The sequence below is a fragment of the Pseudomonas sp. PA-1-3F genome (genome assembly GCF_021609665.1).
GTDB lineage: Bacteria > Pseudomonadota > Gammaproteobacteria > Pseudomonadales > Pseudomonadaceae > Aquipseudomonas > Aquipseudomonas paracarnis.
This window is the reverse complement of record NZ_WJZD01000042.1, coordinates 1-46,541: the sequence shown is the minus strand read 5'-3', so window position 1 is coordinate 46,541 and position 46,541 is coordinate 1. Positions and strand designations below refer to the sequence as shown.

General features: G+C 60.7%; 39 protein-coding genes. 18 read left to right on the top strand and 21 right to left on the bottom strand.

The window, feature by feature from the left end:
- Positions 1–106 precede the first annotated feature (106 nt).
- Positions 107–2,371 (bottom strand): bifunctional 23S rRNA (guanine(2069)-N(7))-methyltransferase RlmK/23S rRNA (guanine(2445)-N(2))-methyltransferase RlmL, encoded by a 2,265-nt coding sequence (rlmKL, locus tag GIV26_RS23945; RefSeq protein ID WP_198791441.1) that lies wholly within the window; start codon positions 2,369–2,371, stop codon positions 107–109.
- A 532-nt stretch (positions 2,372–2,903) separates the two neighbouring features.
- On the opposite strand from rlmKL, the gene rmf reads away from it, so the two are divergent.
- Entirely contained in the window at positions 2,904–3,119 is a 216-nt protein-coding gene (gene rmf, locus GIV26_RS23940) for a ribosome modulation factor (protein ID WP_002553055.1), read from the top strand.
- Between the two features lie 127 nt (positions 3,120–3,246).
- On the opposite strand, the gene GIV26_RS23935 is transcribed toward rmf, so the two are convergent.
- The 5 genes from GIV26_RS23935 to GIV26_RS23915 all read right to left on the bottom strand — a co-directional run bounded on the left by GIV26_RS23935 (position 3,247) and on the right by GIV26_RS23915 (position 6,509).
- Positions 3,247–4,266 (bottom strand): quinone-dependent dihydroorotate dehydrogenase, encoded by a 1,020-nt coding sequence (locus GIV26_RS23935; RefSeq protein WP_236282450.1) that lies wholly within the window; start codon positions 4,264–4,266, stop codon positions 3,247–3,249.
- 85 nt (positions 4,267–4,351) lie between these two features.
- Positions 4,352–4,819, bottom strand: a complete 468-nt coding sequence (locus tag GIV26_RS23930; RefSeq protein ID WP_034128369.1) for a transglycosylase SLT domain-containing protein — start codon at positions 4,817–4,819, stop codon at positions 4,352–4,354.
- Positions 4,806–5,195 (bottom strand): winged helix-turn-helix domain-containing protein, encoded by a 390-nt coding sequence (locus GIV26_RS23925; protein WP_072447526.1) that lies wholly within the window; start codon positions 5,193–5,195, stop codon positions 4,806–4,808. The genes GIV26_RS23930 and GIV26_RS23925 overlap by 14 nt, the downstream gene beginning before the upstream one ends.
- A gap of 163 nt (positions 5,196–5,358) precedes the next feature.
- Entirely contained in the window at positions 5,359–5,574 is a 216-nt protein-coding gene (locus GIV26_RS23920) for a FliM/FliN family flagellar motor switch protein (protein ID WP_034128368.1), read from the bottom strand.
- Positions 5,575–5,588: 14 nt separating this feature from the next.
- Positions 5,589–6,509 (bottom strand): secretin N-terminal domain-containing protein, encoded by a 921-nt coding sequence (locus tag GIV26_RS23915; RefSeq protein ID WP_236282448.1) that lies wholly within the window; start codon positions 6,507–6,509, stop codon positions 5,589–5,591.
- Positions 6,510–6,755: 246 nt separating this feature from the next.
- Between GIV26_RS23915 and GIV26_RS23910 the strand changes: the two genes are divergently transcribed.
- The 8 genes from GIV26_RS23910 (at position 6,756) to cobA (ending at position 18,031) form a co-directional block, all read left to right on the top strand.
- Entirely contained in the window at positions 6,756–7,955 is a 1,200-nt protein-coding gene (locus GIV26_RS23910; RefSeq protein WP_236282446.1) for a CmpA/NrtA family ABC transporter substrate-binding protein, read from the top strand.
- 13 nt (positions 7,956–7,968) lie between these two features.
- Positions 7,969–8,544: an ANTAR domain-containing response regulator gene (locus GIV26_RS23905; RefSeq protein ID WP_003193274.1), complete on the top strand. Its 576-nt coding sequence runs from the start codon at positions 7,969–7,971 to the stop codon at positions 8,542–8,544.
- Between the two features lie 146 nt (positions 8,545–8,690).
- Entirely contained in the window at positions 8,691–9,902 is a 1,212-nt protein-coding gene (locus tag GIV26_RS23900; RefSeq protein WP_032903097.1) for a nitrate/nitrite transporter, read from the top strand.
- Positions 9,902–11,569, top strand: coding sequence for a bifunctional protein-serine/threonine kinase/phosphatase (locus GIV26_RS23895; RefSeq protein ID WP_186526539.1), 1,668 nt, complete (start codon positions 9,902–9,904; stop codon positions 11,567–11,569). Before GIV26_RS23900 ends, GIV26_RS23895 begins: the two co-directional genes overlap by 1 nt.
- A 232-nt stretch (positions 11,570–11,801) precedes the next feature.
- Positions 11,802–14,255, top strand: a complete 2,454-nt coding sequence (nirB, locus tag GIV26_RS23890; protein WP_034128365.1) for a nitrite reductase large subunit NirB — start codon at positions 11,802–11,804, stop codon at positions 14,253–14,255.
- Positions 14,252–14,569, top strand: coding sequence for a nitrite reductase small subunit NirD (gene nirD / locus GIV26_RS23885; RefSeq protein WP_014719483.1), 318 nt, complete (start codon positions 14,252–14,254; stop codon positions 14,567–14,569). The genes nirB and nirD overlap by 4 nt, the downstream gene beginning before the upstream one ends.
- Entirely contained in the window at positions 14,569–17,277 is a 2,709-nt protein-coding gene (locus GIV26_RS23880; RefSeq protein WP_236282444.1) for a nitrate reductase, read from the top strand. The genes nirD and GIV26_RS23880 overlap by 1 nt, the downstream gene beginning before the upstream one ends.
- 10 nt (positions 17,278–17,287) lie before the next feature.
- Positions 17,288–18,031 carry a uroporphyrinogen-III C-methyltransferase gene (cobA, locus tag GIV26_RS23875; RefSeq protein WP_057976264.1) on the top strand — a complete coding sequence of 248 codons (744 nt, stop codon included), beginning with the start codon at positions 17,288–17,290 and terminating at the stop codon, positions 18,029–18,031.
- A 60-nt stretch (positions 18,032–18,091) separates the two neighbouring features.
- On the opposite strand, the gene GIV26_RS23870 is transcribed toward cobA, so the two are convergent.
- The 8 genes from GIV26_RS23870 to ppsA form a co-directional block, all read right to left on the bottom strand.
- Positions 18,092–19,072, bottom strand: a complete 981-nt coding sequence (locus tag GIV26_RS23870) for an OmpA family protein (protein WP_019820540.1) — start codon at positions 19,070–19,072, stop codon at positions 18,092–18,094.
- Between the two features lie 107 nt (positions 19,073–19,179).
- A complete protein-coding gene (gene sigX / locus GIV26_RS23865; RefSeq protein WP_003193286.1) occupies positions 19,180–19,770 on the bottom strand; it encodes an RNA polymerase sigma factor SigX in 591 nt (196 codons plus the stop codon).
- 87 nt (positions 19,771–19,857) lie between these two features.
- Complete coding sequence (locus GIV26_RS23860; RefSeq protein ID WP_003193288.1) at positions 19,858–20,682, bottom strand: mechanosensitive ion channel family protein; 825 nt, start codon at positions 20,680–20,682, stop codon at positions 19,858–19,860.
- A 2-nt stretch (positions 20,683–20,684) separates the two neighbouring features.
- A complete protein-coding gene (locus GIV26_RS23855) occupies positions 20,685–20,930 on the bottom strand; it encodes a hypothetical protein (protein ID WP_014719486.1) in 246 nt (81 codons plus the stop codon).
- An 86-nt stretch (positions 20,931–21,016) separates the two neighbouring features.
- Positions 21,017–22,012 (bottom strand): zinc transporter ZntB, encoded by a 996-nt coding sequence (locus tag GIV26_RS23850; RefSeq protein WP_014719487.1) that lies wholly within the window; start codon positions 22,010–22,012, stop codon positions 21,017–21,019.
- Positions 22,013–22,037: 25 nt separating this feature from the next.
- Positions 22,038–22,529 (bottom strand): ribonuclease E activity regulator RraA, encoded by a 492-nt coding sequence (rraA, locus tag GIV26_RS23845; protein ID WP_014719488.1) that lies wholly within the window; start codon positions 22,527–22,529, stop codon positions 22,038–22,040.
- A 229-nt stretch (positions 22,530–22,758) separates the two neighbouring features.
- Positions 22,759–23,748, bottom strand: a complete 990-nt coding sequence (locus GIV26_RS23840; RefSeq protein WP_236282442.1) for an alpha/beta fold hydrolase — start codon at positions 23,746–23,748, stop codon at positions 22,759–22,761.
- Positions 23,749–23,854: 106 nt separating this feature from the next.
- Positions 23,855–26,233: a phosphoenolpyruvate synthase gene (ppsA, locus tag GIV26_RS23835; RefSeq protein ID WP_236282440.1), complete on the bottom strand. Its 2,379-nt coding sequence runs from the start codon at positions 26,231–26,233 to the stop codon at positions 23,855–23,857.
- A 178-nt stretch (positions 26,234–26,411) separates the two neighbouring features.
- Here ppsA and ppsR point away from each other — a divergent pair, with 178 nt between their 5' ends.
- A complete protein-coding gene (ppsR, locus tag GIV26_RS23830; protein WP_003193298.1) occupies positions 26,412–27,230 on the top strand; it encodes a posphoenolpyruvate synthetase regulatory kinase/phosphorylase PpsR in 819 nt (272 codons plus the stop codon).
- A gap of 123 nt (positions 27,231–27,353) precedes the next feature.
- On the opposite strand, the gene GIV26_RS23825 is transcribed toward ppsR, so the two are convergent.
- Positions 27,354–28,778, bottom strand: coding sequence for an aminotransferase-like domain-containing protein (locus GIV26_RS23825; RefSeq protein ID WP_034128356.1), 1,425 nt, complete (start codon positions 28,776–28,778; stop codon positions 27,354–27,356).
- Between the two features lie 109 nt (positions 28,779–28,887).
- On the opposite strand from GIV26_RS23825, the gene GIV26_RS23820 reads away from it, so the two are divergent.
- From GIV26_RS23820 to GIV26_RS23800, 5 genes are read left to right on the top strand one after another with little or no spacing between them, the layout of a single operon-like run.
- Positions 28,888–29,832 (top strand): DMT family transporter, encoded by a 945-nt coding sequence (locus tag GIV26_RS23820; RefSeq protein ID WP_034128416.1) that lies wholly within the window; start codon positions 28,888–28,890, stop codon positions 29,830–29,832.
- 23 nt (positions 29,833–29,855) lie between these two features.
- Positions 29,856–31,718 carry a molybdopterin-synthase adenylyltransferase MoeB gene (gene moeB, locus GIV26_RS23815; RefSeq protein WP_236282437.1) on the top strand — a complete coding sequence of 621 codons (1,863 nt, stop codon included), beginning with the start codon at positions 29,856–29,858 and terminating at the stop codon, positions 31,716–31,718.
- Positions 31,719–31,734: 16 nt separating this feature from the next.
- Positions 31,735–32,649, top strand: coding sequence for a PLP-dependent cysteine synthase family protein (locus GIV26_RS23810; RefSeq protein WP_034128415.1), 915 nt, complete (start codon positions 31,735–31,737; stop codon positions 32,647–32,649).
- A 37-nt stretch (positions 32,650–32,686) separates the two neighbouring features.
- A complete protein-coding gene (locus tag GIV26_RS23805) occupies positions 32,687–33,679 on the top strand; it encodes a serine O-acetyltransferase (RefSeq protein WP_034128354.1) in 993 nt (330 codons plus the stop codon).
- 2 nt (positions 33,680–33,681) lie between these two features.
- A complete protein-coding gene (locus GIV26_RS23800) occupies positions 33,682–34,416 on the top strand; it encodes an alanyl-tRNA editing protein (RefSeq protein ID WP_236282435.1) in 735 nt (244 codons plus the stop codon).
- Positions 34,417–34,549: 133 nt separating this feature from the next.
- On the opposite strand, the gene prpD is transcribed toward GIV26_RS23800, so the two are convergent.
- From prpD to GIV26_RS23765, 6 genes are all read right to left on the bottom strand, one after another.
- Positions 34,550–36,034, bottom strand: a complete 1,485-nt coding sequence (gene prpD / locus GIV26_RS23795) for a 2-methylcitrate dehydratase (protein WP_089041905.1) — start codon at positions 36,032–36,034, stop codon at positions 34,550–34,552.
- Between the two features lie 157 nt (positions 36,035–36,191).
- Positions 36,192–37,382, bottom strand: a complete 1,191-nt coding sequence (gene prpF / locus GIV26_RS23790) for a 2-methylaconitate cis-trans isomerase PrpF (protein WP_202692289.1) — start codon at positions 37,380–37,382, stop codon at positions 36,192–36,194.
- An 11-nt stretch (positions 37,383–37,393) separates the two neighbouring features.
- Positions 37,394–39,988: a Fe/S-dependent 2-methylisocitrate dehydratase AcnD gene (gene acnD / locus GIV26_RS23785; protein WP_236282433.1), complete on the bottom strand. Its 2,595-nt coding sequence runs from the start codon at positions 39,986–39,988 to the stop codon at positions 37,394–37,396.
- A 183-nt stretch (positions 39,989–40,171) separates the two neighbouring features.
- Positions 40,172–41,299, bottom strand: a complete 1,128-nt coding sequence (prpC, locus tag GIV26_RS23780) for a bifunctional 2-methylcitrate synthase/citrate synthase (RefSeq protein WP_014719499.1) — start codon at positions 41,297–41,299, stop codon at positions 40,172–40,174.
- A gap of 156 nt (positions 41,300–41,455) precedes the next feature.
- Positions 41,456–42,349, bottom strand: coding sequence for a methylisocitrate lyase (prpB, locus tag GIV26_RS23770; protein ID WP_034128348.1), 894 nt, complete (start codon positions 42,347–42,349; stop codon positions 41,456–41,458).
- Complete coding sequence (locus tag GIV26_RS23765) at positions 42,346–43,059, bottom strand: GntR family transcriptional regulator (RefSeq protein ID WP_014719500.1); 714 nt, start codon at positions 43,057–43,059, stop codon at positions 42,346–42,348. The genes prpB and GIV26_RS23765 overlap by 4 nt, the downstream gene beginning before the upstream one ends.
- A 270-nt stretch (positions 43,060–43,329) precedes the next feature.
- Between GIV26_RS23765 and rloA the strand changes: the two genes are divergently transcribed.
- The 3 genes from rloA to GIV26_RS23750 are packed head-to-tail and all read left to right on the top strand — an operon-like array spanning position 43,330 to position 46,391.
- Positions 43,330–43,854 (top strand): retropepsin-like aspartic peptidase RloA, encoded by a 525-nt coding sequence (gene rloA, locus GIV26_RS23760; protein ID WP_014719501.1) that lies wholly within the window; start codon positions 43,330–43,332, stop codon positions 43,852–43,854.
- An 18-nt stretch (positions 43,855–43,872) separates the two neighbouring features.
- Positions 43,873–45,405, top strand: coding sequence for an osmotic stress tolerance membrane protein RloB (gene rloB, locus GIV26_RS23755; protein ID WP_003193324.1), 1,533 nt, complete (start codon positions 43,873–43,875; stop codon positions 45,403–45,405).
- Positions 45,405–46,391: an alpha-L-glutamate ligase-like protein gene (locus tag GIV26_RS23750; RefSeq protein WP_003193326.1), complete on the top strand. Its 987-nt coding sequence runs from the start codon at positions 45,405–45,407 to the stop codon at positions 46,389–46,391. Before rloB ends, GIV26_RS23750 begins: the two co-directional genes overlap by 1 nt.
- The last annotated feature ends 150 nt before the right edge of the window (positions 46,392–46,541 follow it).

Genomic DNA, 46,541 nt, shown 5'->3' with positions numbered 1-46,541 from the left:
CTTCCCCCGGCGGGGGGGGGAGGCGCCGGAAATTTTTTGGGGGGCGCTGCGCACCCCAGCGGGAGCAAGCTCCCTCGCCACAGAAGCTCGTTCCTATAGGGGGAAATCAGCGTGCGGTGATTTTCCAGGCGCGGTGGATCTTGGCATTGCGCGCAAAATCCGGGTCGATGGTCTTGTCGCTGATCTCCTCGACCGCATAGCGTTCGCTGAGGTTGTCTTCCAGCTGGAACTTGCGGAAGTTGTTGGAGAAGTACAGCACGCCACCCGGCGCCAGGCGCGCCATGGCCAGGTCGAGCAACTGCACATGGTCACGCTGCACGTCGAAGATGCCTTCCATGCGCTTGGAGTTGGAGAAGGTCGGCGGGTCGATGAAAATCATGTCGAATTCATCGCGGCTCGCTTCCAGCCACGCCATCACGTCACCCTGTTCCAGGCGGTTCTTGTCGGAGAAGCCGTTGAGGGAGAAATTGCGACGCGCCCAGTCCAGGTAGGTCTTGGACAGGTCGACGCTGGTGGTGCTGCGCGCGCCGCCCTTGGCAGCATGCACACTGGCTGTGGCGGTGTAGCAATACAGATTGAGGAAGCGCTTGCCCGCCGCTTCCTTCTGGATGCGCATGCGCATTGGGCGATGGTCGAGGAACAGGCCGGTGTCCAGGTAATCGGTGAGGTTGACCAGCAACTTAACGCCGCCTTCACTGACCTCGGTGAATTTACCTTGGGCACTCTGACGCTCGTATTGCTTGGTGCCGCTCTGACGCTCACGACGCTTGACCACCACACGGCTCTTGTCGACGTTCAGTGCCTGGGGAATTGCCGCCAGGGCATCGAACATGCGGGCCGAGGCTTTTTCCGGGTCGATGGATTTAGGCGCGGCGTATTCCTGTACGTGCACCCAATCGTGGTACAGGTCGATGGCCATGGAGTATTCAGGCATGTCGGCGTCATACACACGGTAGCAATCCACCCCTTCGCGCTTGGCCCATTTGCCCAACAGCTTGAGGTTCTTCTGCAGGCGGTTGGCGAACATCTGCCCGCCTTCGCTCAAGCGCGCCTGTTCCACCACGGGGGCCGGGGCGGGCTTGATCGGGTTGCCGTTCTTGTTGTACTGACGCTCTGCCGGCTCGCTCGGGGCCTGGTCGTAGGCCGCTTGCTCACGTTCGGCCTGACGCTGTTCAGGAGTGCGGCGCTCGCCCGTGACGAACTGATCCGGGTTGACCTTGATCAGCAGCAACTTGCACGGCAATGCGCCGTTCCAGAACGAATACTGTTTGTGGCTACGGATACCCATGCGCTTGCCCAGGTCCGGCGCGCCGGTAAACACCGCCGCTTCCCAGCCCATGCAGGCCTGGCGCAGGCGTTCGCCGAGGTTCTGGTAGAGGTACAACAGGCTGGCTTCATCACCCAGGCGCTCGCCGTAAGGTGGGTTGCAGATGACCAGGCCTTTCTGGTTCTGGTCCGGGCGCGGCTCGAAAGTACCGACTTCGCCTTGGTACACCTTGATCCAATGGCTCAGCCCGGCGCGCTCGATGTTATTGCGAGCAGGCTGGATCAAGCGTGGGTCGGCTTCATAGCCACGCACCCACAACGGCGACTTGTTCATGCCGATAGCGGCACGCTCAGTGGCTTCTGCGTGCAGTTTTTTCCACAGCGCCGGGACGTGGCCCAGCCAGGTGGTGAACCCCCACAGTTCACGATTGAGGTTGGGGGCCATGTCGGCGGCGATCATCGCGCCCTCGACCAGAAAGGTACCCACACCGCACATCGGGTCTGTCAGCGCGCCGCCTTCGGCTGCAATACGCGGCCAGCCGGCGCGGATCAGGATCGCCGCCGCCAGGTTTTCCTTCAGCGGTGCCGCGCCCTGCTGCAGACGGTAGCCGCGCTGGTGCAGGCTGTGGCCGGAAAGGTCCAGGGACAGGATGGCTTCGCCACGGTCCAGGCGCAGGTGAATGCGCAGGTCAGGGTTGATCTTGTCGATGGACGGACGTTCGCCGGTCGGGGTGCGCAGTTTGTCGACGATCGCATCCTTGACCTTCAGGGCGCCGAAGTGGGTGTTGTCGATGCCCGAGCCGTGCCCGCTGAACTCCACCGCGAGGGTACCGTCGGGAACCATGTGGTCAGCCCATTCGATGTCCAGCACGCCGTGGTAAAGATCTTCGGCGTCCTTCATCGGGAAGCGCTTGAGCACCAGCAACACACGGTTGGCCAGGCGTGACCAGAGACACAGGCGGTAAGCGGTTTCCATGTCGGCCATGCCGCGCACGGCCGAGGTGTGCTCGCGGGCTTCCTCAAGGCCAAGCCCGACGGCTTCCTCGATCAGCAGGCCTTCGAGGCCCTTGGGGCAGGTGAGGAAGAGTTCAAAACGGTCCGACATGGGGCATTCCAGGCTTTTCAGCAATAAGTGAACAGGCGACGCATCGCCGGTTCGGTTTTCAATCAAGCACTTTTCTCGAAGAGTGCTCGCGTGGCACGAATGTGCCGTTCCACCCCGTCTGACGGGCCCTTGAGCCTTTATTGGCGAGGCAGAAGAAGAATGTTGTGCAACAAAAAGAAATATTCCGACCCTTCGTCGAATAATAACCGACTGCAACAGGCGGTCATTCTCACCAAGGGATTAAACCTTTCCTCTGTGCAGGGCACATCATAGCTGGCTTTGCCCTATAAAAGGGGCGAATAACCATCCCCGCTTATGGCTATAGCATCGTTATCGTTACGTGCTTATGACAAAACGATCATTGAATACATGTGACCTATTGGTTAGAACTCAACACAGGTTGGCGCCGTAACGGTGCCGACACATCGGCTCGCCACGCCGGCAGCGAGCCCACCAACGGCAGAAAAACTCTGCCCGGCCTTGGACAAGGCCGAAGGATATCTAGACAGTCAACAAGTGAGGGAAACACCCTATGAGAAGACTTAAGCGTGATCCGTTGGAAAGAGCATTTTTACGCGGATATCAATATGGCGTTCATGGAAAATCCCGTGAGCTTTGCCCATTTACTCTACCGTCGGTACGCCAAGCCTGGATCAACGGCTGGCGAGAAGGACGCGGCGACAACTGGGACGGTATGACTGGCACTGCGGGCATCCACAGACTCAACGAACTTCACGCCGTCGGCTAATCAGGGGCACTTTATTCCGACACACATCTCTGAACGAGTAACGACTTAACCACGCGCGCCCCATCCGGGCGGCGGGCTTCGGCCCAGGGGCTCCTTTATGGAGCCCTTTTTATTGCCCCGCAGATTGTCAGCGAAAGGCAGCGATGGCATCCACCGACTGGCGAATCAACGCCGGCCCTTTATAGATAAAGCCGGAGTACAACTGCACCAGGCTGGCGCCAGCCGCGATCTTCTCGGCCGCGTGCTTGCCTTCGGTAATACCGCCCACCGCGATGATCGGCAAACGCCCGGCCAACTCGGCCGCCAGCACCTTGACGATATGGGTGCTCTTGTCACGCACTGGCGCGCCCGACAGGCCGCCCGCCTCGTCACCATGGGCCAGGCCTTCGACACCCACGCGGCTGAGGGTGGTATTGGTTGCAATCACCGCGTCCATCCCCGCATCCACCAGGGCCTGGGCCACCAGTACGGTTTCTTCATCGCTCATGTCCGGCGCGATCTTGATGGCCAGGGGCACACGCTTGCCGTGACGCACGGCGAGGTCTTCCTGGCGCTGGCGCAAGGCTTCGAGCAGTTGCTTGAGGGAATCGCCAAATTGCAGGCTGCGCAGGCCCGGAGTGTTGGGCGAGCTGACGTTGACGGTGACATAGCTGGCGTGGGCGTAGACCTTGTCCAGGCATATCAGGTAGTCATCCACCGCACGTTCCACAGGGGTGTCAAAGTTCTTGCCGATGTTGATACCCAGGATGCCGGTGTATTTCGCCGCCTGAACCCGCGACAGCAGATGGTCGACGCCGAGGTTATTGAAGCCCATGCGATTAATGATCGCCTCCGCTTCCGGCAGGCGGAAAATGCGGGGCTTGGGGTTGCCCGGTTGCGGTCGTGGGGTCACGGTGCCGATTTCGACAAAGCCGAAACCCAACTGCGCAAACCCGTCGATGGCGGCGCCGTTCTTGTCCAGGCCGGCTGCCAGCCCGACCGGGTTGGGGAAGTCGAGCCCCATCACCGACACCGGCATTTTCGCCGGTGCCTTGCATACCAGGCCATTGAGCCCCAGGCGGCCACCAGCGCCGATCAGGTCCAGGGACAGATCGTGGGAGGTTTCCGGGGAAAGTTTGAACAACAGCTGGCGGGCCAGGTTATACATGGGCGGGCTAGACTCGGATGGCGGTAAAAGGTGGCGGTGATTATAGCCGCGGCGGTGGGTTGCATGCGAGGCATGACACTCGATCTCATTGACGCTGCGCCATCAAGGCCTCATAGCGCACCCAGATCCTCTCGGCGTAACGCAGGCGTAATGCCTCACGCTGAGGGCCGGGGCCGGGCCCAACGTTGTAAGCGCCCACTGCCGTCCAGTTGTAGCCAAAACGCTGTATAAAATCGGCAAGAATCGAGGCGCCTACTTCCACCGACAGGCAAGGTTCGTTCAACAACCGCTCTTCGGTAATACCCTGCTTGAGCAAACGAGGCAGGTGAATGCTGTTTATCTGCATCAAGCCAATATCCCGTGTGCCGTTTCGGTTGCTGTAGTTCATTGCTTGCGCACGGTAACCCGACTCGACTGAGGCGATAGCCTGCAGTAACTCTGGCTCGAGATCGTAGCGGCTGGCCGCCTCTTCCCAGCAATAGGCCCATGCCGGGTTACAGCCCATCAGCACACTGAACAACAGGCCTCTGCCCCCGACCCTAACCTTTAACATTACTGGCCTGACCACAGACGGCGCACAGGTGCAGGACAGCCCTCGGTTGATCACCCACCCGTACCGGGCATGTAAAGCGATAGCCCTTGCCATAAATAGTCTTGATAAAGCCTTTGTCGGCCCTCAAGTGCTTGCGCAGGGAATAAATACAACGCGTAAGTGACTCATCGGCTACCTCGCCCCGAGGCCAGGCCAGTTCCAGCAAGCGGTCCTTGGTCATCAGTGCGCCACCGGAGGCCAGCAGCAACCGCAGCACCTGCCCCTCCTTGGGAGGCAGCTGTATATCCGCATCCGCGCCTATCAACCGACCATCGCCGTGCAAGGTCCAGCGAGCGAAGACCAGGGATGCCGCCGCTTCTTGCGTCACGACGGCCATACGCACCTCTGTATCGACTACTGACATTCAAATCCTTACTGTGTGAACCGGCTCACCTGCCATTGGCACGACTATAAAAACCGCCCCGCAGACTCGCGTTAGGAAAAAACCCATTCAATGGTTTTTTTTGGGCCGCTGCCGGTCAGACAAATCGCTTGCCCCCTTATCGCGACAGCCATTCCTGAAAGGTCTCCTGCAACTCGACCCCTAGCCGGTCCTCCAACTGCACCAACTCACCTAACGCCATCAATTGTCCATTGACCCGCACCTCCACACATCGTGTGACGCCTGGGTCCAAGGGCAGCACTTTTCCCGGCGCGAACGCGGCCAAACGCTTGCGGCTGATCAATTGCTCCTGCAGCAGTATTTCCAGGTGCATGGACAAATGCCTTTTCAGGGGGAAAACTCGCGCTCCGTCCGTAGGAACGCACGTTGCACACGCTCATATTGCGCGGCGGTCAACTGAGGTGGCCCGGCCTGCGGGTCGCCACCACCGGCATGCGCCTGCCCCGGCAAGGTTTCATTCAGCACCTGGGCCACATCCAGCTCGGCGAGCAGCTTCTCGATAACTTTCACTTGGGCATGCGAGCCCTTGATCAACACACTGTTGGTATCCGGATAGGCCAGCAACGCAAGGCGGCCGTCGGCCAACTGGACCCTCTGCGCCTGGGATAGCCGGGCCTGGATCATCGAGAGCATGCCTGGTACCAGGCCCCTGTTGGTACCCACGCCGTGCGGGTGATCTTCCACCGGGAAATTGATCACTTGCACCACGCCAAATGCAGGCGGGCGCTCTGGCGCCTTGCGAGGGGGTCGATCCATCAGTTGCGTCAGCCGCAATATATGATCGACATAGCTGGGAGGCCCGGACACGTAGAACATGCGCGCCCCGTTTGCGCGCAGCGGATAACGCGGCTCATCCAGCCCTGCACGTCGCATGATGCCACGCAGCCTGTCGACACTAATATGTTGCAGCGCCACCGCCGAGCTTCTCGCTTCGTCGGCAGCGTAGACGTGCAACACTTGGCCATCGCTGTGCCAGATCAAGCCTTCGCGCGCGGTGAGCGTTTCAATGACCTGTTGCGGCGCCGCAAAATCGAACGCTCCGCTCACCTGCCTACTAGCCACGGCACGGCTGGTCACCACGGGCAGGCCCAATGACACAGACAACGCAGCAAAGAAAGCCGGCAGCCCCTCATCCTGTGCCTGGTACACCTCGCCACAGGCCGTGCGACTGCCCAGCAACAGCGCGGCGCACAGCAGCACGCTGTACAGCCAGCGGCAATTGAGGGTTGCGAGGAAATCAGCGTGCACCGTGGGAATGCCTGGCGGTCTGGCCTGAGGAAGCGGCCATACTGCGAGGCGCACAAGGTTCAATCATGATGGAAAGTTGACGGCCAGTTGCACCGGCCCACCCATGGCATGTGCCTTGCTATGCACTCTGTATCAGGCTCGCACCAACGGCGGTACGGGCCTACGGACAGAGGCGTCGTTTCCCTGCAATGGCCTGTAACGCCAGCCTGGGAAACGGCGCTTTTTTTTCAGAAAAGGCAGGTATTGATGAACGATCCGCTGGCTTGGGTACACGGCAGCGATGCCCCGGAAAAGAGCAGCCTGGACCTTGGGTTCATGGCCCTGACCGATTGCGCCTCGTTGGTGGTCGCCGCCACCCAGGGCTTCGCCCAACCTTACGGCCTCACACTCAACCTCAAGCGCCAGGCGTCCTGGGCCAACCTGCGCGATAAGCTGGTCAGCGGTGAACTCGACGCCGCCCACAGTCTCTACGGGCTGATTTATGCCGTACACCTGGGCATCGGCGGCGTCGCCGCCAGCCCCATGGCAGTGCTGATGGGGCTTAACCAGAATGGCCAGGGCATCAACCTGTCCCACGGCCTGCAACAGCAAGGCGTGATCACTCCTGAGGCGTTGAAAGGCCATGTGCACCAAAGCCGGACAAAACTGACCTTCGCTCAGACGTTTCCCACCGGCACCCATGCCATGTGGTTGTACTACTGGCTGGCGAGCCAAGGCATTCATCCATTGCAGGATGTGAACAGTGTGGTGGTGCCGCCGCCGCAAATGGTGGCGCACCTGCAAGCCGGACGCATCGACGGACTTTGCGTGGGTGAACCCTGGTGCGCCAGCGCAGTGCAACAAAACCAGGGCTTTACCCTGGCGACTAGCCAGGCAATCTGGCCGGACCACCCGGAAAAAGTCCTGGGCTGCACCCAAGCCTTCGCTGACGCGTACCCCAATACCGCACGCGTACTGGTCATGGCGATCCTCGAGGCCAGTCGGTTTATCGAGCAGAGCCGTGAAAACCGCCGCTCTACCGCCCAGTTGCTCAGTGCCAGTGAATACCTCGACGCACCTGTGGGCTGCATCGAACCGCGCCTGCTGGGGCACTATGACGATGGCCTGGGCAACCACTGGCAGGATCCCCATGCACTGCGCTTTTTCGCCGACGGCGAGGTGAACCTGCCTTACCTCAGCGATGGCATGTGGTTCATGACCCAGTTCCGGCGCTGGGGCTTGCTGCGGGAAGACCCTGACTACCTGGGCGTTGCCCGGCAAGTTCAGCAATTGGCACTGTATCGCCAGGCTGCCGAGGCGCTGGGCATTACCGCAGGCGACTCGGACATGCGCCGCAGCCAGTTGCTCGACGGCAAGACCTGGGACGGCAGCGACCCCGCTGGCTACGCCCGCAGCTTCCACCTGCATGCCCTGGCCGATGATGCCAATCGCCAAGCGCTGCGCTGACAGGAGCCCGACGATGCTGCGAATCCTGTTGATCAACGACACCCCGCGCAAGGTCGGGCGCCTCAAGGCCGCATTGACCGAGGCCGGCTTCGAGGTGATCGATGAGTCCGGCTTGACCATCGACCTGCCCGCACGCGTCGAAACAGTGCGTCCTGATGTGATCCTGATCGATACCGAGTCACCCGGGCGCGATGTGATGGAGCAAGTGGTGCTGGTCAGCCGCGATCAGCCACGGCCCATCGTGATGTTCACCGACGAGCACGACCCTAATGTGATGCGCCAGGCCATCAAGTCTGGCGTCAGTGCCTATATCGTCGAAGGTATCCAGGCCCAGCGCCTGCAACCGATCCTCGATGTGGCCATGGCGCGCTTCGAGAGTGACCAGGCCCTGCGCGCCCAGCTTCATGCCCGCGACCAGCAACTGGCCGAACGCAAGCGCATCGAGTTGGCCAAGGGCCTGCTGATGAAGATGAAGAGCTGCAACGAGGAAGAGGCCTACACCCTGATGCGCCGCCAGGCCATGAGCCGTCAACAGAAACTGATCCAGGTGGCGGAGCAGATTATTGCCATGAGCGAGTTGCTCGGCTGATCTGGCTCAGCTCTTGCTAAAGAATTATCACAGGTAGCCAACGGCGGTTGCCCCCTCACGACAAAGACGTCGCCCACCCGGTTTGCCCTCGCGAACCCGGTGGCGGCGTTTTTTCGTTTCTAGACCCCCAACCGTTGAGGTGCGTGATGAAATCAAGCTTCTGGAAATCCGGGCACACCCCGACCCTGTTTGCCGCGTTCCTGTATTTCGACCTGAGCTTCATGGTCTGGTACCTGCTGGGCCCCCTGGCGGTGCAGATTGCCGCTGACTTGCACCTGACCACCCAACAGCGCGGCCTGGTGGTGGCCACCCCGATCCTGGCGGGCGCGGTACTGCGCTTCTTGATGGGGATGCTGGCCGACAAGCTGTCGCCCAAGACCGCCGGGCTGATTGGCCAGGTGATTGTGATCGTGGCGCTGTTCTGCGCCTGGAAACTGGGGATCCACAGCTACGAACAAGCGCTGCTGCTGGGCATGTTCCTGGGCATGGCCGGTGCGTCCTTCGCGGTCGCCCTGCCTTTGGCGTCACAGTGGTACCCCGCGGAGCACCAGGGCAAGGCTATGGGCATCGCCGGCGCCGGTAACTCCGGCACCGTGTTTGCGGCGTTGCTGGCGCCCGTGCTGGCGGCCGCCTTTGGTTGGAGCAATGTATTCGGCTTTGCGCTGATCCCACTGGTGCTGACCCTGATCGTATTCGCCTGGCTTGCGCGCAATGCGCCTGAACGGCCGAAAGCCAAATCCATGGCCGACTACTTCAAGGCCCTGGGCGACCGCGACAGCTGGTGGTTCATGTTTTTCTACAGCGTGACCTTCGGCGGGTTTATCGGCCTGGCCAGCGCCCTGCCCGGCTACTTCAACGACCAGTACGGCCTGAGCCCGGTGACCGCCGGCTACTACACCGCCGCCTGTGTGTTCGGTGGCAGCCTGATGCGCCCATTGGGTGGCGCCCTGGCAGACCGATTCGGCGGGATCAAGACCCTGCTCGGCATGTATAGCGTGGCGGTGATCTGCATTGCGGCAGTGGGGTTCAACTTGCCCAGCTCCTACGCAGCGCTGGCGCTTTTCGTCTGCACCATGCTCGGCCTGGGCGCCGGCAATGGCGCAGTATTCCAACTGGTGCCGCAGCGTTTTCGCAGTGAGATCGGCGTCATGACCGGCCTGATCGGCATGGCCGGTGGCATCGGTGGCTTCGCCCTTGCGGCGGGCATGGGCGCCATCAAGCAGAGTACTGGCAGCTATCAACTGGCCCTGTGGTTGTTCGCCAGCCTCGGTGTGTTGGCCTGGTTCGGCCTGCATGGGGTGAAACGGCGCTGGAGAACCACCTGGGGTTCGGCCGCCGTGACCGCCGCCCGCGTCTGATGAGCCTGCAACTGAGCGTCGCCCAGGCCAGTGCCATCGGCCCGCGCAGCGAGAACCAGGACGCGCTGCGGGTGGTCACGCCCATGGCGGAACTGGCCGCGAGCAAAGGCTACCTGTGCGCGCTGGCCGACGGCGTCAGCCAGTGCGCCGACGGTGGCCTGGCCGCACGCTCGACCCTGCAGGCCCTGGCCCTGGACTACTACGCTACGCCACAGACCTGGGGCGTGGCCCAGGCGCTGGAGCGCTTGTTACTGGCGCAGAATCGCTGGTTGCAAGCCAACGGCGGCGGCCAACCGTTGCTCACCACCCTGAGCGCCCTGGTGTTTCGCGGCCAGCGTTTCACCCTGGCCCATGTCGGTGATTGCCGGGCGTATCGTTGGCTTGACGGAGAGTTGCAACGCATCAGCGAAGACCACGTGTGGGAACAGCCGGGCATGCAACATGTGCTCAAGCGCGCCCTCGGCCTGGATCAGCATCTGGTGCTGGATTTCCTCGATGGCCCATTGCGCGAGGGCGAGTGTTTCCTGCTACTCAGCGATGGGGTGTGGGCCACGCTGGGCGATCACAGCATCGGCGCGATCCTGCGCGAACAAAGCGACCTCGAGCTGGCCGTCAACACCCTGGTCAACGCCGCCCACCTGGCGGGTAGTCAAGACAACGCCAGCGCCTTGCTGGTGCGCATCGATCAACTCGGCGCGGCCACCCTCGGCGACGCCTTGGTGCAGTTGCAGCAATGGCCACTGCCGCCACCGCTGAAAGTCGGGCAAACCTTTGAAGGCTGGCAGGTGCAAAGCGTGCTGGCGCAGAGTCGGCAGTCGCTGCTGTACCGCGTGCACGACGCCCAGGGGCAACCCTGGCTGCTCAAGACCTTGCCGTTGCGTTGCGACGATACCGACGCCGCCCAGGCCTTGTTATCGGAGGAATGGTTTCTGCGCCGGGTCGCCGGCCGGGCCTTTCCCGAAGTGCATGCCGCCAGTGGCCGTCAGCATTTGTACTACGTGATGCGCGAATACGCCGGGCAAACCCTGGCCCAACTGTTCCAACAACAGGGCCCGCTGCCGTTGGCACAATGGCAGTCGATTGCCGAACGCTTGCTGCGCGCCGTGGGCCTGTTGCATCGCCGGCAGATCCTGCACCGCGACATCAAGCCAGAAAACCTGCTGCTGGGAGAAGATGGAGAACTGCGGGTGCTGGACTTCGGCCTGGCCTATTGCCCCGGGCTCTCCGAGGACCGTGCGCAACTGCTGCCCGGCACCCCGAGTTTCATCGCGCCCGAGGCGTTCGCTGGCGAGCAGCCTACGGCACAACAGGACTTATATAGCGTCGGCGTGACCTTGTATTACCTGCTGACTGGGCATTACCCCTACGGTGAAATCGAGGCCTTCCAACGGCCCAGGTTTTCCCAACCCGTCAGCGCCAGCCGTTATCGCCCCGACTTGCCGGAATGGTTGCCACACAGCCTGGAACGAGCGGTGACCGCTGTCTCGGCCCAACGTTATGAAACCGCCGAAGAATGGCTGTTGGTGCTGGAACAGGCCGATCGCCGCGAATTGAGCGTACGCCCACGCCCTTTGCTCGAACGCGAACCCTTGAAAGTCTGGCAGACCCTGGCGTTGGCTTCGCTGCTACTCAATCTGGTGCTGCTGTACTGGCTGATGCACCACTAACGGGCAGAATGCGCCGACTCTCTGTGTAAACGCTCAGTAAACCTGGGCTATAGGGACTTGGCACAGCTGCTGCATTAACGTTCCCAACACCCCACATATAGCCGCTCCTTCAACGACGAAGGGCCGAGCTTCCCGAGAGAACGGGACCAGGACAAAGGCGTCCTCGCTAGCTGACTAGCGGGGATGCCTTTTTTGTTTGCGCACGATTTGTCGAGCCATTGCGGAGAACGACATGAAAAAACTCAAACTGGTGATGATCGGCAACGGCATGGCCGGGGTTCGCACCCTTGAAGAACTGCTCAAGCTGAGCAACGAGCTGTACGACATCACCGTGTTCGGCGCCGAGCCTCACACCAACTACAACCGCATCCTGCTGTCGCCGGTACTGGCCGGTGAACAAACCTTCGAAGAGATCGTGCTCAACGACCTGGATTGGTACCTGGACAACAACGTCAAACTGCTGCTCAACCGCAAAGTGGTGCAGATCGACCGAGTCAAGCGCAAAGTCATCGCCGAAGACGGCACCGAGGCCGAATATGACCGCCTGCTGATCGCCACCGGGTCCACGCCGTTTATCCTGCCAATTCCCGGCAACAGCTTGCAGGGCGTGATTGGTTACCGCGACATTGCCGATACACAGGCGATGATCGACACCGCCAAGACCCACAAGCATGCGGTGGTGATCGGCGGCGGCCTGCTCGGCCTGGAAGCGGCCAACGGCCTGATGCTGCGCGGCATGCACGTGACGGTGGTGCACATCGGTGAATGGCTGCTGGAGCGGCAACTGGACAAGACCAGCGGCCAGCTACTGCAAACCGAACTGGAAAGTCGCGGCCTGGTGTTTCGCCTGTGCGAGCAAACCCAGGCCCTGCACGATGCCGGCAATGGCCGCGTCGGCTCGGTGCAGTTCAAGAATGGCGACATCATCCCGGCCGACCTGGTGGTGATGGCTGCCGGCATCCGCCCCAATACCGAACTCGCGGAAAAGTCCGGCATCCCCTGCAACCGTGGGATCCTGGTCAACGACACAATGCAAACCTACGACCCGCGTATCTATGCGATCGGTGAATGCGCCAGCCATCGCGGCATCGCCTATGGCCTGGTGGCACCCTTGTTCGAACAGGCCAAGGTCTGCGCCAACCACCTGGCCCAATTGGGCTTTGCCACTTACAAAGGCTCGGTGACCTCGACCAAGCTGAAAGTCACCGGCATCGACCTGTTCTCCGCCGGCGACTTCATGGGCGGCGAAGGCACCGAGACCATCACGCTCTCCGACCCGATTGGCGGCGTGTACAAGAAGCTGGTGATCAAGGACGACATCCTGGTCGGCGCCTGCCTGTACGGCGATACCGCCGATGGCGGCTGGTATTTCCGCCAGATCCGTGAGAACCACGCCATCGGTGAAATCCGCGATCATCTGATGTTCGGTGAAAATGCACTCGGCGATGTCGGCCACCAAGGCCAGGACAAAGCCATGAGCATGGCCGACAGCGCCGAAGTCTGCGGCTGCAACGGCGTGTGCAAGGGCACCATCGTCAAGGCGATCCAGGAACAAGGGCTGTTCAGTGTCGATGAGGTGAAAAAACACACCAAGGCCGCCAGTTCCTGCGGCTCCTGTGCCGGGCTGGTCGAGCAGATCCTGATCAACACCGTGGGCGGCGCCGCCGACGTCAAACCCAAAAGTGAAAAAGCCATCTGTGGCTGCAGCGACCTCAACCACGGGCAGATCCGCCAGGCCATCCGCGAGCAGCACCTGCTGACCATCGACAGCACCATGCGCTACCTGAACTGGCGCACCCCCAATGGCTGCGCCACCTGCCGCCCGGCCCTCAACTATTACCTGATCTCCACCTGGCCCGGCGAAGCCAAGGACGACCCGCAATCGCGGCTGATCAACGAACGGGCCCACGCCAATATTCAAAAAGACGGCACCTACTCTGTGGTCCCACGGATGTGGGGCGGCGTGACCAATCCTTCGGAGTTGCGCCGCATCGCCGATGTGGCCGACAAGTACAACGTGCCGATGGTCAAGGTCACCGGCGGCCAGCGCATTGACTTGCTCGGTATCAAGAAGCAGGACTTGCCAGGGGTATGGAAGGACCTGGATATGCCGTCCGGGCATGCCTATGGCAAATCCATCCGCACCGTCAAAACCTGTGTGGGCAGCGAGTTCTGCCGGTTTGGCACGCAGAACTCGACGCAACTGGGCATCGAGCTGGAGCATGACCTGTTCAATATGTGGTCGCCCCACAAGGTCAAGTTGGCGGTCTCCGGGTGCCCACGCAACTGCTCGGAAGCGGGCATCAAGGACGTAGGCATTATCGGTGTCGACTCGGGCTGGGAGATGTACATCGGTGGCAACGGCGGGATCAAGACCGAAGTCGCGGAGTTCTTCGTCAAGGTGAAGACCGCAGAGGAAGTGCGCGAATACAACGGCGCATTCCTGCAGCTATACCGCGAAGAAGCCTTCTACCTGGAGCGCACCGTGCACTACCTGCAGCGGGTGGGCATGGAGCATATCAAGAAGGCTGTGCTGGAAGACCCGGCCCGCCGCCAGGCCCTCAATGAGCGTTTGCAGTTCTCGTTGTCATTCGAGCAGGACCCGTGGAAAGAACGCCTGGAACAGCCGCTGCTGAAAAAGGAATTCGACGTGATCCCCGTCAAACAACTGGAGGTCTCGCTATGAACTGGCTGGATATCTGCGCGCTCGATGAAATCAACGCCCTGGGCTCGCGCATCATCAGCGGGCCGAAAGGTGACATTGCGATTTTTCGCACCAGTGACGATGAAGTCTTTGCCCTCGACGACCGCTGCCCACACAAAGGCGGGCCGCTGTCCCAAGGCTTGATCTACGGCAAGCGGGTGGCCTGCCCGCTGCACAACTGGCAGATCGACCTGGCGACTGGCCAAGCCCAGGCCCCGGATATCGGCTGCGCCCACCATCATCAAGCCCGGGTCGAAAACGGCCGGGTGATGCTGGCCCTGCGGGACGCGGGTTGATGAACCGCCAGACCACCGCGTCCACCTGTTGTTATTGCGGGGTGGGCTGCGGCGTGCTGATCGAGCATGACGGCGAACAGATCCTGGGGGTGCAAGGCGACCCCAGCCATCCGGCCAACTTCGGCAAGTTGTGCAGCAAAGGCGCGAGCCTGCACCTGACCGGCGACTTGAGCGCCCGTGCTCTTTACCCGCAATTGCGCTTGGGCAAAGAACTGGCGCGCGCCCGCACCGACTGGGACACCGCCCTGGACCACGCGGCCAACGTGTTCGCCGATACTATTGCCGAACACGGGCCCGACAGTGTGGCGTTCTATATCTCCGGGCAACTGCTGACCGAGGACTACTACAGCTTCAACAAGCTGGCCCGCGCATTGGTGGGCACCAATAATATCGACAGCAATTCTCGGCTGTGCATGTCTTCGGCGGTGGTCGGCTACAAGCGCAGCCTGGGCGCCGATGCGCCGCCGTGCAGCTATGAAGACCTGGAAAACAGCGACTGCGTGATGATCGTCGGCAGCAATATGGCCTACGCCCACCCGGTATTGTTCCGACGCCTGGAGCAAGCCAAGGCACAACGCCCGCAGATGAAAGTGCTGGTGATTGACCCTCGGCGTACCGACACCTGCGACTTGGCCGACCTGCACTTGGCCATCTTGCCGGGAACGGATGTGGCGTTGTTCCACGGGATTTTGCATTTACTGCTGTGGGAAGACTGGATCGACCGTGCGTTTATCCAGGCCCATACCGACGGCCTGGCCGAACTCAAGCGCCTGGTGCATGACTACACGCCGCAGATGGTCACGCAGCTGTGCGGCATCAGCGTCGAACAACTGCGCCTGTGTGCGCAGTGGGTCGGCACCTCCAGCAGCTTTTTGTCGCTGTGGTGCATGGGGCTTAACCAATCCACCGCCGGCAGCGCCAAAAACAGCGCGTTGATCAACCTGCATCTAGCCACGGGGACCATTGGCCGGCCGGGCTGCGGGCCGTTTTCCCTGACCGGCCAACCGAACGCCATGGGCGGGCGCGAAACCGGCAGCCTGTCCAACTTGCTGCCGGGCCACCGCGAAGCAGCCAACCCTGAACACCGCGCTGAAGTGGCGGCCTATTGGGGCGTGGAACAACTGCCCGCGACTACGGGCCTTACCGCCATCGAACTGTTTGAACAGGTGCAGGCTGGCAAGATCAAGGCGTTGTGGATTGCCTGTACCAACCCTGCCCAATCGCTGCCCGACCAGAACGCGGTGCGCGCCGCTTTGGCAGCGTGCCCGTTCGTGGTGTTGCAGGAAGCGTTTCGTACCACCGAAACCGCCGCCTATGCCGACCTGCTACTGCCCGCCGCCAGTTGGGGTGAAAAAGACGGCACGGTGACCAACTCCGAGCGGCGTATTTCCCACGTGCGCCGTGCCATCAACCCACCGGGTGAAGCACGCGCGGATTGGGCGATCACGGTGGATTTCGCACAGCGCCTGGAGCGTCGTCTGCGTCCGGCGTTGCCGAGCCTGTTCGCCTTTGAGCAAGCGGCGCAGCTGTTTGATGAATTCAAGTCACTGACCCAAGGCCGTGACCTGGATATGTCCGGCATCAGCCACGCCCTGCTCGACCGGCTCGGCCCGCAGCAGTGGCCCTTTCCCGAGGGTGCGCAAGCGGGTACGTCGCGCCTGTACACCGACGGCATTTTCCCTACTGACACGGGCCGGGCGCGATTTGTCGCCGAGCCTTACCGAGCCGCCAAGGAACAGCGCGATGCGCGATTCCCCCTGACCCTGATCACCGGTCGCCTGCGTGATCAATGGCACGGGATGAGCCGCACCGGCACGGCAGCGCAGCTGTTCGGGCACGTCAGTGAAGCATTGTTGAGCCTGCATCCGGATGAGCTACGCCGCCACCGCTTCAAAGAGGGTGACCTGGTCAGCCTGAAAAGCCGTCGCGGCAGCGTGATCGTCGCCGTCGGCAGCGATGACAGTGTGCGTCCCGGCCAAGCGTTTCTGCCCATGCACTGGGGCGACCGCTTTCTCAAGGGCGGCGTCAATACCCTCACTCAACCGGCGTTCGACCCTTTGTCCAAGCAGCCGGAGCTCAAGCACAGCGGTGTGCGCCTGGAAGCAGTGCAACTGCCGTGGCAGCTGTTTGCGCTGATCGAAGGCGATGTACAGCAGCACTTCGAAGCCTTGCGCCCACTGTGTGAAACCTTTGCCTACGTCAGCCTGAGCCTGGCTGGCCGTGAACGCCCCGCGCTGCTGGTGCGCGCCGCGCATACCGAGGCGCCCGACCTGCAACTCTTGACCCGTATCGACCAACTGCTGGGCCTCAACGACGGCCCGGTAATGGCCTATGACGACCCGCGCCGCTCAATCGGCAAGCGCGTAAAAATCGAGAAAGGTCGCATCACCGCCCTGCGCCTGGCCGGCGAAACCCTGGCCCGTCACTGGCTGCAAAGCCTGTGGCTGGAAGGCCGGGCCGATGAGCAACTGCGGCGCTGGTTACTGGCGCCCTTGAGCGCGCCGCCGGGCGGTACCACGGCCAGCAACAAGATTGTGTGCAACTGCAAGAACGTCAGCGAAAACGCCGTGTGTGCCGGTATCGGCAGCGGCCTGGACCTGGATGGCCTCAAACAGGCCCTGGGCTGCGGCACCCAATGCGGCTCCTGCGTGCCGGAAATCAAACGTCTTTTGGCCAGCAACCCGCAGCCAATCGCCATCAGTGTGTAAGGGGAACAACATGAGCGCAAAAGTGTGGCTGGTAGGCGCAGGACCGGGTGACCCGGAGTTGCTGACCCTGAAAGCGGTCCGGGCTCTGCAGGCAGCGGACGTCGTGCTGATTGATGATCTGGTCAACCCGACAGTACTGGAACACTGCACCAGCGCTCGGGTAATTACCGTCGGCAAGCGCGGGGGATGTCGTTCTACCCCGCAGGATTTTATTCACCGCCTGATGTTGCGTTATGCACGCCAGGGCAAGTGCGTGGTACGCCTTAAAGGCGGTGACCCGTGTATTTTTGGCCGCGGTGGCGAGGAGGCAACCTGGCTGCGCGAGCGTGGAATCGAGGTGGAATTGGTCAATGGCATCACCTCAGGGCTGGCCGGGGCGACCCAGTGTGACATCCCTTTGACCTTGCGCGGGGTGAGCCGCGGAGTGACCTTGGTCACCGCGCATACCCAGGATGACAGTAGCTTGAACTGGCGTGCGCTGGCGGAGGGTGGAACCACGCTGGTGGTATATATGGGCGTGGCGAAGCTGGAAGAAATCCGCGAACAGCTGCTCAACGGCGGCATGGCTGCGGATATGCCGGTGGCAATGATCGAAAACGCTTCATTGCCCCAGCAACGCGAATGCCGCAGCTCCCTGGCGGCCATGCATGAAGCTGCAAAAGCCTTTGCACTGAAGAGCCCGGCCATCCTGGTGATTGGCCAGGTTGCCGGCGCCGCACAGATGGCTAGCATCGCCGCTGCGGCAAGCGCCTGAGGCAAATCGCAGGCGAAAAAAAGCCCGGCCTGAGCCGGGCTTTTCTTTACTACTCAGTAATTACTGAGCGGTAGCTTCAACCGACGCTTCTACGCGACGGTTAACAGCGCGACCAGCTTCAGTTGCGTTGTCAGCAACTGGGCGGGATTCGCCGTAACCAACAGCAGTTACACGGCTAGGAGCAACGCCGTCTTTAACCAGGACTTGCTTAACAGCGTCAGCACGACGCTGGGACAGCTTCTGGTTGTAAGCGTCTGGACCTACGGAGTCAGTGTGACCAGCAACTTCTACGTTGGTAGCTGGGTACTGAGCCATGAAGTCGGCCAGGTTTTTAACGTCGCCGTAGCTGTTAGGCTTAACAACGGCCTTGTCGAAGTCGAACTTAACGTCCAGCTCAACACGAACAACCTGAGCAACCGGAGCTTCTGGCTCTGGAACTGGCTCTGGAGCTGGTGCTGGGGTAGGAGCTGGAGCAGCTGCGCCAGCGTTACCGCCGAAGTTCACGCCCAGGCCAACCAGTGCGGAGTAGTCCCACTTGCCGTTGTCCAGACCGTAGTCAGCTTCAACACCAGCACGAGCGTACAGGTTGTTGGTGAAGTAGTACTTCACGCCGGTACCGATGGTAGCGAAAGTGGTCTGGTCGCGACCGCTGTGGCCGTCAGCCTGAACGTTGGTACGGCTCTGGTGGCCGAAACCGCCTTCAACGTATGGACGCAGGCTATCAACGCCAGCCTGACCGAAGTGGTACTGAGCAACGAGGCTGCCAGTGTCACCTTTGATCTTCTGGTTGCCAGTGCCGTCGTTCGAACGGGTGTGGTTGGTCTTGTCGTACGACAGATTCAACGACAGATCGTCGGTCAGGAAGTAACCAATGCGAGCGCCTGGGTTGAAGCCGTCTTCGATGTGCTTAACGCTATCGTTGTACTGCTTCTTGTAGAACAGCTCGCCTTCAACTGCGCCTTGGCCTTGTGCCAGAACGCCGAAAGAAGTAGCGGCAATAAGAGAACCAATGGCCAAGCCCAAGGTGTTTTTCAGTTTCATCCGTTAAATCCCCATCTGGTGATTGTAAAGCAGTCCCACAAACCGGGGGACAACTCGGCGACAAGTCTAACAGAACTTGCCTACACGTAAGAGATATTTGCTACGCACTAAGTTTCAGTCTCGCCCGCAAATTTCTCACGTAATTTATCAAGAGCACGCTTGTACCGCATTTTTGTAGCACTCAAACCCATATGCATGATGTCAGCGATTTCCTGAAATTCCAGCTCTGCGACAAATCGAAGCACCAGAATTTCGCGGTCAATCGGGTTCACATGCACCAACCAGCGATCAAGTCCGCCCTTTTCCTCGGGTGCCGGCGCCTTCTCTTCAGACGCCTCCTCAAGGGGGTCCAGACTCAAAGCGTCCATCAAGCGACGCTTTCGCCGTTCCTTCCGATACTGCGTGATGCACTCGTTGTACGTGATGCTGTACAGCCAGGTCTTGAACTTCGATTTGCCCTCGAAGTTCTTCAGGCCGTATAGCACCTTGAGCATCACTTCCTGACAGACATCATCCGCGTCTCTATCGTTCCCCAAATACCTTGAACAAACGTTGAACAGAGTGCGTTGATACCTGCGCATCAATTCTTCGTACGCGCGTGTTACGTGAAACAGCTCCGTGTGCGAGCGCGCGACCAACTCCTCATCAGAGAGCTCACGGGGGTCATAGCGCGTGGACAGCGTTTGGGCTTTATTCAAAACAAGTCGTGCCGACAGTCAGGTCAATGTCCGCTGCAACCCGGTCACCCGGGTTTGCGGCGGCGTACATTAGCAGGATTTGCCGGATTAGCGGCTACTGACCTGCTGCTCCAGGAGAATCCGGTTCGACAGCGACACCAGTTCCCCGTCATCGGTCAGCACGGTCGTCTTGACTGTGCCGATCTCCTCGATTTGCCCTTCGACCTCGCCCACACGCACCTGTTGCCCAACTTGATACAGCTCACGCACATAGATTCCCGCAAGAATCTGACCGGCAATTTCCCGGCTTCCCAACCCCATGGCCAGCGCAACTGCCAGACCAACGGTAATCAAAACAATCACAATAACGTGGTTGAGCAGGTCAGTCTTGACCTCCAACTGGCTGATCGCGACGGAAATACTGATGATGATCACCAGCCCCTGTGCGATTCGCCCCAGGCCTGCCGCGTAGTCCAACCCCACGCCTTCGGCGGCCCCGCGCACCAGCCCGTTGGCCAGTTGCGCGAGTAAAACCCCCACCAGCAGCACCAGCGCGCCGCCGAAAACTTTCGGCAAATACAGTGCCAGCATGTCGAGCGTAGCTGAAACTCGCTCAAGTCCAAGGGACTGCGCTGCAGAAACCAGAAAAATAAGTAGAACAAACCAATAGACGATCTTGCCGATCAGGGTCGAAATCGGTACTTGCAACCCCGCGCGGCCGAGCAATTTGGTCAGGCCAGTGCCGGCCATCAGGCGATCGAGCCCCAGTTTGGCGAGCAATTTGGACAGCAGGGTATCGAGCAGCTTGGCCACGACAAAACCCAGCAATACCAGAACCAGGGCACCAAACAGGTTGGGAATGAAATTCGCCACCTTGGTCCACAATGCGGTCATCGCGGTGACCAGGCTCTGGGTCCAGAGATCAAGTTCCATATTCAATCAGCCTTATCAGCAGTGCTAGCAAGAGGTTTACGACGGGAAACCGGTGATACATGGGCCGAACCATTGTTCAGGGCCATCATCAACGCTGGCAACCAACGCCCGAGCAGACCGAACAGGTCACCCGCCCCTACCTGACGGTTGGCGGTTTTCAGTACGCGGCCCAGGCAGGCATCGTCATCACGGTTGGATGGCGAAGCATTGAGCATGTCACGCAAAGACTGTTCGAACGGATCGTGCATAGAGACCTCTCGCAAGTGATTTAAAAGACGAGGGTAAAATTCATCGGGTCACATCGGCCCTTTCTTACGTTCAGGTCATATTCAGGTCAAACCCAGCGCAATCGCCGAAACAGCCACCATTGCCCCAGTGCCACAGACACCATCAACAGGCACGCAATCATGAATCCATAAGGGCTGGCAGAGAACGGAATGCCGCCCACATTGATACCGAGCAAACCGGTGAGAAAACTCATCGGCAAGAAGATCCCGGTGATGATCCCGAAGCGGTACATGGTGCGGTTCATGCGCAGGCTCAAGCGCCGGTCCTCAGCCTCCAGCACAAGCCCCACGCGCTCTCTGGCCAATTCCAGCTCTTCCAGGTAACGGGTCAGGCTGTTGTGCAGTTCGTTCCAATAGTCGGCATCGTCGTCGCAGAACCACGCCAATTTGATTCGTGTCAGTTGGGCGAAAATATCCCGCTGGGGGGCCAGGAAGCGCTTGAGTCCGGCGGCTCTTCGACGGATCTGCAGAACGCTGCCGTGCTCCGGGGTATACCGTTCGTCGGCATCGAGTTTTTCTTCCTCGGAATCGACGATTTCAGACAAGCCAGCGACCAGATCCTGCACTTTGTTGGTCAGGTACTGAGCCATATAAAGGATGAGTTCAGACGCCGTCTTGGGGCCTTTGCCGTCTGCCAGTTGCACCAGCAACTCATCGGTAGCGCGCAAGGGGCGCAAACGCAGGGAAATCACTCGGTTGGCGGCGGCGAAGATGCGCACCGACACCATATCTTCCGGCTCCGCGCCTGGGTTGAGATTGATCCCGCGCAGAAACAACAGCAATTCGGCGTCCGGCAGCGGCAACAGGCGTGGACGGGTGTTTTCCTCCAGCAGCAAGTCACAGGCAAACTCGCTCAGGCCGCTGGATTTACGCAGCCAGGTCTGGGTTTGAGGATGGCTGCGATCCCAGTGCAGCCACAGGCTTTCCTGGGGCTGCAACTGCAAATCGTCGAGCTCAGTCCGGGCAATCGAACGCGCACCGCCTTTACCGTCCAGCACCAGGGCATGCACCAGCCCCCATTGCGCGTTTTCTTCTTCGAACATCCTCACCCCGATCGGTTGCGGCAGTTTATTCAGGCATTTTCAGCGGGCTGGGTGACACGATCACCCCGTTGTTATCGGCATAAATGTACTCACCGGGGCGGAACGTCACGCCTGCGAATGTCACCGGCACGTTCAGGTCGCCAAGGCCGCGCTTGTCGGTTTTTTTCGGATGAGAGGCCAGGGCCTGCACACCCAGGTCGGTCTGGGCGATGACGTCTACGTCACGGATGCACCCGTAAATCACCAGCCCTTCCCAACCATTTTTCGCGGCTTTCTCGGCAATCATGTCACCCAGCAACGCGCAGCGCAGCGAACCACCACCGTCTACCACCAGCACTTTACCAGCGCCCGGCAGGTCAGCCTGCGCCTTGACCAGCGAGTTATCCTCGAAGCATTTGAGGGTGACTATCTCGCCACCAAAGGAGTCTCGGCCACCGAAGTTGCTGAACATCGGCTCCACTACCTGCACCAGCTCCGGGTAGGCGTCACACAGGTCGGGGGTCACGTAATGGTTCATCGAGAAACTCCTGTCATCAAAGAAGAGGTCGAACATCCACGGTGTACATCAAGAAAACGCCCCGCGACAGGCATTCTTTAAGCGCCTGCGGGTGGGCGGCGGCCATGATCAAACCACGATCAGCGCAACGCAATACACGTTACGCGACTGAATATGACCAGAAGCGCGTGGCGCGTCATATCTTAGCCGCAACCATTCAAGAGTGAAACGCCCTTGGTAGAGCGTTTCGTCAAACCGCTGCGGACACCTCGGGTTGCGTACCCAACAAGGGTGTCAGCGGGTCGTTCAACCAACGCTCGACCAAAGGCCACACTTGGGCCTGGGCCGCTTTGCTGACCAGCATCTGCACATGGCCGAAATCCTCGCTGAAACCTTGCTGACGTCCCAGGCACAGGTACTGGCGATGCTCGCTGCCCACTTGCTCGAAGAGCTTGCGGCAGGCCCAGTCCGGGTCTTGCCGGTCGCCCGCTGCGCTCACCGCCAACAGCGGCACATCGACCTGCGCCAAGCCTTTCCACCAGTCATGCTCGGCATCGCCAAACCGGCCGAACAGGCCGTTCCAACGCATCGCTTCGATCATCACGCCGGCCGGCTCGTCCTCGGGCCCACGCTTGAAGCGCGGGCCGGACAGATGGGCAAGGCGCTTGAGGATAAAGCGACCGCTCCACTCCACCGGTGGAATTTTCAACGGCCAGTGGGTGCGACTGACCTGGCAGCCGAACAACGCCACCGAGGCCACCCCTGATGCATCCAAGTGCTGCCCACCCAAGGCCGCAGCCAGGGTAGTGGCACCGAGGGAATGCCCGATCCAGTGCGGAATCTGCCCGCTTTGCTCACACACAAACGCCCCCACGGCCGGCAAATCGTAGCGCGCGTAATCGGCGACACGGTTTCTGGCGTAGTCGTGATTGCGTTTGGACAAACCATGGCCGCGCATTTCCGGGATCCACACATCAAATCCACGACGCGCCAGGTAAGCCCCCAGGCCGATACCTTTGGGCGAATACCAGAATCGCCGGTTGGAAAAACTGCCATGCAACAAAATAATCGGCGTGCCCCGGTTTTCCGGGACATCGGCCAGGCCCAAACGGGTAACCGCCAGCTCGACGGTGCCGTCCGGGCTGTTACCGGGTTTGAGCCGGTAGACGTCTTCACTCAGGTCGCCGCGACGTTCAGCGCTGATCAGGGCGACAGGAAACAGATGGCTGCTGCTTTGCATAATGCTCTTGCACAAAAAAGGGCGGCGTCCCCAAGGATTCCCGCCCTGTACAGATAAGAATGCCGGTCACTCGCAACGAGTGACCGGCACTTTTGACCACGCGACCTTAGGCGGACGCTTGGCCTTCAGCCAGGAAGAACCAGGTTTCCAGCACGGAATCGGGGTTCAGCGAGACGCTCTCGATCCCCTGCTCCATCAGCCATTTGGCCAGGTCAGGGTGGTCCGAAGGGCCTTGGCCGCAGATACCGATGTACTTGCCAGCCTTGTTACAAGCCTGGATGGCGTTGGCCAGCAGCTTCTTGACCGCTGGGTTACGCTCGTCGAACAGGTGGGCGATGATCCCCGAATCGCGGTCCAGGCCCAAGGTCAACTGGGTCAGGTCGTTGGAGCCGATGGAGAAACCGTCGAAGAACTCCAGGAACTCTTCAGCCAGGATGGCGTTGGACGGCAATTCGCACATCATGATCACGCGCAGCCCGTTCTCGCCGCGGGTCAAACCGTTTTCTGCCAGCAGGTCCACCACCTGGCTCGCTTCGCCCAGGGTGCGCACGAACGGCACCATGATCTCGACGTTGGTCAGGCCCATCTCGTTGCGCACACGCTTGAGCGCACGGCATTCGAGCTCGAAGCAGTCACGGAAGGCTTCGCTGATGTAACGCGAGGCGCCGCGGAAACCCAGCATCGGGTTTTCTTCTTCCGGCTCGTAGAGCTTGCCACCGATCAGGTTCGCGTATTCATTGGACTTGAAGTCCGACAGGCGCACGATGACCTTTTTCGGGTAGAACGCCGCAGCCAGGGTGCTGATGCCTTCGACCAGTTTCTCGACGTAGAAACCTACCGGGTCGTTGTAGCCGGCGATGCGCTTGTCGACGCTTTCCTTGATGTCCAGCGGCAGCCCGTCATAATAGTTCAGCAGTGCCTTGGGGTGCACGCCGATCATGCGGTTGATGATGAATTCCAGGCGGGCCAGGCCCACACCGGCGTTCGGCAACTGCGCGAAATCAAAGGCGCGGTCCGGGTTGCCGACGTTCATCATGATCTTGAACGGCAGGTCGGGCATGGCGTCGATGGAGTTTTGCTTGATATCGAAGCCCAGCTCACCTTCGAAGATAAAGCCGGTATCGCCTTCGGCGCAGGAAACGGTCACGCCCTGGCCATCCTTGAGCAGTTGAGTGGCGTTGCCGCAACCCACGACTGCCGGAATCCCCAGCTCACGGGCAATGATCGCCGCGTGGCAGGTACGCCCGCCACGGTTGGTGACAATGGCACTGGCGCGCTTCATCACCGGTTCCCAATCCGGGTCGGTCATGTCGGAAACCAGTACGTCACCCGGCTGGACCTTGTCCATCTCGGACACGTCCTTGATGATCCGCACCTTGCCTGCGCCAATGCGCTGGCCAATGGCACGGCCTTCCACCAGCACGGTGCCGGTTTCCTTGAGCAGGTAGCGCTCCATGACGTTGGCCGAAGTGCGGCTCTTCACGGTTTCCGGGCGAGCCTGCACGATGTACAGCTTGCCGTCGTCACCGTCCTTGGCCCACTCTATGTCCATCGGGCACTTGTAGTGCTTTTCGATGATCATCGCTTGTTTGGCCAACTCGCTGACTTCAGCGTCGGTCAGGCAGAAACGCGCACGCTCGGCCTTGTCGACCTCAACGGTTTTGACCGAGCGACCGGCCTTGGCCTCGTCGCCGTAGATCATCTTGATGGCTTTGCTGCCCAGGTTACGGCGCAGGATGGCCGGGCGACCCGCTTCGAGGGTGCCCTTGTGTACGTAGAATTCGTCGGGGTTGACCGCGCCTTGTACGACGGTTTCGCCCAGGCCGTAGGCGCCGGTGATAAACACCACGTCACGGAAACCGGATTCGGTATCCAGGGTGAACATCACGCCGGCAGTGCCGGTTTCCGAACGCACCATGCGCTGCACACCGGCAGACAGGGCCACCAGCTTGTGGTCGAAACCCTGGTGTACGCGATAGGAAATCGCACGGTCGTTAAAGAGGGAGGCAAACACTTCCTTGGCCGCGCGGATCACGTTTTCGACGCCGCGAATGTTGAGGAAGGTTTCCTGCTGGCCCGCAAAGGAGGCGTCCGGCAAGTCTTCGGCGGTGGCAGAGGAACGCACGGCAACAGCCATGTCCGGGTTACCGGCCGACAGAGTGGCGAAGGCGGTGCGAATTTCTTCGTTGAGCTTCTCGGGGAACTCGGCTTCCATGATCCACTGGCGGATCTGGGCGCCGGTCTTGGCCAGGGCGTTGACGTCATCGACGTCCAGGGCGTCCAGCGCGGCGTGGATCTGGGCGTTGAGGCCGCTCAGCTCGAGGAAGTCGCGGTAAGCCTGGGCCGTGGTGGCGAAACCACCGGGCACCGAGACACCAGCGCCTGCAAGATTACTGATCATCTCGCCGAGGGATGCGTTCTTGCCCCCCACATGCTCTACATCATGGACGCCGAGCTTATCGAGGGAAACTACGTACTCTACCAAGGTGATCTCTCCACTTTCTGTGTTGGAAAAGCTCAGGACGCGGGTTGCTCAGTAGGAGCTAACGCCAGCGCTTGTGGCCTGGACCTGGAAAATAAGTGAGAATGCGGCCCACTGCGGGACGGCAAAATCGCGCCTATCATATCCAAGATTCGCCATCAGCTTAAGGCCCAGGGCTCAAATGAAACGATCTGCTTTCTTTATTTCCGACGGCACCGGCATCACAGCCGAAACATTGGGCCAGAGCCTGCTCGCGCAGTTCGAAAACATTACCTTCGCCAAATTCACCCGGCCTTATATAGACAGCGTGGATAAAGCGCGGGCCATGGTACAACAAATCAATCTGGCGGCTGAAAAAGACGGTTTTCGCCCGATCATTTTCGACACCATCGTCAATCAAGACATTCGTGAGATTCTCGCAACGTCGAATGGTTTCATGATCGACATTTTCTCTACCTTCCTGGCGCCGCTGGAACAGGAGTTGAGTGAACATTCGTCCTATTCCGTCGGAAAGTCCCATTCCATCGGGCATAACTCCAACTATATGGAGCGTATCGAGGCGGTGAACTTCGCCCTCGACAACGACGACGGTGCCCGCACCCACTACTACGACAAGGCCGACCTGATCCTGGTGGGCGTGTCGCGTTGCGGCAAGACCCCTACCTGCCTGTACATGGCCATGCAATTCGGTATTCGTGCGGCCAACTACCCGCTGACCGAAGACGACATGGAGCACCTGACCCTGCCCGCCGCCTTGCGCGCGCATTCACACAAGCTGTTCGGCCTGACCATCGACCCGGACCGGCTGACCGCCATCCGCAACGAACGCAAGCCCAACAGCCGCTACTCCAGCTATGCCCAGTGCGAATTTGAAGTGCGTGAAGTAGAAAATCTGTTTCGCCGGGAGAATATTGCGCACATCAATTCCACGCATTTTTCGGTGGAAGAGATTTCGGCGAAGATTCTGGTGGAGAAGGGTGTGGAGCGGCGCTTCAAGTGATCTGATCGTTCCCACGCTCTGCGTGGGAACGCCGCCTGGGACGCTCCGCGTCCCGCAATAGCGACGCGGAGCGTCGCAAGATGGATTCCCACGCAGAGCGTGGGAACGAGCAATAACGCGGTCTCACAGATGAAACCGCCCGCCCCCCTGCCCCAACGCCGTCGCCAGCGCATCAAACCCCTCGCGCAATAACTGATCATCACCCGACGTGTTGCAGATACTCGCCCGAATAAACTGCGGCACCGCCGTCTGCCCCACGGCAAACGCCTCGGCGGTGGCGATCAGGTAATTGTTCTGCTTGAGCTCCGCCTCGATTTCCGAGGCGCGCCAGGGCTCCGGTACTTCGATCCAGAAGTGCGGGCTATTGGGGTGGGTGCGATACGCCAGGCCGGTCAATAAATCTTCGACCAGCGTCTTGCGACGGCTGATCTCGTTGATCTGCTGACGCAACAAATATTCCGCCGTGCCGTTTTCAATCCACTGGGTCGCCAGTTCCAGGGTCACAGGTGTGGCCATCCAGCAGGTCGAACGTAGCGCCGCCGAGATGCGGCTGACCAGCGCCGGCGGCGCATGCACGTAGCCCACCCGCAAACCGGCCGATACCGCCTTGCTCAGGCTGCTGATCAAGATCGTACGCTCAGGCGCGAAATAGCTGAGGGGCGGCGGACGGTCCTCCACCAGCACACCGTGGGCTTCGTCCTCCAGAATCAGCAGGTTATGTTCGCGACACACCCTGGCCAAGGCTTCGCGGCGCGCCACCGACAACACAGCGGTGGTCGGATTCTGGATAGTCGGCGTGCAGTACAACGCCGAAATACGGTGATTGCGACAGACCTCATCCAGCGCCGTGGGCAGTACGCCTTCCTCATCCATCTCCAGGCCGATCAGCCGCACCCCCAGCATACGCGCAGCGGTAATCAGCCCGGGATAAGTCAACTGCTCGGTGACCACCGTATCGCCAGCACGCAGCAACGCCATCATGGCGCACAGCAAGCCGTGCTGGCCGCCGTTGACGCAGATGACCTGCTCGGGAATCGGATGAAACTCGCGCTGCACCAGCCATTGCGCGCCCGCTTCACGGTAACGCGGCAGGCCGGCGTCGGGGGTGTAGGCGCTGATGTCCTGGAGGAACTTGGCGTTGGTCGACAGGGTTTGAAAGCTCTGGGCGAGAAACACCGTCTCTTGCCCGGGAATGTGCATGTTGCGGCTCATGTCGAAGTACTGGCGCGGCTCCTCGCTGAAATTACGAAAGCCCTCATCACGCTGGCGCTCCATCCCACGCTTGCGCACGAAGGTGCCGTCACCTACCCGTGCAACCACTAGGCCCAGGCGTTCCAGTTCACCGTAGGCCCGGCTGATGGTGCCGATGGTCACGCCTAAATTGTCGGAAAGCACCCGATGGGGCGGCAGTTTTCGTCCCGGTTCAATCAAGCCTTCGAGGATGCCCCGTTCCATCACATCAGACAGGCGCTTGTACTTCACGCCCTGCCCGTTGGACAGGCCCTCACGCATAATTGACACCATGTCAATATTTGTTTTGACAGCCATCTTTCGCCCTAATAGTGTGCTTTTACGGGTTCAATCGCCGATAAACATAACTCATTACAAGTTCAATATAGAGTTCAATTTCGGCCCAGGGAAGCAATAAACGATGCCAATGTCCGCCGTTCTCGAAAACACTGCAAAAACAAAAACGCAAAAACAGTGGCTCGCCGGGCTGGTGACCAGCGTGATGTTCCTTATCGTGTGCCTGAGTTGGGGCACTACGTGGCTGGGCATCAAGATTGCCGTCGAGAGCGTGCCGCCGCTGACATCTGCCGGCCTGCGCTTTCTCATCGCGTTTCCGCTGTTCCTGTGTTTTGCCATGGTGCGCCGTGAGCCGATCCTGTTTCCCCGGGAAAGCCGCTGGTTCTTCGTATTCGTGACCCTGTCCTACTTCAGCGTTCCCTACTATTTGCTCAATTACGGCGAAATGCATGTGTCGTCGGGCCTCACGGCCCTGCTGTTCAGCTGCATGCCGGTGTTCATCCTGATCTTCTCGGCGCTGTTCCTGCGCGAGCGCATCTATTTCTCCCAGGTGGTCGGCATCGGCATTGGTTTCGGCAGCCTTTACATGATCATCAAGAGCCAGGGCCTGCACCTGGACCACGCCGAGTTCTTCGGGGTACTGGCCATTCTGAGCGCCGCGATCATGCACGCCTTGTGCTATGTCATTACCAAACAAAAAGGCAGCGCCATCAGCGTCATCACCTACAACACCCTGCCCATCGGCATTGCCGGGCTGATGCTGTTCCTGGCCGGCCTGTGGTTTGAAACACCGACGTTCGACGACATCACCCTGCGTTCCTGGAGCGCGCTGTTCTACCTGGGGCTAGTGGCCTCGGTGGGTGGGTTCATTGTGTATTTCATGCTGCTCAAGCGCCTGAGCCCGATCATCCTGTCGTTCGTCTTCATCATCTTCCCGGTGTTCGCGGTCATCATCGGAGCCTGGTACGAAGGCGTGGAAATTTCCCGCGACCTGATGCTGTACTCGGCGATCCTGCTGGCCGGCTTTGCGATTACCAAGTTGCCGATCGAAAAACTCATGGCCAAGAAAAAGTGACCCTCAACCAACGCGAGAGAAACATGGACGTCCTCCGCCCCACCGCCCTGGAACAGATCTACGCCCACGCCAGCCGCAGCTACCCCGAGGAGTGCTGTGGTTTCGTCTTCGCCGACGGCAGCGTGTACCTGGGCAGCAATATCCAGAATGAGCTGCACCGCAAGAACCCCGAGATGTACCCACGCAGCGCGGCCAATGGCTACACCTTTTCGGTGGCCGACACCTTGCTGATGAACAAGGCGTTTCGCAGTGACAACCCGGTGGTGGTGATCTACCACTCACACCCGGACGTCGGCGCCTATTTCAGTGACGAAGACCAGGACAAGGCACTGTTTCTGGGCGAGCCGATCTTCCCCGTCAGCTATTTGGTGGTGGATGTCCGCCAGGGCCAGGCCCTGGGCTCCAAGCTGTTTGCCTGGGATGGCAAGCATTTCTCCCTTCAACCTTTCAACGACCTGCACACGGAGTTGTCCATGAACGCTGTCTCTTTCCCCGACATTCTGGTTCGCGTGGCCAAGCTGCCGGAATCGACCCTTGAGGGCGCCGGATCGACATTGCGCGAAGTCATTGAAAATCTCTGCACCCATCACCCCCAATTGCGTCAGCACCTGTTCCATGAAAAGAACAACCAGCTCAAGGAACACTTCCTGTTTACCGCCGAGGAGGCGCTGATCGAAGCCGATGAAGCCCTGCCGCCGAAATCCCGGATCGAAGTGTTGCTCGCCACCTCAGGCGGCATGGACATCGATACCCTGAGCAACGAAGAAGTGCAGCGCTACGTGCGCCACATCACCCTGCCGGGCGTGGGCCGCGAAGGCCAATTGAACCTGAAGAAAGCCAAGGTGCTGGTCATTGGTACCGGCGGGCTGGGCTCGCCCATCAGCCTGTACCTGGCCGCGGCCGGCATCGGCACCCTGGGGCTGGTGGACTTTGATGTGGTGGAAAGCAGCAACCTACAACGCCAGATTGTGCATGGCAACAGCACCCTGGGCATGCCCAAGGTCGAGTCCGCCAAGCAGCGCCTGCTGGACCTCAATCCGCATATCCAGATCAACGCGTACAACACCGCGCTCAACAGCGACAACGCCCTGGAACTGGTGGGCGCCTATGACCTGGTGATCGACGGAACCGACAATTTCGACACCCGCTACCTGGTCAACGACGCCTGTGTGCAGTTGGGCAAACCTTTGGTGTACGGCGCTATCTACCGTTTCGACGGGCAGATCAGCGTGCTCAACTATAAAGGTGGGCCGTGCTATCGCTGCCTGTTCCCCAAGGCCCCACCCGCAGAGTTGGCACCCAATTGCAGCGCGGGCGGTGTGATCGGCGTGTTGCCGGGCGTGGTCGGTATGATCCAGGCCACCGAGGCGATCAAATTGCTGATCGGTATTGGCGAACCCTTGTCCGGCCGCTTGATGCGCTTCGACGCGCTGGCGATGAAGTTCAGCGAAATCCGCTTCAAGCGCCGCGCTGATTGCCCCTGCTGCTCGGACCTGCGCCATAGCGAAACCGTCGCGCCGGCCACCTGCGCCGATGCCGTACCGAGCCTGCCCTCCCTGGCCGCGGAACGCTACATCAAGCCCCAGGTGCTCAAGCAAGTGCTCGAACACCCCAGCAGCGCCGATGTATTGCTCGACGTGCGGGACGCCAGCGAACTGGAAGTGTGCAAATTACCGGGCGTGGTGCATATACCGTTGGCAGAACTGGATGGGCAACTCGCCAGCCTGAGCCGCGACAACACCCACTACCTGATCTGCTACGCAGGCGCCCGTGCCGAGCAAGCCGCCAGCACCCTGTTGGCGGCCGGCTTTGCCAACACCAAAGTCCTCCAGGGTGGCATGAAAAATTGGGTTCGCGACGTCGAACCTGACATGCCGTTGTACTGAAAGTGGGGACGTGCTGATGCTGCATAACTCCATTCTCGACGTTATCGGCCAAACGCCGATCGTGCGTCTGGCCCAGTTTTCCGAAGACCTCGGCATCGAGGTCTACGCCAAGCTGGAGTCCCTCAACCCCGGCGGCAGCCACAAGGCGCGCATCGCCCTGGGCATGATCCTGGATGCCGAGCGCCGCGGCGTGCTGATCCGTGATTCCGGGCAGACCATCATCGAACCCAGTGGCGGCAACACCGGCATTGGCCTGGCGATGGCCGGCAATGTGCTGGGCTACAAAGTAGTGCTGGTGATCCCTGACAACTACAGCCCGGAAAAACAGAAACTGCTGCGTCTGTATGGCGCCAGGGTAGTGCTGTCCGACAGTCGCCTGGGCAATAACTCCCACGGCGAAAAGTGCATGGAGCTGCAGTTGGAGAACCCCAACTATGTGATGCTCAACCAGCAACGCAATGGCGCCAACCCCCAAACCCACCGCGACACCACCGCCCCGGAAATCCTTCGCGCCTTCGGTGAACAGCGCGTGGACTACTTCGTCAGCGGCATTGGCACCGGTGGACACATCACCGGTATCGGCGAAACCCTCAAGGCCGCCTGGCCGGCGCTGCGGGTGATGGGTGTAGAACCGGAAGAGTGCGACCTGCTCAAAGACCAACACGCAGCGCACGGGATCCAGGGCCTGTCGATTGGCCTGATCCCCAGCATCCTCAACCTGGACGTGATCGACGGCATGCTCAAGGTGTCGCACGCCGATTGCCTGGACATGATCAAACGCATCATGCGCACCGATGCCATCAGCCTCGGGCTGTCTTCGGCCGCCAACATGGTTGCCATCGCCCAACTCGCCCCCGAACTGCCGCCTGAAACGGTGGTGTTGACCATGGTCTACGACAATGCCGACAGCTACCTGCCCAGTTTCGAATAACGGGGCTTCCAACCATTCAATGTACGGGGGTGTCTCCATGGGGGGCTTTATCGACATGCAACAGCTGCACGATGAGTTGCTCACCCACCTCATCACCACCCTGACGCCCAGACAGATGAAGCAGCTGGAGCCGCACCTGGCACCGTTGATCCAGACCGCCGCCCAGGCGGTGGCCGAGGACCTGATTGCCTATGCCTATCGCGACCCCGCGTCCCGTGGGCGCGGTGAGTTGATCCTGGAATCCTACGCCTCGTTCAAGGCCGTGCTGTTCTACCGCCTTGCGCACCTGGTGTGGCATTTCCAGGCCGCTGACCACGGCGATTTTTCGCGCATGGCCCTCAAACTGAGTAACCAGGGCAAGATTCTCTCCGGCGCCGAGATTCACCCGGCAGCGCGCATCGGCCGGCGCTTTGTGCTGGACCATGGCTACGGCACGGTCATCGGCGAGACCTGCGTGATCGGCAACGACTGCTACATCCTCTGCGGCGTGACCCTGGGTGCGCGCGGTATTGCCAACAACCCGGACGGCAAACGCCACCCGCGCCTGGGCAACAACGTCGAAGTCGGCGCCGGCGCCCGGGTGCTGGGCTATGTTTCGATCGGCGATAACGTGTTTATCAGCCCCTCCTGCGTGATTACCCAGGACGTGCCGGCAGGCACCAAGGTCAAGGTGGTCAACCAGATCCAACTGCAGAAAAACGATGAATCGGACCACAGCAACTACCTCGGCGCCTTTGCCCTGGATGAGCGCTTGCACGTGGTGGGCGAAGTGAGTGCCGGCCACAAGGTCACCGTGCTGGACGCCGACTTTCATCCGCTGCAAGGGCTGATGCTCGAACCCACGGTGAAAGAGCGGCACCACCTGCAGTTTCGCCTGCGTCGCCTCGACAACGACGAGCAACTGCCACGCCTGCCGCTGAACCTGAAGGTGTGCGGGCCGGAATTTGAAATCACCCTGCTCTCTCCCCCTGGCTTGAGCGCACTGGTGCGCCACCTCTTGCAAGCCACCCCATTGATCGTCGGAGGTTGAACATGTCCGTACATACCATGGAAACCCTGGCGCTGTTTGACAGCGCGCCCTACCAGAACGCCTTCAGCGCCCGGGTGATTGCCGTCAGCGAACAAGGTATCGCCCTGGAGCACACCCTGTTCTACCCCACCGGCGGCGGGCAACCGGGCGATACCGGCCACTTCACCCTGGCCGATGGCACACGGGTCGAGGTGACAGGCACCGTGCGCGACCCGGTGTTGCGCTCGATCATCTGGCATCAGGTAGACCATTGCCCCGAACAGTTGGCCGCTGGCGTCCAGGTCGACGCCGGGCTGGATTGGGAGCGGCGCTACCAGCACATGAAGATGCACACTTGCCTGCACTTGCTGTGCTCCCTCATCGACGCGCCCGTGACCGGTTGCAGCATCAGTGCGGATAAAGGCCGACTGGATTTCGACCTGCCGGAGATGACCCTGGACAAAGACGGCCTCACCCGTGACCTCAACGCCCTGATCCAGCAGGCCCACGCGGTGAAAACGCTGTCGATGCCTGCCACCGAGTACGCGACCCTGCTGCAGATCACCCGCACTCAGGCGGTTGCGCCGCCGGTGGTCTCCGGTTCGGTACGGGTGATTGAAATCCCCGGCATCGATATCCAGCCCTGCGGCGGTACCCATGTGCTCAATACCGAGGAAATCGGCCGGGTGTTCTGCGAGAAGATCGAGAAAAAGAGCAAGCACAACCGCCGGGTGATACTGCGGTTTGGACACGCTTGAGCCTGCGTCATTGCCTCTGTAGGAGCGAGCTTGCTCGCGAAAAACCCATAGGCGCCGCGCTTACTCAGGAAGCACGCGGCATCGTTGACGTTTTTCGCGAGCAAGCTCGCTCCTACAGTGACTGTGCTGTTTTTCAGATAGTGAGCAGGTCCATGAAACGGTTGACTGGAGTAGCCTCAAGCCGTGCCTGATCCTTGCACAACGCAAAGATTTCGGCGCTGCGTTGCGCGGTGAACCGCGTGGCCAGGTTGGCCTTGAACTTGTCTTCCAGCAGTGGAATGCCGTCCACCCGACGGCGGCGATGGCCAATCGGGTACTCCACCACCACCTGCTCGGTGCAGGTGCCATCCGTGAAAAACACCTGCACCGCGTTGGCAATCGAGCGCTTGTCGGCCTCCAGGTATTCGCGGCTGTAGCGCGGATCTTCGATGACGACCATCTTGTCGCGCAGCTCATCGATGATAGGGTGGGCCGCGTGGAAATCATCTTCATACTGCTCGGCCACCAGATTGCCGAACGCCAAGGGCACGGCGGTCATGTATTGCAGGCAGTGGTCGCGATCGGCGGCATTCGCCAATGGGCCGACCTTGGAAATAATGCGAATCGCCGACTCATGGGTAGTGATCACGATACGGTCGATTTCATGCAAACGATGCTTGACCTGCGGATGCAGGGCGACTGCCGCTTCACAGGCGGTTTGCGCGTGAAACTCGGCCGGAAAGCTGATCTTGAACAGCACGTTTTCCATCACATAGGTGCCGTAGGCTTGGGGCAGGCTGAAAGCTCGCTTGTCCTCGGGCTTGAGCGCCAGGTCCTTGTTGGTGTGGCTGAACAGCACGTCATAGAAGCCCCACTGCGGCGCACTCAACACGCCGGGGATGCCCATTTCGCCACGCAGGGCGATGTCTGCCAGGCGCACGCCGCGGCTCGACGCATCGCCCGCCGCCCAGGATTTGCGCGAGCCGGCATTCGGTGCATGACGATAGGTGCGTAGCGCCTGACCATCGACAAAAGCGTGGGACAACGCCGATAGCAACTGCTCGCGGTTGGCGCCCATCAGCTTGGCGGTGACCGCCGTGGTAGCGACTTTCACCAGCAACACATGGTCGAGGCCTACCCTGTTGAAGGAATTCTCCAAGGCAATCACGCCTTGGATTTCGTGAGCCATGATCATCGCTTCCAGCACTGCACGCACGGTCAGCGGCGCGTCGCCATTGGCCAGGCGCTTTTGCGACAGGTGATCGGCCACGGCGAGGATGCCGCCAAGATTGTCTGAAGGGTGGCCCCATTCGGCGGCAAGCCAGGTGTCGTTGTAGTCGAGCCAGCGCACGATGCAACCGATATCCCAGGCGGCCTTGACCGGGTCCAGGCGAAACGAAGTGCCCGGCACCCGTGCACCGAACGGCACCACGGTACCCTCGACCATCGGCCCCAGGTGCTTGGTGCACTCGGGGAAGCGCAGGGCCAGCAGGCCACAGCCGAGGGTGTCCATCAGGCAGTTGCGGGCGGTGTCCAGGGCGTCCTGGGAGTCGATTCGGTAGTTGAGGACGTAGTCGGCGATGCCCTGCAAAACCGGGTCGTAGTCGGGGCGGTTGTTCTGGTCGACGTTGGCGCTCATGGCAGTTCTCCTAAAAGGTGGGGTTGTTCCTCAAGGTCAAGGTTGATTTGATCGTTCCCACGCTCCGCGTGGGAATGCATCCCGTGACGCTCTGCGTCACAGCAGGACGCAGAGCGTCCCAGGCAGCGTTCCCAAGCGGAGCGTGGGAACGATCAAGCTAAAAGGCGTCGCCGGGGATGCGCACGTAGCCTTCCATCAACACCCGCGCACTGCGGCTCATAATGGCTTTCTTTACCACCCATTCACCGTCCACCTGGCTGGCCTCGGCCCCCACACGCAAGGTGCCGGACGGGTGCCCGAAGCGCACGGCATTGCGCTCTACGCCGCCCGCCGCCAGGTTGACCAAGGTGCCGGAAATCGCCGCGGCGGTGCCAATCGCCACCGCCGCAGTGCCCATCATCGCGTGGTGCAGTTTGCCCATCGACAAGGCGCGCACCAGCAGGTCCACATCGCCGGCCTTGATCGCCTTGCCGCTGGAGGCCACGTAATCGGCTGGCTTGGCGACGAACGCAACCTTGGGCGTGTGCTGGCGCTGGGCGGCTTCGTCCAGGTGTTGGATCAGGCCCATGCGCAACGCGCCATACGCCCGCACGGTCTCGAACATCGCCAGGGCCTTGGGGTCGCTGTTGATCGCGCCTTGCAGCTCGGTACCGGTGTAGCCCAGGTCTTGTGCATTGATGAAAATCGTCGGAATACCGGCGTTGATCAACGTGGCCTTGAAGGTACCGACGCCGGGTACCTCCAGGTCGTCGACGAGGTTGCCGGTCGGAAACATCGAACCACCACCGCCCTCTTCTTCCGCCGCCGGGTCCATGAATTCCAACTGCACTTCGGCGGCCGGGAAGGTCACGCCGTCCAGTTCAAAGTCGCCGGTTTCCTGCACCGCGCCGTCAGTGATCGGCACGTGGGCGATGATGGTCTTGCCGATATTGGCCTGCCACACCCGCACCACGGCCACGCCGTTATGGGGTACGCGGGCCGCATCGACCAGGCCGGCACTGATGGCGAACGAACCCACCGCTGCCGACAGGTTGCCGCAGTTGCCGCTCCAATCGACAAATGGCTTGTCGATGGAGACCTGGCCAAACAGGTAATCCACGTCGTGATCGGCGCGGCTGCTTTTGGCCAGGATCACGGTCTTGCTGGTGCTCGAGGTGGCCCCACCCATGCCGTCGATCTGCTTGTCATAGGGGTCGGGGCTGCCGATCACCCGCAGCAACAAGGCGTCGCGTGCAGGGCCCGGCACCTGCGCCGCTGCGGGCAGGTCCTTAAGGCTGAAGAACACGCCCTTGCTGGTGCCGCCACGCATGTAGGTGGCGGGGATCTTGATTTGCGCTACGTGTGCCATGGTTATCCTCTTCAGGCGGTCGCCTTTGATTCCAGGAAGTCCTGGGCGAAACGTTGCAACACGCCACCGGCCTCGTAGATCGACACTTCTTCGGCGGTGTCCAGGCGGCAGGTCACTGGCACCTCGACACGTTCGCCATTCTTGCGGTTGATCACCAGGGTCAGTTGCGCACGCGGGGTGCGCTCGCCGACCACGTCATAGGTTTCACTGCCGTCGATTTGCAGGGTGTGGCGGTCAGTGCCTGGCAGGAACTCCAGGGGCAACACGCCCATACCCACCAGATTGGTGCGGTGGATGCGCTCGAAGCCTTCGGCGGCAATGGCTTCCACACCGGCCAGGCGTACGCCCTTGGCCGCCCAGTCACGGGACGAGCCCTGGCCATAGTCGGCGCCCGCGATGATGATCAGCGGCTGTTTGCGCTCCATGTAGGTTTCAATCGCTTCCCACATCCGCGTGACCTTGCCTTCCGGCTCGATACGCGCAAGAGAGCCCTGCTTGACCTTGCCGTTTTCCTGCACCATTTCGTTGAACAGTTTCGGGTTGGCGAAGGTGGCGCGCTGCGCCGTCAAATGGTCACCCCTGTGGGTTGCGTAGGAGTTGAAGTCGACTTCCGGCAAGCCCATTTTCGCCAGGTATTCACCGGCGGCGCTGTCCGGCATGATCGCGTTGGACGGCGACAAGTGGTCAGTGGTGATGTTATCCGGCAGCACCGCCAATGGGCGCATGCCCTTGAGCGGCCGTGCGCCGGCCAGCGCGCCTTCCCAGTACGGCGGGCGGCGGATATAGGTGCTTTGTGGTCGCCAGTCGTACAGCGGCGTGACCTTGGGCCCGGTGTCTTCGTGGATGGCGAACATCGGGATATACACCGCACGGAATTGCTCGGGTTTCACCGAAGCCTTGACCACCGCGTCGATCTCTTCATCGCTCGGCCAGATGTCTTGCAGGCGGATTTCCTTGCCGTCGGCGTCCAGGCCGAGCACGTCCTTTTCGATGTCGAAACGGATGGTACCGGCAATCGCATAGGCCACCACCAGCGGCGGCGACGCCAGGAACGCTTGCTTGGCGTAAGGGTGAATGCGCCCGTCAAAGTTGCGGTTACCCGACAACACTGCGGTGGCGTACAGGTCGCGGTCGATGATCTCTTGCTGGATCACCGGGTCGAGCGCGCCGGACATGCCGTTGCAGGTGGTGCAGGCAAAGGCCACTACGCCAAAGCCGAGTTTTTCCAGTTCATGGCCCAGTCCGGCTTCTTCCAGGTACATGGCCACGGTTTTCGAGCCCGGCGCCAAGGACGACTTGACCCACGGCTTGCGGGTCAGCCCAAGCTTGTTGGCGTTGCGTGCCAACAGGCCGGCGGCGATCACGTTGCGCGGGTTGCTGGTGTTGGTGCAACTGGTGATGGCGGCGATGATCACTGCGCCGTCGGGCATTTGCCCCGGCACGTCATCCCATTGGCCGGCAATGCCTTTTGACGCCAGGTCGCGGGTGGCCAGGCGGGCATGAGGGTTGCTCGGGCCGGCCATGTTGCGCACGACGCTGGAGAGGTCGAAGCTCAGGCTGCGCTCGTACTGCGCGCCTTTCAGGTCGTCTGCCCACAGGCCAGTGTGGCGTGCATATTGCTCGACCAGGGCGACTTGTTCGTCTTCGCGACCGGTGAGTTTGAGGTAGGCAATGGTTTGCGCGTCGATGTAGAACATCGCGGCGGTGGCGCCGTACTCCGGGGCCATGTTGGAGATGGTGGCACGGTCACCCAAAGTGAGTGCCGACGCCCCTTCGCCGAAGAACTCCAGCCAGGCGCCGACCACCTTTTGCTGGCGCAGGAATTCGGTGAGCGCCAGCACCATATCGGTGGCGGTGATGCCCGGTTGCAGCTTGCCGGTCAATTCCACGCCCACGCTTTCCGGCAGGCGCATCCACGACGCGCGGCCGAGCATCACGCTCTCGGCTTCCAGGCCACCGACGCCGATGGCGATCACACCCAGGGCGTCTACGTGAGGCGTATGGCTGTCGGTGCCGACACAGGTATCCGGGAAGGCCACACCGTCACGCACTTGAATCACCGGGGACATTTTCTCCAGATTGATCTGGTGCATGATGCCGTTGCCCGGCGGGATCACATCAACGTTCTTGAAGGCCTTTTTGGTCCACTCGATGAAGTGGAAACGGTCTTCGTTGCGACGGTCTTCAATGGCGCGGTTTTTTTCGAAGGCTTGCGGGTCAAAACCACCGGCCTCGACGGCCAGGGAGTGGTCGACGATCAGTTGGGTGGGCACCACCGGGTTGACCTGCGCCGGGTCGCCGCCTTGCTGGGCGATGGCATCGCGCAGGCCGGCGAGGTCGACCAGTGCGGTCTGGCCGAGGATGTCATGGCACACCACGCGGGCCGGGAACCACGGGAAGTCGAGGTCGCGCTTGCGCTCGATCAGTTGGCTCAGGGACGCGTCGAGAGTGGCCGGGTCGCAACGGCGCACCAGGTTCTCGGCGAGCACGCGCGAGGTGTAGGGCAGCGTGGCGTAGGCGCCGGGGGTGATTGCCTCGACAGCCGCACGGGCGTCGAAGAAATCCAGGCGGCTGCCGGGGAGCGATTTGCGAAATTCAGTGTTCATCGTCAGGACTCGGTCACGGTAATTGCAAAAGGTGAACTGTCGACACTGGCTTTGTTTCCTGTGGGAGCTGGCTTGCCTGCGATGGCATCACCTCGGTGTACCTGTCACACCACAGTGATGCCATCGCAGGCAAGCCAGCTCCCACAAAAAAGCACATGAGCCAGCGGGCACAGCCCATCCCATTCAGCGACGTTCGATTGGCACGAACTTGCGCTGCTCAACGCCGGTGTACTCGGCGCTTGGACGGATGATGCGGTTGTTGGCGCGCTGCTCGAACACATGCGCAGCCCAGCCGGTCAGGCGCGAGCATACGAAGATCGGCGTGAACAACTTGGTCGGGATGCCCATGAAGTGGTACGCCGAGGCATGGTAGAAATCGGCGTTGGGAAACAGCTTCTTCTGTTCCCACATGGTCTTGTCGATGGCTTCGGAGACCGGGAACAACACGGTGTCGCCCACTTCGTCAGCGAGTTTTTTCGACCAGCCCTTGATCACCTCATTGCGCGGATCGCTGTCTTTATAGATCGCGTGGCCAAAGCCCATGATCTTGTCTTTGCGCGCCAACATGCCAAGGGTGCCTTCAACTGCTTCCTGGGCCGAGGAGAAACGCTCGATCATTTCCATCGCCGCTTCGTTGGCACCGCCATGCAGCGGGCCGCGCAGGGAGCCGATGGCAGCGGTGACGCAGGAATACAGGTCGGACAATGTCGATGCACACACCCGTGCGGTGAAGGTCGAAGCGTTGAATTCGTGTTCGGCGTAGAGGATCAGTGACACGTTCATCACTTTGACGTGCAACTCGCTCGGCTTCTTGCCATGCAGCAGGTGCAGGAAGTGGCCACCGATGCTCGGCTCGTCGGTCACGCAATCGATGCGCTGGCCGTCGTGGCTGAAGCGATACCAGTAGCACATGATCGCCGGGAACGCGGCGAGCAGGCGGTCGGTGACATCGCGCTGCACGCTGAAGTCTTTCTCCGGCTCGATATTGCCCAGGAACGAGCACCCGGTGCGCATCACGTCCATCGGGTGGGCGTCGGCGGGGATGCGTTCGAGCACTTCTTTCAGGGCCTGGGGCAAGTCACGCAGTTTGCTCAGCTTGTTGCTGTACGCGGCCAGTTCTGCCTGGGTTGGCAATTCACCGTACAGCAGCAGGTAGGCGACTTCTTCAAACTGGGCGTCAGCGGCCAGTTCGCGTACGTCGTAGCCACGGTAGGTCAGGCCGGCGCCGGCCTGGCCCACGGTGGACAGTGCAGTCTGCCCGGCGACCTGGCCACGCAGACCAGCACCACTCAATACTTTTGCTTCAGCCATGGTTCTTCTCCAATTTTGTAATTATTCAGGGAGCCGTCCAGCTCACACCCTGTAGGAGCGAGCTTGCTCGCGAAAAACGCAAGGGCATCGCGTTTCTCCAGGTTTCTCGCGTTATCGTTGGCGATCTTCGCGAGCAAGCTCGCTCCTACAGTGCAATTACTTTTTCGCGGCGAACAGCGCGTCGAGCTTCTGCTCGAAGGTGTGGTAGTCGATGCGATCGTAAAGCTCCATGCGCGTTTGCATGGTGTCGATCACGTTCTGCTGGGTACCGTCGCGACGAATCGCGGTGTAGACATTCTCGGCGGCCTTGTTCATGGCACGGAAGGCCGAGAGCGGGTACAGCACAATGGAAACATCCGCAGATTTCAACTGTTCGGTGGTGTACAGCGGTGTGGCGCCGAACTCGGTGATGTTCGCCAGGATCGGCGCCTTCACGCGGGAGGCGAACAGCTTGTACATTTCCAGTTCAGTGATGGCTTCCGGGAACACCATGTCGGCACCGGCCTCGATGCACGCGGCTGCACGCTCCAGGGCGGACTCCAGGCCCTCGACTGCCAGGGCGTCGGTACGCGCCATGATCACGAAGCTGTCATCGGTGCGCGCATCCACGGCGGCCTTGATGCGGTCGACCATTTCCTGCTGGGACACGATTTCTTTGTTGGGGCGATGACCGCAGCGCTTGGCGCCCACCTGGTCTTCGATATGGATGGCGGCGGCGCCGAACTTGATCATCGACTTGACGGTACGCGCCACGTTGAACGCCGAGGAGCCGAAACCGGTGTCCACGTCCACCAGCAGAGGCAGGTCGCACACGTCGGTAATGCGGCGCACGTCGGTGAGCACGTCATCCAGGCCGGTGATACCCAGGTCCGGCACGCCGAGGGAGCCGGCGGCTACACCGCCACCTGACAGATAAATCGCCTTGAAGCCGGCGCGCTTGGCCAACAGCGCATGGTTGGCGTTGATGGCGCCCACCACTTGCAAGGGCTGTTCACTGGCGACGGCGTCACGGAAACGCTGGCCGGGAGTGCTGTTGTTTTTGGAACTCATGACTCACCTCGTGATGAAGGCGCACCGTCCGGGAAGTGACGGGCAATGTTGCGTTTGGAGGCGCCGATATGCCGGCGCATCAACAGTTCGGCCAGTTCACCGTCGCGATCGGCAATCGCGTCCAGAATGCGGTGATGCTCGGCAAAGGCCTGGCGTGGACGATTGGGGGTGGCGGAGAACTGGATGCGGTACATGCGCACCAGTTGATACAGCTCGCCGCAGAGCATTTGGGTGAGGGTGCGGTTACCGGCACCTTGAATGATGCGGTAGTGAAAATCGAAGTCGCCTTCCTGCTGGTAATAGCCGACACCGGCCTGGAACGCCGCATCCCGTTCGTGGGTGTGCAACACCTGGCGCAGCTCCTCGATCTCTGCGTCAGTCATGCGCTCGGCGGCCAGGCGACAGGCCATGCCTTCCAGGGACTCGCGAATCTCATACAGTTCGACCAGCTCGGCATGACTCAAAGACACCACGCGTGCGCCGACATGAGGCACCCGCACCAGCAGGCGCTGGCCTTCCAGGCGATGGATCGCTTCGCGCAGCGGGCCGCGACTGATGCCGTAGGTGCGCGCCAGCTCCGGCTCGGAAATCTTGCTGCCGGGGGCGATTTCGCCTTTGACGATGGCGGCCTGGATACGCCGGAAGACGTTCTCCGACATGGTCTGGGAATCGTCTGGTGCCACCGATGGTTTTTCCAGTTGCTCCAGCATATTGTCGACACCTTTAAAATCAATGCCGCAAAAACTAGCCAATAAGCCTCTCACAGTCAAAGAATAAATACACATTGTCGACAATCGTCTAATAACCCCCTCATTCGCTTGCCAAGGCATGGCCGCCTGCCAGCGCTGGCGCCAAAAAAGCATCATGTTAGAATGCCCGCCGCTTTTGCCTGACATCAAATGATGAAAGGGCGCACCCGAGATTGCGCAGCAATGCCAGTCCCCATGAAATGAACAGTGCACTGCCCTGCCTCAGGATTTATGAGACTCAAGCCTTACCTACTAGTGATGTGCCTGCTGTGCATACCGAGCCTTGGCGCTGGCGCCGAGAAGACCGTGTACGGCCTGAATGAATACGCCAAGCTTGCGGGTATCGACCTGGAAGTGGCGGCCAAACTCGACACCGGCGCCAAGACCGCCTCGTTGAGTGCCCGCGATATCAAGCGCTTCAAGCGCAATGGCGAATCCTGGGTACGCTTCTACCTGGCCATCGACACCGCCCATTCCCACCCCATCGAACTGCCCCTGGCGCGTGTCAGCAAGATCAAGCGCCGCGCCGGCGACTACGACCCCGATGAGGACAAGAACTACACCGCCCGCCCAGTGATTGCGCTGGATATCTGCATGGGCAGTGCTTTACGCAGCATCGAAGTGAACTTGACTGACCGCAGCGCATTCCAATACCCGCTGCTGATTGGCTCCGAAGCCTTGAAACGCTTTGATGCGCTGGTCGACCCCAGTCTTAAATATGCAGCAGGCAAACCCGCCTGCGCCGCCGACGCTTAATACCGCCGAGTAAACCGAATGCGCTCTCTGACCCTGCACCTGAAAATCCTGATCACCTTGCTGGTGGTGCTGGGCATTTCGGTCACCGCTTATCAGATCTTCGTGCTGGGAATTCCCGTCACCGAAGATGCCACCGACGACTTGTGGAACATCGACGCCAAGGTCGAGTTCGTCGCCAACCCGAAAGACCCGGTCAAGATCCAGATGTTCGTGCCGCCCTTGAGCCGCGACTTCGTCAGCCTCAATGAGAGCTTTATCTCGAACAACTACGGGGTGAGCGTCAACCGCATCGACGGCAACCGCAAGGTCACCTGGTCGGCGCGTCGGGCCAAGGGCAACCAGACCCTCTATTACCGCCTGGTGCTGACCAAGCGCTACAGCGGCGAAAAGGTCAAGATCAAAGGCCCGACCTTCCGCGACAGCATCGCCGTTGAAGGCCCCGAGAAGATCGCCGCCGAAGCCTTGCTGGCCCCGATCCGCCAGCACTCGGCCGACGTCGAGACCTTTATCAGTGAAGCCATCAAGCGCACCAACAACCTCAACGACGACAATGTGAAGTTGCTGCTGGCCGGCGACCCCTCGACGCCGCACAAAGCCAAGATCGTCGAGCTGCTGCTGTCCATTGCCCACGTGCCGGTAGAGAAAGTCCACACCATCCGCCTGGTGGCCGACCAGCCGCAAACCCCGGAACTATGGCTGCGCAGTTTCAACGGCAACGACTGGCTGTACTTCAACCCGGAGACTGGTGAACAGGGCCTGCCCGCCGACCGCCTGCTGTGGTGGACCGGCGATGAAAACCTGATCACCGTCGATGGCGGCAAGAAAGCCATGGTGACCTTCAGCCTGAACAACAGCGAGATGAACGCCATCCGCCTGGCCAAGCTGACGGACGAAAACACCGACGCCAACTTCCTCGAATACTCGCTGTATGGCCTGCCGCTGCAAACCCAGCAGACCTTCATGATCATGGTGATGATCCCGATAGGCGTGCTGGTGATCTTGATCCTGCGCAACCTCATCGGCCTGCAGACCCTGGGCACCTTCACCCCCGTACTGATCGCCCTGGCATTCCGCGAGACCCAGTTGGGCTTCGGGATTGTGCTGTTCACGATCATCACGGCACTGGGCCTGTCGCTCCGGTCGTACCTTGAACACCTTAAACTGCAGATGCTGCCGAGGCTGTCGGTGGTGCTGACCTTCGTGGTGGTGCTGATTGCCGCCATCAGCCTGTTCAGCCACAAGCTGGGGCTGGAACGCGGTTTGTCGGTGGCGCTGTTCCCGATGGTGATCCTGACCATGACCATCGAACGCCTGTCGATCACCTGGGAGGAGCGTGGCGCCAACCACGCGCTGAAAGTGGCGATTGGCACGCTGTTCGCTGCGTCCCTGGCGCACCTGATCATGAGCGTGCCGGAGCTGGTTTACTTCGTGTTCACCTTCCCGGCGATCCTGCTGATTCTGGTGGGCTTCATGCTGGCCATGGGTCGCTACCGCGGCTATCGCCTCACCGAGCTGGTGCGTTTCAAGGCGTTCCTGAAGGCTGATTCTTGATGTTCGGCTTCTGGAAGACCTGGAAGGCCCTGGAAGCGCGGGGAATCATGGGCATTAACCGGCGTAATGCCGACTACGTGCTCAAGTACAACAAGCGCAGCCTGTACCCCATCGTGGATGACAAGATCATCACCAAGGAACGGGCCCTGGCGGCCGGCATCCATGTACCGGAAATGTACGGGGTGATCTCCACCGAGAAGGAAATCGACAAGCTCGACGAGATCATCGGCGGGCGCAGCGACTTCGTGATCAAGCCCGCCCAGGGCGCCGGCGGTGACGGCATCCTGGTGGTGGCCGACCGGTTTGAAGGGCGCTATCGCACGGTGTCCGGCAAAATCATCAGCCATGAGGAGATCGAGCACCAGATTTCCAGCATCCTCACCGGCCTGTATTCCCTCGGCGGCCACCGCGACCGCGCGTTGATCGAGTACCGCGTGGTGCCCGACCAGATCTTCAAAAGCATCAGCTATGAAGGCGTACCGGACATCCGCATCATCGTGCTGATGGGCTACCCGGTGATGGCGATGCTGCGCTTGCCCACCCGCCAGTCCGGCGGCAAGGCCAACCTGCACCAGGGCGCGATCGGCGTGGGTGTAGACCTGGCCACCGGCCTGACCCTGCGCGGCACCTGGCTGAACAACATCATCACCAAGCACCCCGACACCACCAACGCGGTGGATGGCGTGCAACTGCCCAACTGGGACGGTTTCATGAAGCTCGCCGCCGGCTGCTATGAGCTGTGCGGGCTGGGTTATATCGGCGTGGACATGGTGCTGGACCAGGAAAAAGGCCCATTGATCCTTGAGCTGAACGCTCGGCCTGGGCTGAACATCCAGATTGCCAACGATTGCGGCCTGACTTTGCGCACCCATGCGGTGGAGGCACGGCTTGAAGAGCTCAAGGCAGCCGGGGTGACAGAAACCCCCGAGGAACGGGTGAAGTTCGTGCAGGAGATGTTCGGGCATATTCCGCCGGTTGAAGGCTAAGCAGCGCATCGCAGGCAAGCCCGGGCTCGATAGGTGGGAGCTGGTTTGCCTGCGATAGCTTTCTGACAAGCCACTTGCCCCTCAGGCTATACCCTCTATCGAGCTATCACCGACATCCCCTCTAGGAGCAAGTCCTACAGAGGACTACAA

Coding starts and splice junctions, on each gene's coding strand:
- rlmKL (WP_198791441.1), bottom strand. CDS start 2,371: ATGTCGGACCGTTTTGAACTCTTCCTCACCTGCCCCAAGGGCCTCGAA.
- rmf (WP_002553055.1), top strand. CDS start 2,904: ATGAGAAGACTTAAGCGTGATCCGTTGGAAAGAGCATTTTTACGCGGA.
- GIV26_RS23935 (WP_236282450.1), bottom strand. CDS start 4,266: ATGTATAACCTGGCCCGCCAGCTGTTGTTCAAACTTTCCCCGGAAACC.
- GIV26_RS23930 (WP_034128369.1), bottom strand. CDS start 4,819: ATGTTAAAGGTTAGGGTCGGGGGCAGAGGCCTGTTGTTCAGTGTGCTG.
- GIV26_RS23925 (WP_072447526.1), bottom strand. CDS start 5,195: ATGGCCGTCGTGACGCAAGAAGCGGCGGCATCCCTGGTCTTCGCTCGC.
- GIV26_RS23920 (WP_034128368.1), bottom strand. CDS start 5,574: ATGCACCTGGAAATACTGCTGCAGGAGCAATTGATCAGCCGCAAGCGT.
- GIV26_RS23910 (WP_236282446.1), top strand. CDS start 6,756: ATGAACGATCCGCTGGCTTGGGTACACGGCAGCGATGCCCCGGAAAAG.
- GIV26_RS23905 (WP_003193274.1), top strand. CDS start 7,969: ATGCTGCGAATCCTGTTGATCAACGACACCCCGCGCAAGGTCGGGCGC.
- GIV26_RS23900 (WP_032903097.1), top strand. CDS start 8,691: ATGAAATCAAGCTTCTGGAAATCCGGGCACACCCCGACCCTGTTTGCC.
- GIV26_RS23895 (WP_186526539.1), top strand. CDS start 9,902: ATGAGCCTGCAACTGAGCGTCGCCCAGGCCAGTGCCATCGGCCCGCGC.
- nirB (WP_034128365.1), top strand. CDS start 11,802: ATGAAAAAACTCAAACTGGTGATGATCGGCAACGGCATGGCCGGGGTT.
- nirD (WP_014719483.1), top strand. CDS start 14,252: ATGAACTGGCTGGATATCTGCGCGCTCGATGAAATCAACGCCCTGGGC.
- GIV26_RS23880 (WP_236282444.1), top strand. CDS start 14,569: ATGAACCGCCAGACCACCGCGTCCACCTGTTGTTATTGCGGGGTGGGC.
- cobA (WP_057976264.1), top strand. CDS start 17,288: ATGAGCGCAAAAGTGTGGCTGGTAGGCGCAGGACCGGGTGACCCGGAG.
- GIV26_RS23870 (WP_019820540.1), bottom strand. CDS start 19,072: ATGAAACTGAAAAACACCTTGGGCTTGGCCATTGGTTCTCTTATTGCC.
- GIV26_RS23860 (WP_003193288.1), bottom strand. CDS start 20,682: ATGGAACTTGATCTCTGGACCCAGAGCCTGGTCACCGCGATGACCGCA.
- GIV26_RS23855 (WP_014719486.1), bottom strand. CDS start 20,930: ATGCACGATCCGTTCGAACAGTCTTTGCGTGACATGCTCAATGCTTCG.
- GIV26_RS23850 (WP_014719487.1), bottom strand. CDS start 22,012: ATGTTCGAAGAAGAAAACGCGCAATGGGGGCTGGTGCATGCCCTGGTG.
- rraA (WP_014719488.1), bottom strand. CDS start 22,529: ATGAACCATTACGTGACCCCCGACCTGTGTGACGCCTACCCGGAGCTG.
- GIV26_RS23840 (WP_236282442.1), bottom strand. CDS start 23,748: ATGCAAAGCAGCAGCCATCTGTTTCCTGTCGCCCTGATCAGCGCTGAA.
- ppsR (WP_003193298.1), top strand. CDS start 26,412: ATGAAACGATCTGCTTTCTTTATTTCCGACGGCACCGGCATCACAGCC.
- GIV26_RS23825 (WP_034128356.1), bottom strand. CDS start 28,778: ATGGCTGTCAAAACAAATATTGACATGGTGTCAATTATGCGTGAGGGC.
- GIV26_RS23820 (WP_034128416.1), top strand. CDS start 28,888: ATGTCCGCCGTTCTCGAAAACACTGCAAAAACAAAAACGCAAAAACAG.
- moeB (WP_236282437.1), top strand. CDS start 29,856: ATGGACGTCCTCCGCCCCACCGCCCTGGAACAGATCTACGCCCACGCC.
- GIV26_RS23810 (WP_034128415.1), top strand. CDS start 31,735: ATGCTGCATAACTCCATTCTCGACGTTATCGGCCAAACGCCGATCGTG.
- GIV26_RS23805 (WP_034128354.1), top strand. CDS start 32,687: ATGGGGGGCTTTATCGACATGCAACAGCTGCACGATGAGTTGCTCACC.
- GIV26_RS23800 (WP_236282435.1), top strand. CDS start 33,682: ATGTCCGTACATACCATGGAAACCCTGGCGCTGTTTGACAGCGCGCCC.
- prpD (WP_089041905.1), bottom strand. CDS start 36,034: ATGAGCGCCAACGTCGACCAGAACAACCGCCCCGACTACGACCCGGTT.
- prpF (WP_202692289.1), bottom strand. CDS start 37,382: ATGGCACACGTAGCGCAAATCAAGATCCCCGCCACCTACATGCGTGGC.
- acnD (WP_236282433.1), bottom strand. CDS start 39,988: ATGAACACTGAATTTCGCAAATCGCTCCCCGGCAGCCGCCTGGATTTC.
- prpC (WP_014719499.1), bottom strand. CDS start 41,299: ATGGCTGAAGCAAAAGTATTGAGTGGTGCTGGTCTGCGTGGCCAGGTC.
- prpB (WP_034128348.1), bottom strand. CDS start 42,349: ATGAGTTCCAAAAACAACAGCACTCCCGGCCAGCGTTTCCGTGACGCC.
- GIV26_RS23765 (WP_014719500.1), bottom strand. CDS start 43,059: ATGCTGGAGCAACTGGAAAAACCATCGGTGGCACCAGACGATTCCCAG.
- rloA (WP_014719501.1), top strand. CDS start 43,330: ATGAGACTCAAGCCTTACCTACTAGTGATGTGCCTGCTGTGCATACCG.
- rloB (WP_003193324.1), top strand. CDS start 43,873: ATGCGCTCTCTGACCCTGCACCTGAAAATCCTGATCACCTTGCTGGTG.
- GIV26_RS23750 (WP_003193326.1), top strand. CDS start 45,405: ATGTTCGGCTTCTGGAAGACCTGGAAGGCCCTGGAAGCGCGGGGAATC.